The sequence below is a fragment of the Yinghuangia soli genome (assembly GCF_021502675.1).
Classification (GTDB): Bacteria; Actinomycetota; Actinomycetes; order Streptomycetales; family Streptomycetaceae; genus Yinghuangia; species Yinghuangia soli.
Genome location: NZ_JAKFHA010000043.1, coordinates 1 through 57,671, shown reverse-complemented (window position 1 = coordinate 57,671; position 57,671 = coordinate 1). Strand labels below are relative to the sequence as shown.

Below are 57,671 nucleotides of genomic sequence, written 5' to 3'. Positions count from 1 at the left end.
ACTTTCGGGTGGGATTCCGGCGTGCGGGGCCGGTGTCCCGTGTCATCAGGTTCCGCGCGCCTCGGTTTATTCCGCCCGGAGGCGGTCGGGGACAATGGGGCGTCCACCGCCGCCCTCCCGGGAGCCGCCCTGATGTCCGCCACGCCCAGCCCCGCGCCCGCCCGCACGCCGCGCATCGTCGTCCTGGCCGGCATCGTCTGCGTCCTGGCCCTGGCCGCCGCGGTCGTGGCGTTCGCCAACGGCAGCTGGCTCGGCGTCCCCTTCCTGCTGCTGGCCGCGGTCGACGGCAACATCGCGTGGTACCACCAGCGCCGGGCCCGGGTCGGCCGGGCGCGCGCGGGCCGGACCGCCTGACGTACGCCGCCTGTCCGGCGGCCCCGGATCCCCGGTGCTCCGCTGCTTCGGGTCGGAGTGAAATCTCCTCCAGGGCCCGCTGTGCGCCGGTGCCGCGCGCCGTGGCCGCCCCCTGGCGTTCGCCTCTTTCGCCTGATTTTCCGGCCTTGGGCGTGTGTCGAAGTCGTATTCGAACAAAAGTTCGCCTACGCTGGGGCGGCTGAGTTATCCACAGGTGTGCGAGGCGCGTCCCGCGATGTCGGTGCGACGGGTTAGCGTCTGGACAATGAAGCGCACACCACGACCCGACAGGGCGGCAGCAGCGATGGCAGGAGCAGGACAGGACCGCGAGAAGGCGCTGGACGCCGCCCTCGCCCAGATTGAGCGCCAGTTCGGCAAGGGCTCCGTCATGCGCCTCGGCGATGACGCGCGCGCCCCTGTCGAGATCATCCCCACCGGTGCGATCGCGCTCGACGTCGCGCTCGGCATCGGCGGCCTCCCGCGCGGCCGCATCGTCGAGGTCTACGGCCCGGAGTCCTCCGGCAAGACGACCATCGCGCTGCACGCGATCGCCAACGCCCAGCGGGCCGGCGGCGTCGCCGCGATCGTCGACGCCGAGCACGCCCTCGACCCGGAGTACGCGAAGAAGCTGGGCGTCGACACCGACGCGCTGCTGGTCTCGCAGCCCGACACCGGTGAGCAGGCCCTCGAGATCGCCGACATGCTCATCCGCTCCGGCGCCATCGACATCATCGTCATCGACTCCGTCGCGGCCCTCGTGCCCCGCGCCGAGATCGAGGGCGAGATGGGCGACTCGCACGTCGGTCTGCAGGCCCGCCTGATGAGCCAGGCGCTGCGCAAGGTCGCCGGTGCGCTGAACCAGACCAAGACCACCGCGATCTTCATCAACCAGCTGCGCGAGAAGATCGGCGTCATGTTCGGCTCGCCGGAGACCACGACCGGTGGCCGCGCGCTGAAGTTCTACTCGTCGGTGCGCCTGGACATCCGCCGCATCGAGACGCTCAAGGACGGCACCGAGGCGGTCGGCAACCGCACCCGCGTCAAGGTCGTCAAGAACAAGATGGCCGCGCCGTTCAAGCAGGCCGAGTTCGACATCCTGTACGGCGTGGGCATCAGCCGCGAGGGCGGGCTCATCGACATGGGCGTCGAGCAGGGCTTCATCCGCAAGTCCGGGGCCTGGTACACGTACGAGGGCGACCAGCTGGGGCAGGGCAAGGAGAACGCCCGCAACTTCCTCAAGGACAACCCGGACCTCGCCGACGAGATCGAGAAGAAGATCAAGGAGAAGCTCGGCGTGGGCCCGCGGGTGGATGCCGACGTGACCGAGCCCGCGCCCGCCGCGGAAGAGGCCTGACGGCACAGTGTCCGCGGCAGTGACCGGGTCCGGGGCGTCGACCGGGCCGCAACCCGGCGAACCGAACGGACCGGACGAAGGGGCCGGGGGAGACCGCCCGGCCCCCGGCGGGGCGGATCCGGACTGGAACGACACCTGGGCCGGCAAGGTCACTCCCGAGGAGCAGCAGCGCGCCCGCGCGCTGCTCGGCATGGCGTTGGAGGGCGGCTCGGGGGCCGCCGACGCCGTGAAGGAGTGGTCCGAGGAGCAGCGCCGCCGCAGCCGCCCGGTGTCCGCCCGGGGCGGGGGCCCGAAGCCGGACCCCGCCGCGCAGGACGCACGGCCGGCCGGCCATGCGGCAGGCCCTGCCGACGGCGCGGATGCCGCCGAGGAGCCGGAGTCCGCCGGCGGGTTCGGCGGCGGACGCCTCTTCGGCGCCGATGCCGAGGCCGGCGCGGGACGCTCCGGCCGCCGGGGACGCCGCGGCGGCCGCAAGGGCCGCGGCGGGGGAGCCGAGGGGACGGACGGCGAAGGCGGCGACGAGGGCGCTCCGCGACGCCGGGAGCGCCGTACCGGACCCGCGCAGATCGACCCGGACGCCGATCCGGAGGCCGCCGCACGGGCCATCTGCCTGCGGCAGCTCACCGGGCAGCCGCGTACCCGGGCGCAGTTGGCCGACGCGCTCAAGAAGCGCGGCGTGCCCGACGACGTCGCCGACCACGTGCTGGGGCGCTTCACCGAGGTCAAGCTGATCGACGATGCGGCCTTCGCGGCCGCGTGGGTGGACACCCGGCACCAGGGCCGCGGCCTGGCGCGCCGCGCGCTGGCCCGCGAGCTGCGGCAGCGCGGCGTCGATGCGTCGCTGGTCGACGAGGCGGTCGAACGCCTCGACCCGGAACAGGAACTGGCCACCGCCCGCGCCCTCGTGGCCCGCCGGCTGCCGGCCACCCGGCGCCTGGACCGGCAGGCCCGCATGCGCCGGCTCGCGGGCATGCTGGCCCGCAAGGGCTACGGCGAGGGCCTCGCCCTGCGCGTCGTCCGCGAGGCGCTGGACGCCGACGAGGCGGACCACCCCGACGATGACGACGAGTTCGGCGCCGCAGGCCCGGACGACGACGGCTGGCGCTACGACCCCCTCGTCTGACCGTCCGCCGGCAGGGTGTGTCGGGGGACGCTCCGGGCCAGGCGGCACTCCCGAACGCTCCCAATCCCCGAGCCCCCCGGGCCTCCTCGCGCGTGTCGCTGCGCGGCGGGCTATCGCCTGCCGATCGCGGCAACTTCGCGCCCGAAAGGGGAAGCTGCGCCCGCCCGGGGGCGAAATGCGCAACTCCGGGGCGGATACAAGGGAGTTCTGGTCCGGTTGCTTGACCGTTCCGTGACCTGGACCTAGCTTGGCAATCAGCGAGGGATCATCGCGGACGACGCGAACCGGCGGTCCCGGCGCGCCATTTGGCGTGGCCGGAGAGGGCCGTCCATCCGGCACCACACCCGACCACCGCACGCCGCACCGGCATACCGCACCTGCACCCGCCCTGTGCCACCCGCCGGCCGCGCGACCGGTGCCCTGCCCGGCCTCCCGATGCTCCGGCGCCACCCGCGCGGACACCCGCGACGCACTCCTCGCGCTGCACCCGCACGCCCTGGCGCCGCCCCGCGGCGGATCCGGCGAAGAGAGGGAGTGGGCCCCGTGGTGACAGTCGCCCTGGACTCCGGCACCGTCGTCCCGGTCACGACGGCCCTGGCCGCCGCGGTGGTGGCGGTGGCCTGCATCGCCGCGCTGCGCCGCGCGCGGCTCGAACAGGACCGGGCCGCACAGCGCGCCGAGACCGAGCAGCGCGACCGCCGCGGCGAACTGGAGCGCCGCGAGCAGCGCCTCGCCGAGCGCGAGGAGCGCCTCGACGCGGACCGGGCCCGGCTGCACGAGCGCAGCGCCGGCGTGACCGCGGCCGAGGAGCGGCTGGACGCCGAGCGCACCCGCCTGGCCGGGGTCGCCGAGGAGCGCCGCGCGGTGCTGGAACGCGCCGCCGGACTGAGCGCCGAGGCGGCCAAGGCCGAACTGGTCCGCGGCATCGAGAACGAGGCCAAGCGCGAGGCGGCGCGTACCGTCCGGGACATCGAGGCGGAGGCCCGCCGCGAGGCCGAGACCCGGGCCCGGGGCATCGTGGCGCTGGCGATCCAGCGCATCGCCGGCCCGCAGACCGCGGAGTCGGTGGTGTCCGTCCTGCACCTGCCGCACGACGACATGAAGGGCCGCATCATCGGCCGCGAAGGCCGCAACATCCGGACCTTCGAGGCGGTCACCGGGGTCAACCTCATCGTGGACGACACGCCCGAGGCCGTCCTGCTGTCCTGCTTCGACCCGATGCGGCGCGAGATCGGCCGGCTCACCCTCGAGGCCCTGGTCGCGGACGGCCGCATCCACCCGCACCGCATCGAGGACGTGTTCGAACGCTGCCGGCACGAGGTCGAGCGCGGCTGCCGGCGCGCGGGCGAGGACGCCGTCGTCGAACTCGGCATCACCGACATGCACCCCGAACTCGTGGCCCTGCTCGGCAAATTGCGCTTCCGGACCTCCTACGGCCAGAACGTCCTCAAGCACCTGGTGGAGTCCGCGCACGTGGCCGGCATGCTGGCCGCCGAACTGCGGCTGCCCGCCCCGCTGCTCAAGCGCTGCGCGCTCCTGCACGACGTCGGCAAGGCGCTCGGCCACGACGTCGAGGGCAGCCACGCGGTCATCGGCGCCGACCTGGCCCGGCGGTACGGCGAGTGCGACGACGTGGTGCACGCCATCGAGGCGCACCACGACGAGGTCGAGATGCGGTCCGTCGAGGCGGTGCTCACCCAGGCCGCCGACGCCATCTCGGGCGGCCGCCCCGGCGCCCGGCGCGAGGCGCCGGAGCTGTACGTCAAGCGGCTCGCCCGGCTGGAGGAGATCGCCCGCGCGCACCCCGGCGTGGACCGCGTCTTCGCCATGCAGGCCGGGCGCGAGCTGCGCGTGATGGTGCTGCCCGAGCTCGTCGACGACGTCCAGGCGCACGTCATCGCCCGCGATGTGGCCAAGCAGGTCGAGGCGGAGCTGACCTACCCGGGGCAGATCCGGGTCACGGTCGTACGCGAGAGCCGGGCCACCGAGTACGCCCGCTGACCGTACGCCCGCCGACCGCTCCGAGGTGACCCTGATCACGCCGGACATCCGCTGCGCTTACCCTGGGAGGACGCGCGCACCCAGCGCCCGCAGCCCACCCGGCTCCGCCACAAGCGGGGCCGGGCGTCCGCACCGACCGTGACCCCACGAAAGGCCACCTCCGTTGGCGATCAGCGTCTTCGACATGTTCTCGATAGGTATCGGCCCGTCGAGTTCGCACACGGTCGGTCCGATGCGCGCGGCGCGGATGTTCGTCCGCCGCCTCAAGTCGCAGGGCCTGCTCGCGCAGACCGCCGCGGTGCGCGTCGAACTGTTCGGCTCGCTGGGCGCCACCGGGCACGGCCACGGCACCCCCAAGGCGGTGCTGCTCGGCCTGGAGGGCTTCTCGCCGCGCACCGTCGACCCGCAGGGCGTCGAACCGGTCCTGGAGCGGATCCGCACCACCCGCCGGCTGCGCCTGCTCGGCGCCGAGGTCGGCGACGCGCACGAGATCGCCTTCGACGAGTCCGGCCAGCTCGTCCTGCACCGGCGCCGCTCGCTGCCGTACCACGCCAACGGCATGACGGTCTGCGCGTACGACGCCGAGGGCGTGCCGGTCCTGGAGAAGACCTACTACTCCGTCGGCGGCGGCTTCGTGGTCGACGAGGACGCGGTCGGCGCGGACCGCGTGAAGCCCGACGACACCGTGCTGCGCTACCCGTTCCGCACCGGCGACGAACTGCTGCGGCTGACCCGGGAGACCGGCCTGAGCGTCTCCGCGCTCATGCTGGAGAACGAGAAGGCCTGGCGCAGCGAGGCCGAGGTGCGCGCCGGACTCCTGGAGATCTGGGAGGTCATGAAGGCCTGCGTCGCGCAGGGCCTCAAGACCGAGGGCATCCTCCCCGGCGGCCTCAAGGTCCGGCGCCGCGCCGCGCACACCGCCAAGGTGCTGCGCGCCGAGGGCGACCGGGCCAGCCACGCCATGGAGTGGGTCACCCTGTGGGCCATGGCCGTCAACGAGGAGAACGCGGCCGGCGGCCGCGTCGTGACCGCCCCCACCAACGGCGCCGCTGGCATCATCCCCGCGGTCCTGCACCACTACATGGCCGCCGTCCCCGGCGCCGACGAGGACGGCGTGGTGCGCTTCCTCCTCGCGGCCGGCGCGGTCGGCATGCTGTTCAAGGAGAACGCCTCCATCTCCGGCGCCGAGGTCGGCTGCCAGGGCGAGGTCGGCTCGGCCTGCGCGATGGCCGCCGGCGGCCTCGCCGAGGTCCTCGGCGGCACTCCCGAACAGGTCGAGAACGCCGCCGAGATCGGCATCGAGCACAACCTCGGCCTGACCTGCGACCCGGTCGGCGGCCTCGTCCAGATCCCGTGCATCGAGCGCAACGGCATGGCCGGGGTCAAGGCGGTCACCGCCGCCCGCATGGCGCTCCGCGGCGACGGCCGGCACCACGTCTCCCTCGACAAGGCCATCAAGACCATGAAGGAGACCGGCGCCGACATGAAGACCAAGTACAAGGAGACCGCCCGCGGCGGCCTCGCGGTGAACATCATCGAGTGCTGAACCGGCGCCCGGCCGCGGAACCGGGGCCGGGCACCGCGGCCGCGCTCGTCGGCAACCACCGTTGACGCGCAACCGGCGTGCAGTCAGGATGTCGGTCCGTCCGCGCGTTCCGGCCGAAAGGCGCGGGGCGTTCGGGGCTGCCGGGCGGTTTGCTGCGGTGGTGTGGCGTCGGTAAAGGAATCACCGCACATGCGCAAGATCGAAACCCAGGTCGTGATCGAGGCCGCTCCCGAGCAGGTCTGGGCGGTCCTCACCGACTTCGCCCGCTTCGGGGAGTGGAATCCCTTCATCCGCGAAGCCGAGGGCGAGGTGCGGGTCGGGGCGCGGCTGCGGCTGAAGATGTTCCCGGCGAACGGCAAGCCGATGGTGTTCAAGCCGCGTGTGCTGGTGGCCGAGCCGGGGGTGGAACTGCGCTGGATCGGACGCTTGTTCGTACGCGGCATCTTCGACGGCGAGCACTACTTCCGGCTGGTGGAGATCCCGGGGGCGGACGGGCCGCACACGCGCGTGGAGCACGGCGAGTTGTTCGGCGGACTGCTGGTGCGGGCCCTCGGGAAGATGCTGGACGGGACGAACGGCGACTTCGAGGCCCTCAACCAGGCGCTGCGCCGCCGGGTCCTGGAGCCGCACGCGGCGCGCTGACCCCGGCACGCGCAAGGGCCGCCCCGCACGTGGCGGGGCGGCCCTTGTGAGCTTCGGTCAGGCGCTGGTCAGCACCTGGTCGGGCTGGTGTTCGACGACAGGGGCGCCAGGAGCGTTCCGGCGTACCGACTCGATGCCGTCCATGCAGGCCTGCTTCGACTTGTAGGCCTGGCTGGTGGCGATGATCTGGCCGTTGCCCGCCAGCAGGTGCCAGCGCCATTTGCCGGCCTTGTCGTTGAACCACTCGAACTTGCCCGTCACGAAAATCACCTCGAATGCGTGTGGATGGTGACGTACTGGCAGCGTAGATCGACCGTGGGTGGACGGCATCTCGAGGCGCTGACCAGGCAAGCTGGGGGTATGTACGAGGAACGGCGGTCCCGGGTGGCCGGTGCGGTGGTGTGGTCGCGCCGGGCCGAGCCCGCGGGTGCGGGGGCGGCGCGGGTGCTGCCGGACGGCTGCATGGACCTGATCTGGATGGACGGCGGGCTGGTGGTGGCCGGTCCGGACACCGTCGCGCACCTGGCGTCCGGGCAGCGCGGTGCGGACTACGTGGGGATCCGGTTCGCGCCCGGGACCGGTCCCGCGGTGCTCGGGGTGCCGGCCGTCGAGTTGCGGGACCGGCGGGTGCCGCTGGGGGATCTGTGGCCGGGGGCCGCCGAGTTGGCCGAGCGGATGGCCGAAGCGGACGATCCGGGGCGGCTGCTGGAGGAGGTCGCGGCGGCGCGCTTGCGGGAGGCCGAACCGGATCCGGTGGCCCGGCTGGTCGCGCAGGGGCTGGCGCGCGGCACCGGGGTCGCGGCGCTGGCGTACGAGGTGGGGCTGAGCGACCGGCAGCTGTACCGCCGCAGTGTGGCCGCGTTCGGGTACGGGGCGAAGACGCTGGGACGCGTGCTGCGGCTCGGGCGCGCACTCGAACTGGCCCGCGCCGGGCGGCCGCTGGCGGAGGTCGCGGCCACCGCCGGGTACGCCGACCAGGCGCACTTGTCGCGCGAGGTGCGCGGGCTGGCCGGCGTACCGATGGGGGAGCTGCTGCGCTGAGCGCTCAGTCCGCCGGGAGGACGGCGAGCAGGTCGACGCCGTTGCCGTCCGGGTCGAGCACGGAGGCGTAGCGCTGGCCCCAGGGGGCGTCGAACGGGGCCAGCGGCCCGGCGTATCCGGCCGCGGTGAGCGCCGCGTAGGCGGCGTCGACGGCGGCCGGGTCGGCGCAGGTGAAGGCCAGGCTGGTGCGGCTGCCCTTGGCGTCCTCCCAATCGGGGTGGAAGGTGCGGATCGAGGCGACGGTGTCCCAGACCAGCAGCAGCCCGCCGGGCAGCGGTGCCTCGACGTGGGGCCGGGTGTCGCCGTCCGCCGGGATGTCGAGGCCGAGCAGCCGGTAGAAGGCGAGCGAGGCGGCCATGTCGTCGACGGCCATGCCGATGAACGTGAAGCGGGGCGGGGTCGGAGCAGTCATGCCGCGAGGCTATGCGCCGGGCGCGCGCCGGGTCTTGAACGAATCGGCCGTGCCTCGGACGGATCCCGTCGGATGCGCACGGATACCCACAGGCGCGCACGGACGCGGGGGGGGGGGGGGGGGGGGGGGGGAGGGGGGGGGGGCGGGGGGGGGGGGGGGGCCCCGGCGGGGGGGCCTCGGCCGGGCCTCGGCCGGATCCCGCCGGATGCGCACGGATACCCACAGGCGCGCACGGACGCGCCGGGAAGAGCGTGCTGCTCTTCCCGGCGCGTCCGGAGTTGTCCGACCGCCCGCCGGTTCGCGGCAGGCAGGATCGCGGGCGGTCGGGGCCGTGCGGGCCGGGTCAGACCGCGGTGGTCTGCTTGCGGCGGCGGGTGGCGACCACGGCGCCGGTGCCCACGAGGACCAGCGCGGCACCGCCGGCGACCAGCATCGGGGTGTTGTCCGAGCTGCCGGTCTTGGCCAGTTCGGGCGTGGCCGGGGCGGTGGTGGCCGGGGCCGGCTTGGCGGGCGCGGTGGCGGCCGGCTTCGAGGTGGCGGGCTTGGTGGCCGGCTTCTCGGTCGCGGCGGGCTTGGTGGCGGGCTTCTCGGACGGCTTCTCGCCGCCCGCGGCCGCGAAGGTGATCTTGGTCTGGCCGGTCAGCGTGTGGGTCTGCATGTCGTACGCGACCACGCCGCAGGACACCTTGGTGCAGTCCGTCGAGCCGAACGTCGCGTTCACCTTGATGCTCGTGGTGAAGGCACCGCCCTTGGGCGTGGCGTTGGCGATGGTGGCCGAGTCGCAGCCGCTCGCACCCTTGGCGCCCAGGTCGCAGAACATGACCATGACGTTCTTGTCGCCCTCGAAGCCGGCGCCGGTCACGGTGAGCGTGTCGCCGCTCTTCACGCCGGTGGTCTTGCTGACGGACAGCGAGCCGGCCGCCGAGGCGGTGCCCGCGAGGCCGAGGGTGAGGGCGGCGGCGGCGGTCGTGGCGGCGGCGAGGCCGAGGACGGTGCGGGTGCGCGGGGACGTCATGGCGGCGAACTCCTGTACGGGGCGAGGTGGGTGCGGCGCGTCGGGGCGGAACGCGGACGGCAGCGGACCCGGGCGCGGGCAGCCCGGAGCGCCGCAAAAGACCCGGTCCTTGCGGACCGCGGCCGCTGCGGCATGGCGCTCACCATAACTTAGGCAAGGCTTACCTTTGCAAGAGGGGGAGGTGCCGAAGAATCGATCAACCGGCATGTTCTTCGCGGAGCCGCTCCCGCCCGGCCCGAGTGCTCGGCTAGGGTGCCTCCACCACAGGTCAAGTCGGGGGGCTCGCCGTGCTACGCCGTGCGCAGATTGCTGGGATCGGCCTGGTCGTCGTCCTCGTGCTCGCGGCCTGCCAGGACGCGGACGCGGAAGGCGGCAAGCCGTCCTCCGGCGCGACCGGGACCGGGTCCGCCTCGCCCGGGCCGGCCTCGTCCGCACCGCAGCCCGCCCCTTCGCTCTCCGGTCTGCCGCCGCTGCCGGACGCCGAGACCCGGGCCAAGTACGTCGCCGCCCTCGAAGCGGTCGACCCGCGCATCGTGGGCTCGGACGTCGACGGGGTGGTCGAACGCGGCCGCACCACCTGCCGTTCCATCGCGGCGAACATGAACCACGCCAAGCTGATCACCGAGACCAAGAAGAAGTTCGCGCGCACCGGCTACATCGTCGGCACCGCGCACGCGGAGGCGATCGTGCGCGCGGCGAACACCCATCTGTGCCCGTCGTACGGGGCCTGACCGGCCCGGCGGCGGTGCGGCGGCCGGCGGTCCGGGCCCTGGGAAAGCGCGGCGCGCTGGTCTAGGCTCCCGGCGCGCGTCCGTACTCGCCCATACGCTTGCGTACGGATCGCTGTGCTCCACCTCGTTCGGCCTGCTCGACCGGCTCCACCCGCTCGACCCGCTCGACTCGGTTGCCCTGGACCGCTCCAGGGCTCAGGCACACATCGCCAGGGGGATGGGACAGTGCGCGATTTCGCGGGACGCACCGCGGTGGTCACCGGCGCGGGCAGCGGCATCGGGCGCGCGCTCGCGCTGCGCTTCGCCGCGGAAGGCATGCGCGTGGTGGCCGCCGACATCGAGGAGGACGCCCTCGACGAGACACTCGAACTGCTCGACAAGCGCGGCGCCGAAGCGGTCGCCAAGGTGACCGATGTCGGCGACGAGGCCCAGGTATGCGCACTCGCCGACTTCGCCTACGCGCAGTTCGAGGCGGTCCACGTGCTGTGCAACAACGCCGGCGTCTTCGCCGGCGGCGTGATCTGGGGCCGCCCGCCCGCCGACCTGGAGTGGACGCTGCGGGTGAACCTGTGGGGCGTCATGCACGGCATCCGGGCGTTCGTACCGCGCATGATCGCGCAGGACACCGAGGGCCACATCGTGACCACCTCGTCGGCCGCCGGCCTCTTCGTCCCGGCCTACTCCGCGGCCTACACCATCTCGAAGTTCGCCTCGTACGCCGCCACCGAGACGCTCGCCCACGACCTCGCCGCGCAGGGGTCCAAGCTCAAGGCGACCGTGCTGTGCCCGGGCAACGTCAACACCGCGCTGCCCGGTTCGGCGCGCAACCGGCCCACCGAACTGGCCGCCGAGGCAAGCCCGGACGCCGACTTCCTGGAGTCCGCACTCGGCGAGACCACCGGCCGCGGCATCGACCCGGCGCTCGCCGCGGAGACCGTGGTCGAGGCGATCCGCGAGGAGCGCTTCCTGGCCTTCACACACCCCGAATACGCCGAATACCTGCTGGCCCGCCCGGCCGAGCAGCTCTCCGGCGCGGTGCCGCAGACCCCTCCGCTGGGCTGACCGGCGGCCGCGGCCCCGGGCGGTCCGAAGACCGTCCCGGGGCCGCGGGCGGCACGCCCGCCGGATTCGGATGCCGGACTCAGATCTTGTGCGCGGTCCTCAGGTAGTCCACCAGGAACGCGCGGTACTCGCGGGCCTCTTCGAGCAGCGCGGTGTACATCCCGGCGCCGTGCGTCAGCCCGTCCCAGCGCTTCGCCACGGTCGGCACGCCGGCCTCCTCCAGGCGCTTGGCGTACGCCTCGCCCTCGTCGCGCAGCGGGTCGTACTCGCACGTCATCACCAGGGCCGGCGGCAGCCCGAGCAGCGTCTCGGCGTGCAGCGGCGAGGCGAACGGGTCCTTCGCGTCCCCGTACTTGCCGATGTAGAGCTCGACGGCCTCGCGCATCGCCTTCTCGGTCAGCAGGTAGCCGCTGCCGTTCTCCGTGATCGACGGCTGCGTCATCGTCAGGTCGGTGGCCGGGACCTCCAGCACCTGGCAGACCGGCATCGGGATGCGCCGGTCGCGCAGCGCGAGGGTCACCGCGGCGGCGATGTTGCCGCCCGCGCTGTCGCCGCCGATCGAGACCCGGTCCGGGTTCACGCCGAGCCCGAACGCGCGCTCCTGCACCCACACCCACGCCGCGACGCCGTCCTCGAACGGCACCGGGTACGCGAACTCCGGGGCCAGCCGGTAGTCCACCGAGATGACCACGCAGTCGGTGAGCTTGGCCAGGTTCGCGCACTCCGCGTCGAAGTGGTCCAGCGTGCCGAGCCACCACGCGCCGCCGTGGAAGTACACGTGCGCCGGGCGCCCGCCGCGCGGCTTCGGCGTGGACGGCGTGTAGACGCGCGCCGGGATGGTCCCGTGGTCCGGGATCTTCACGGTGATCGCGACGTCGCGGCGCTCCACGTCGTCCGGGGCCGGTTCGCCGAACGCGAGGATCGCCGACTCCAGGCCCTTGTGCGCGGCCGCGCGGCGCTCTTCCAGGGGGAGCCCCTCCGGCTGCGGCGGAGCGCCGGCGAGGGCGTCGAGTATCGACTGGATCTGCGGAACGACGGGCATGCGGGTCCTCCGGTGGTGCGGACGGGGCTTGTGCCGGAAGTGCGAGGGGATCGTGCGTCGGGATCTTTATATGCCTTCCGGCGCCCGGTTGACAGGGTCAAGCTCCGCGGCGGGCCGCCGCCACCCGGTCCGCGGTCTGCCCCGCGGCGGGCGCCGCGACCGGGCCCGCGCTGCGCGGATGACTCTGGACATTGCGACTGCACAGCTATACAAAACTTGTGCACTTGAGCAGTCGGGAATCACCCGCGGCGCGGGCCGTCGGCACGCGCCGGAATCCGGAGGTGGGACGTGGACGGTGCCGTGAACGCCCCGGGCGCGGCCCGGGGTTCGGACACCCGCGACCGCATCGTCGAGGCGGCCACCGACTGCATCCGCAGGTGGGGCATCCGCCGCGTCTCGATGAACGACGTGGCCCAGCAGGCCGGCGTCTCGCGCCGCACCGTCTACCTGCACTTCGCGGACCGCGAGGCGCTCGTGCTCGCGGTCCTCACCCGCATCTCCGAACTCACCGTGGCCGCCGTCGAACCCCTGGTGCGCCGCCGCGCGACGCTGGCCGGCCAGGTCGCCGAGGCGGCGGTGCACGTGCACGCGCTGGGGCCCGCCGAGCTCCAACTCGGGCTCAGCTACCGGCCCGGCGAGTCCGAGGACGCCACACTGCTGCTCGCGCACAGCGAACGCGCCATGGCCGCCTGGCACGCCTTCTGGATCCCGTTCGTGGAGGAGGCCCGGGCCCGCGGGGAAGTGCGCGCCGACCTGGACGCCGACCGCGCCACCGAATGGATCATGCGCATGGTGATCTCACTGGTCACCGTGCCCGCGCGCGCCTTCGACGCCGACGACCCCGAGCAGGTCCGGGACTTCGTCGCCGAGTTCATCACCCGGGGGTTCGCGCCCTGACCGGCGCGGCCGACCCGACCGCCCCCACCGCACCGACCGCCCCGTACGTCCGAGCAGGAGGATCGCCATGAAGTTCGCACTGTTCTACGAAATACCGGTCGCCCGTCCGTGGGACGACGAGAGCGAGCACCGCGCGTACAAGAACACCATCGAACAGGCCGTCCTCGGCGACAAGATGGGCTTCCACTCCTTCTGGACCGTGGAGCACCACTTCCTGGAGGAGTACTCGCACTGCTCCAACCCCGAGACGCTGTACGGCGCCATCGCGGCCCGCACCGAGAACATCCGGCTCGGCTACGGCGTCCGCCTGCTGCCCAAGCCGTACAACCACCCCATCCGCACCGCCGAGTCGGCCGCCGTGCTCGACCTGATCTCGGACGGCCGCGTCGAGTTCGGCACCGGGCGCAGCTCCACCCGCGCCGAACTGGAGGGCTTCGGGATCGACCCGGCCGAGACGCGCGAAATGTGGAACGAGGCCCTCGACCACATCGTCGGCGCGTGGACCGAGGACGAATACCAGGCACAGGGCAAGTACTGGCAGATGGGCGCGCCCCGGCGCGTGCTGCCGCGCACCCTGCAGAAGCCGCACCCGCCGATGTGGGGCGCCACCTCCAGCCCGGAGGGCCACAAGGAGATCGGCCGCCGCGGCCTGGGCCTGTGCTCGTTCACCGTGGGCGTGCCGCCCGAGGAACTCGCGGACCGCATCGCGTCGTACCGCCAGGGTCTGGCCGAATGCACCAACCCGGCCGGGAAGTTCATCAACGACCAGGCTGCCACCTTCACCATGGTGCACTGCGCGCCGACCACCGAGCAGGCCGTCGAAGAGGCCGCCGAATCGTGCGTCTGGTACGTCGGGCACGGCGGCGCGCTCATCGCCTCGGTCGCCGAGTGGATGGAGGAGCAGAAGCAGGAACTGGGCTCGTACAGCTACGCCGCGGGCCCGCTCGAGCACCGCCGCAGCGGCGCGCTCAGCCACCTGAACTTCGACTACCTGCAGAACTCCGGCTCGGCGATCGTCGGCGACCCCGACCACTGCGTCGAGGTCGCCAAGCGCTACGAGGCGGCGGGCTGCGACCTGCTGCTCTGCCTGGTCAACCCGTACAAGATCGGGCACGAGGAAGTCATGCGCTCGATCGAGCTCATGGGCAAGCACGTCCTCCCGCAGTTCCGGGACTGACGGCACCGCGAACCAACCGCCGGGCGGCGGCATCCGGAGATTCAGGGGCCTCCGGTTGCCGCCGCCGTTCGCATGCCGCGCTGCCGTGCTGCCGTGCTGCCGTGCTGCGGCACAGCCGCGATGCCGCACAGCCGGACCGGTCAGCCCGGCACCGGCGCGCTCTCCGCCTCCGGGACCCGCCGCCCCACCACCCGCAGCGCCGCCGCGACCAGGTCGTCGCCGTCGCTGCCGGGCGGCAGCCACGCCGCGAGATAGCCGTCCGGACGCACCAGCAGCAGCGTGTGCGCGGGCGCATCCGGATACCCGTGCGTCACCACCAGCTCGGCCGGCACCGGGAGTTCGCCGAGCCGGGCGCGCAGCAGCGGCATCAGCCCCGCATCGCGCCACCGCGGCCCGTCCCACACCTCTATGCCCGGCGCGACCAGCACGGCCACCAGACCGGAGTCCAAGCACCCCGACAGCTGCCCGCGCCGCCCGTCCGCACGCACCACCGCGACGTCCTCGACCAGCGCCCCCACCCCCGGGCCGCCCGGCGTCAGCAGCGGCGAACCGGCGTACTCCGGAACCGAGTCGGCCACCAGCGCCCGCGGATCCAGGCGTCGCAGCGTGGTGCCCTTGCTGCGCGCGCCCATCAGCGTCAGGCGCCGCCCGACCTTCTGCGCGGCGCCGCGCGGGGCCAGGAAATGCAGCGCGTCCTCGCCGTACGCCAGCCGCCGCCGGGCCGCGCCCCGCCGCTCCCCGTGGTATGTCTCCACGAGCCGCTCCGGAGCCTGCCGCCCCAGCACCAGGCCCAGCTTCCACGCCAGATTGCGGGCGTCCTGCAGCGCCAGGTCCACCCCGTCCGCGACATTGGGGTGCACCAGATGCGCGGCATCCCCGGCGAGCAGCACGCGCCCGGTCCGGAACCGCCGCGCCAGCCGCTGGTGCACCTCGAACTCGCCGCTCCACACCAGGTCGTACGCCGGATCCGCGGCGGTGTCCGCATCCGGGCTCATCGCCTCCAGGGTGCGCAGCACCGCCCGGATCCGCTGCGCGGTGCGCGCCGGATCGGCCGGATCGCCGTGCACCGGGATAAGCGCGGTGGCGTCCGCGGCCTTGGCCACCCCGTGCGCGAGCGGCAGCTGCCAGGTCAGCCGCCACATGTCGGACGGCAGCGGCCGGGCCAGCACCGTGCCGTCCCGCTGGAACGGCGGATCCACGAACAGCCAGGGCTCCGGCGGGGTTTCGTCCCAGGGTACGCGCGGCAGCGCGACCTTCACATCGGCGCACAGCAGCCGGTCCACCCGCGGCCGCCCCGGAAAGCGCACGCCCAGCGCACGCCGCACCGCCGAATGCGCCCCGTCGGCGGCCACCAGCCAGCCGCCGCGCCACTGCGCGATGCCGCCCGGGCCGCGCGCGGTCACCGTCACCGAATCGGCGTCCTGCTCGATGCCCTCGACCCGGTGCCGCCACGCGGTGGCGATCAGCCGGTGCGCCGGGATCTCGTCCAGCAGCGCTTGCTCCAGGATCTGCTGCGGCAGCCCGTACTGCGCGGGCCCGGCATCAGCCGGGCCGTCCGCGGCCCGCGGCGCGGGCACCGTGGTCGACCGGCGGCGGATCCGCAGCGGCCCCCACGGCTGCGCCGCACCGTCCAGCCGGCCGCCGGCCAGGCCCGCCGCGAAGGCGTAGGTGGCGGCCTCCAGACCGCACGAGCGCGAGCCTTCCCGGGCCCGCCCGTCGCCCGCGTCCACGAGCACCGAGCGCACCCCGTGCCGGGCGAGTGCCAGGGCGCACGCCAGACCGGCCGGTCCGGCGCCGACGATGATCACCGAGTCCCGGTGGTGAGGGGAATCGGCCGTGCCTGGCATGTGCTGCCTCCCGCGACGAGTCGAGGTCCCGGGCCGCGTCCGCAGGCGCGTCCCGGGACCGCCTGCGGACCATCATCCGGCACCGGAGGCGACTCGTGTGACAACGCCCCGCGGCGCGGCGGGCGCGGCGGGCGCGGAGCGGCGTCGCACGGCGGCGCACCGGGCGCATTGCCGGGCGCGCGGCGGTACGCCACGGCGTGCGCCGCACGACCCGGTACGCCCGAAAGGAGGAAGTCCCGGCGCGGGCGCGTCCGGCGGCTCAGCCGCGCTCGACCTTGGGGGTCTGCGGCGCCGGCGCACCGGACAGGCCCAGCGTCGCGTCGTACGCCGCCTTCCAGTTGCCGTTGGCGATGCTCGCCTCGATGGCGTCGTTCACCGCGGTGCGGAACACCGGGTCCTGCTGCGGGAGTCCGATGCCGTAGTTCTCCGTGGTGAACGGCTGCCCGACCACCTTGAGCCGGCCCGGGTCCTTGGCCGCATAGCCCTTGAGGATCGCCTCGTCCGTGGAGACCGCGTCGACCTGCCCGGCCAGCAGATGCTCCACGCAGTTGCTGTAGTCGTCCTGGAAGACCGCCTGCGTCTCGGGGAAATCCACCTGCAGGCGCTGGAATGCGGTGGACCCCTTCGCCGAACACACCCGCTTGCCGCGGATCGTGTCCTTGCCGGTGATGGCCTGTTCGTCCTTGCGCACCAGGAAGCTCTGCCCGGAGACGTAGTACGGCCCGGCGAACGCCACCAGCTTCTTGCGCTGCTCGGTGATGCTGTATGTGCCGACGTACATGTCCACGTCGCCGTTCTGGATCGCGGTCTCGCGCCCCGACGACGGGACGGTGCTGAACTCGATCTTCGCCGGGTCCAGGCCCAGTTCGGCGGACACCATGCGGGCGATCTCGATGTCGAAGCCGGAACGCGCCAGCGTCGCGCGGTCCAGATAGCCCAGGAACGGCTGGTCGTCCTTCGCCCCCACGATCAGGTGGCCGCGCTCCTTGGCCTTCGCCCAGGTCGGCGACGCGGACAGGTCCACACCCGCCTTCGCGGTGTACACCGGCAGCGACGGCGCCGCGGGCGGCGCGCCGGTCGGCGGCGGCGTGCCGCCGGGCTTGTCGTCCCGGCCGCAGGCCGTGCCGAGCAGGGCCAGGGCGGCGATGCCGGCGACGGCTATGGCCTTGCGCAGTCTCATGACCCCTACTCCTTGGTGGCAGCCGGGGTCGGCACATGGGCGGGCGCGGTGCGCCGCCGTCTCCCCCGGGACCGGACTTCAGGACGACATCATGGGGTATCGCGGCCCTCCGTGGAGAGCAGGACTGGCTCGGGACATGGCGACGCCCCCGCGGCGGGGTGGCACCGCGGGGGCGTCGGGCTTCGGTCCGGCACACGGCCGGCCGCGGATCCCGGTCGGGATCAGGCAGTTGCACCCGCCTGCTGCAGCTCCCCGTCGCCGGGCGCCGCGATGGCCGGCGGCTTGCCCTGCCGGCTGCTGCTGAGGAACCGCTCCAGCCACACCGCGAACAGCGACAGCAGCGTGCAGATCAGGATGTAGATGGTGCCGATCACGATCGCCGCCGGGATCAGCGGCAGGCCGTAGTCCTGCACCGCACCGATCTGCTTGGCGGTGTACAGGAGTTCGCCGTACGTGATGAGGAAGCCCAGCGAGGTGTCCTTGAGGGTCACCACCATCTGGCTGATGATCGACGGCAGCATCGCGCGGATGCCCTGCGGCAGCAGGATCACGGTCATGACCTGCGTCTTGCGCATGCCGATCGCGTACGCCGCCTCGCTCTGCCCGCTCGGGACCGCGAGGATGCCGGCGCGCATCGTCTCGGCCTGCACCGTGCCGTTGTACAGCGTCAGGCCGATGACCAGCGGCCACATGACGTCGTCGCCGATCCAGTCGAGGAACCCGGGCCAGGCGTCGAGCTTGGCGGGCGCCACGTACAGGAAGAAGATCATGATGACCAGCGGCATCGCCCGGAAGAACGTGACGAACGCGGTCGCCGCCCAGCGCAGCACGCGGTGCTCGGACAGCCGCCCGGCGGCCAGCAGCGCGCCGAGGATCAGCGAGAACACCACCGCGAGCGCGAACGCCTTGAGGGTGGCGTACAGGCCGTCGAGGATCAGCTCCTGGATGCCGGTGTACTGGAACGGCTCCCACTTGCGCGACTCGAACTGCCCGGTCTTGTCGAACTTGTAGACCACGTACGCGAGTGCGCCGATCAGCAGCGCGATCCCGACGACCCCGATGATCGTGTTCCGGCGCCGGGCCCTGGGCCCCGGGGCGTCGAACAGGACAGTGGCTTTCTGGCTCATCGGGCCACCGCCAGCTTCTTCTCCAGCAGCGCGAACACCGCGCTCAGGGTGAGCGTGATCGTCAGGTAGCCGACCGCGATCCACAGGAACACCCACAGGACGTTCTCGCCGTTCTCGACCAGCGTGGAGTTCACGCCGAACAGTTCGTCGACGTTGAACGCACCGGCGATCGCCGAGTTGCGGACCATCGCGATCAGCAGCGAGCCGATCGGCGGGATGACGGCGCGCAGCGCCTGCGGCAGCACGACCAGCGACAGCGTCTGGCCGAACGTCATGCCCAGGCTGCGGGCCGCCTCGGCCTGGCCCAGCGGCACCGTGTTGATGCCGGAGCGGACCGCCTCGCAGATGAACGCGGCGGTGTAGCCGCCGACCGCGATCACCGCGAAGGTGAAGTAGTCGAACTTGATGTCGAGCTTGGGGAACCCGAGCGCGACGAAGAACATCAGCAGCGTCAGCGGCGTGTTGCGGATGATGTTGACGTACGCGGTGCCGAACCAGCGCAGCGGCGGCACCGGCGAGACCCGGCAGGCGGCCAGGAGCGTCCCCAGCACGAGCGCCACGACGCCGCACCACAGGGTGAGCCAGAGCGTCTCGACGAAGCCCTTGTGGATCAGGTCCCAGTTGTCGCGGAGCACGCTCATCGCGCACCCGCCTTCCGGCCCGAGGGCAGGCCCGCCGTGCGGGCGGCGTCAGGGCATGTGTTCACGGTGATCCCCGCAGGTCTGGATCGGACGTGGAGACGTGGTCCGGGGACCGCCGGCCGCGCCCGGGAAGGGCGCGGCCGGCGGTGCCGCGGTAGGCGCACTAGCGCGCGACCCGCGGGGCGGCCCGGGGCCGCGCTCCGGACAGGCCCAGGGTGGCGTCGTAGATGTTCTTCCAGACGCCTTCCTTGTTGCTCTCCTCGAGGATCTTGTTGACCGCCTCGCGGAGCTGCGCGTCGTCCTTGGAGACGCCGATGCCGTACTTCTCGGTGGAGAAGTTCTCGCCGACGACCTTGAGGTTCTTCGGGTCCTTGGCCGCGTAGCCCTTGAGGATCGCCTCGTCGGTGGTGACCGCGTCGACCTGGCCGCTCAGCAGGTTGTCCACGCACAGGCTGTACGTGTCGTACTCGACCAGCGTGGTGGTCGGGAAGTCCTTGGTGATCTTCTGGGCCGGGGTCGAGCCCTTGGCCGAGCAGACCTTCTTGTTCGCGATCGTGTCCTTGCCGGTGATCGCGGTGTTGTCCTTCTTCACCAGCAGGCTCTGGCCCGAGATGTAGTACGGACCCGCGAAGCCGACCGACTCCTTGCGCTTGTCGGTGATGCTGTAGGTGCCGACGTAGATGTCCACGTCGCCCTTCTGCAGCGCGGTCTCGCGGTTCGCCGACGCGATGGTCTTGAACTCGATCTTCTTCGGGTCCAGGCCCAGCTCGGCCGAGATCATCCGGGCCATCTCGATGTCGAAGCCGGAACGCTCCTTGGTGGCCGGGTCCATGAAGCCCAGGAACGGCTGGTCTTCCTTGGCGCCGACGATCAGGTGGCCGCGGTCCTTCGCGGCCTTCCAGGTCTTCGAGTCCGGCATCGAGAACTTGTCGTTGACCTCGTACGACGGGGCCTTGCCCGCGTCGCTCGACTTGTCGTCCTTGCCACAAGCGGTGCCGAGCAGGGCCAGGGCGGCGACGCCGGCGACGGCTATGGTCTTGCGGATCTTCATGACCCTCACTCCTTGGTGGTTTCAGGTACGGGCAAGCGGGCGGCCCCGGGCACGGCGTCCGGCCGCCGCACCGCCGCATGGCGGTGCACCCGGGAAGCTGCGGGGATCAGTGGTGCAGGATCTTCGACAGGAAGTCGCGGGCGCGGTCGCTGCGCGGGTTGCCGAAGAACTCGTCGGGGGTGTTCTCCTCGACGATCCGGCCGTCCGCCATGAAGATCACGCGGTTGGCCGCCGAGCGGGCGAAGCCCATCTCGTGCGTCACGACGACCATGGTCATGCCGTCCGCGGCCAGCGACCGCATGGTCTCCAGCACCTCGTTGACCATCTCGGGGTCGAGCGCCGAGGTCGGCTCGTCGAACAGCATCACCTTGGGCTGCATGGCCAGCGCCCGGGCGATCGCCACACGCTGCTGCTGGCCGCCGGACAGCTGCGCCGGGTACTTGTCGGCCTGGTTGCCCACGCCGACCCGGTCCAGCAGCTGCCGGGCCCGCAGCTCGGCCGCCTGGCGCGTCTCGCGGCGCACCTTGACCGGGCCGAGCATCACGTTCTGCAGCACCGTCTTGTGCGCGAACAGGTTGAACGACTGGAACACCATGCCGACGTCCGACCGCAGCCGGGCCAGCGCACGGCCCTCCTGCGGCAGCGCGCGGCCGTCGATGGTGATCGACCCGGAGTCGATCGGCTCCAGCCGGTTGATCGTGCGGCACAGCGTCGACTTGCCCGACCCGGAGGGGCCGATGACGACGACGACCTCGCCCTGCGTGATCGTCAGGTCGATGTCCTGGAGGACGTGCAGCGCGCCGAAGTGCTTGTTGACCTTCGACAGGACCACCAGAGGTACGGCGTCCTCTTTCTCCAGGGACGGTGTCTTGTCCAGGGCTTCGGTCACGGTGGCTTCGCTCCTCCGGATCGTGTGGTGGGCATATGTAAGCGGGCAAGAACCGCGGATCGGGCCGGATTTGAGCTTCACCTGAGGTCAAGACCGGATAACGGAGGGTTGTGTGTCGTGCGTCCTCGGCAGAATCTGGACTGTCTGCTTAGATGACCCGGTTCACGACCCGCCCGCCCGGAACCAGCCCGGAGGAGGACACGCCATGCAGCTGCTGATGGTCGAAGACGACCTGCGCATCGCCGCCCCGCTGCGCGCGGTCCTCGGCCGGCACGGCATGGACGTCCGGCACGCCTGCACCGGCGAGGAAGCCTTGGACGCGCTGACCGCCGACGTCGACGTGGTGCTCCTGGACCTCAACCTGCCGGACCACGACGGCTTCGAGGTCTGCGCCCGAATACGCCGCATCAGCGATGTGCCGGTCATCATGGTCACCGCGCGCGCCGACGTCCGGTCCCGCGTGCACGGCCTCAACCTGGGCGCCGACGACTACGTGACCAAGCCGTACGACATCGCCGAGCTCCTCGCCCGCATCCACGCGGTCAGCCGCCGGGGCCGCTCCGACGCCCGCCCGGACCGCCCCCAGGCCCCCGCCGCCGCCCCGGACCCGGCCGTCACCGCCGCGGCACCCCAGCCCGCCGCCCCCGCGCCCGGCCCCGGCCCGCTCGCGGTCGGCACCGTGGTCGTGGACGGCGCCGCCCGCCGGGTCACCGTGCACGGCACCGAGGTGGTCCTCACCCGCAAGGAATTCGACCTGCTCGCGCTGCTCGCCCAGCGCCCCGGCGTGGTCTTCCGGCGCGAGCAGATCATGAGCGAGGTGTGGCGGACCAGCTGGGCCGGCAGCGGCCGCACCCTCGAAGTCCACGTCGCCTCGCTGCGCGCCAAGCTGGGCAACCCCCGCATCGTCGAGACCGTCCGCGGCGTCGGCTACCGCATCGTCCCGGACGCCTGACCGGTCCCCGCACGTGCGCACCCGACTCCTGGCCCTGCTGCTCGCCCTCATGGTGGCCGTACTGCTGGCCCTCGGCATCCCGCTGGCCCTCTCCCAGGCGGCCGGCTACCAGCAGGAGACCGCCCGGGACCGGGCCGACGACACCGCCGCCTTCGCCGCCGACTTCCAGAGCAGCATGGTCCGCGACGACCTGGAGATCTCCGCGGAGACCCCGGCGCAGACCGAGACCGACCGCATCAACCGCGCCGAACTCCGCGGCTACCTGGAGCAGTACGAGGACACGTACGGCATCCACGCCGCCATCCTGGACCGGCAGCGCCGCACCATGCTGGCCTCCGACGCCGTCTACACCCTGCCCTCCGACGGGCAGGCCAAGGCCGCCTTCGACGCCGCGCTGGCCGGGCGGCGCAGCGACGACCCCCCGCTGGTGTGGCCTTGGCAGGACCGCCGCATCGTGGTCGCGGTCCCCGTCGTGCACCGCGGCGACGTCGTCGCCGTCGCGATCACCGACTCGGACACCGCCAAGATGCGCGGCCGCACCACCGACGCCTGGCTCTTCCTGGGCGCCGCCGAGGCCGTCGCGCTGGTCGTCGCGCTGCTCGCGGCCGGCCGCCTGACCGGCACCATCCTGCGGCCCGTCCAGGTCCTCGACAAGGCCACCCACGAGATCGCCACCGGCCGCCTGGGCGCCCGCGTGGCAGCCGCCCAGGGACCGCCCGAACTGCGGCGCCTGGCCAAGGCGTTCAACGAGATGGCCGACCACGTGGAGACCGTCGTCGAACAGCAGCGGGCCTTCTCCGCGGACGCCTCGCACCAGCTCCGCAACCCGCTCTCGGCCCTCCTGCTGCGCATCGAGGAGCTCGGCCTCAGCCTGCCGCCCGAGCACCAGGCGACCCTCGACGGCGTACGCGACGAAGGCCGGCGCCTCACCCACGTCCTCGACGAACTGCTCGCCCTGGCCCTGGCCGAGAACGCCGCCAACGCCGCGGGCGGCGCCGCCGACCGCGTCCCGCTCGACGTCGCCGCCCTGGTCCGCGAGCGCATCGACGCCTGGGAGCCGGTGGCCCGCTCCCGCGGCCAGCACTTCGACCAGCAGGGCCCGCGCGCCCTCACCGGCCAGGTCGACCCGATCGCGCTGGGCAGCGCACTGGACGCGATCCTCGACAACGCCCTCAAGTTCAGCCCCGACGACGGCGAGGTCGCCGTCGCCCTCGCGGCCGTCGGCGGCGTCCTGGAGATCCGCGTCGCGGACCGCGGCCCCGGCCTCGAACCGGCCGAACTCCGGCGCGTCGGGGACCGGTTCTGGCGCAGCCAGCACCATCAGAACGTGGACGGCTCCGGGCTGGGCCTGTCCATCGCCCGCACACTCCTGCGGGCCACCGGCGGCAGCATCGACTTCTCGGCGCGCGACGGCGGGGGACTGGTCGTCACGGTCACCGTCGACCGCGCCCTCTGAGACCCGCTCCGAGCCCCGGGCGGCCGGCTGCTCGTACGCCTGCACGGACGGCTACACGTACGGCCACGCGGACGGCTACTCGGACGGCACGTGCGGTACGCACTTGGGCGGCCGCGGCGGCAGCAGACCGAGCGTGCCGAGCGTCCCGTCGTAGGCCCGCTGCCAGTCGCCGTTGGCGATGTGCCGGTTCAGCGCATCGCACACCGCACCGGCCAGCGCCGCATCGCCGCGGCTGAGCCCCACACCGTACGGCTCGTCCGAGAACGGGCTGCCCAGCACCCGAAGTTCGGCCGGATGCCGGGCCACGAACCCGGCCAGGATGGTGTCGTCGGTGCTCACCCCGCGCACATTGCGCTTGAGCAGCTCGTCGACGCACTCCGAATACTTGCCGCGCTCCTCGACCTGCATGGTCGGGAACTTCTGCCGCACCCGCGCCGCGGACGTCGACTCGCGGACCACGCACACCCGGCTGCCCGCCAGGTCCTCCGGGCGCGCCGCACCCGGGTCGTCCTTGCGGACCAGGAAGTCCTGCCCCGCCACGTAGTACGGGCCGGCGAACGAAACCCGCTGCAGCCGCTCCGGATTTATCGTGTAACTCGCCACCACGAGGTCGACCTGGCCGCTCGCTATCCGGTATTCGCGGCCCTGCGTCTCGACGTCCACGAAGCGGATCTTCCCGGCGAACCCGAGATCCGCCGCAATCATCCGCGCGATGTCGTCGTCGAAGCCCGTGTACTGCCCGTCGGCGCCCTTCTGGCTCACCCCGGGCTGGTCCGGCTTCACCCCGACGATCATGTAGCCGCGCTGCACCATCGCCTGGTACGTCGCCGACCGGGCCCGCAACTGCGCCAGCCGGTCGCTGCCCTTGCCGTCCGAGCCGACCGCCTTCAGCAGCACCAGCGACGTCGCGACCAGCACGAGCGCGAGCACCGCGGGCACGATCACCTGCAGCTTCCGGCGGCGCGTCCACCGCCCCGGGGCCGGATCCGGCGCATCGCCCGCGGGCCCGCCGAGGACGACCGCCGCTTCCGCATCGTCCGGAAGCTCGCCGGCCCACGTCGGCTCCACCGGCTCGTCCGCGGCATGGACGCCCAGCTCCGCCGCCGCTTCGCCCGCCCGCGTTCCCGAACCGCCCGGCACACTGCGGTGCGTCGCGGTGTGCCCGCTGCCGAGCCCTGCCCGGTACGCGCCCGGCCCCGCGGTCTCGCCCGCGGACGGCGGCCGCTGCGCCGGGAGCATCTCGCCGCCCCAGGTGCGCGGCAGCGCGTCCTGGATCACCCGGACCAGCAGCTCCTCGGCCTCCTTGGCGTCCAGCCGCTCCGCCGGGTCCTTCCGCAGCAGGCCCATCACCACCGGCTCCAGCGCACCGGCATGGCGCGGCGGCGCGGGCGCGTGGTTGACCACGGCGTCCACGACCTCGACCGGCGAGGCCCGGATGAACGGCGGACGGCCCTCGACCATCTCGTACAGCGTGGCGCCCAGCGACCACAGGTCGGACGCCGGGTCCAGCAGCGTCGTACCGCTCATGCCCAGCGTCTCGTCCGACGTCCGCACGCCCCCGCCGGCCACCGCGGTCTCGGCGCCGGCCTCCCGGCCGTCCGCGTCGCACGCCTCCGGGTCGCACTCGTCCGCCTCGCAGACCGCCCCGCCGCGCCGGCCCTCGACCGGCACACCGCCGGTGGCGAACCGCTCGGCCCGCTCCGGCGCCAGATACCCGGGCGTGCCCAGCAGCTCCCCGACATGCGTCACCTGCGGGGCGTCCACGAACGTCGCGATGCCGAAGTCGGTGAGCACCACCCGGCCGTCGAAGCCCAGCAGCACGTTCGCGGGCTTCACATCGCGGTGCAGCACACCCTTCGCGTGCGCGGCGCGCAGCGCCCGCAGCACGTCGAGCCCGATGCGCGCGGCCTCCGCGTACTCGAGCCGGCCTTCGGTGCGCACCACTTCGGACAGCGAGCGGGAGATCACCAGCTCCATGACGATCCACGGGCGCCCGTCCTCTTCGAACACGTCGTGGACGGTGACCACGTTCTCGTGCCGGATCCGGGCGGCGGCAGTGGCCTCGCGCTTGCTGCGCTCCAGCCAGGACCGCTGCGCGGCCTCGTCCAGGGAAGCCGGCAGCAGGAGTTCCTTGACCGCGACCTCGCGGCCCAACGCGGTGTCGACGGCCAACCAGACCTCGCCCATACCGCCGCGGCCCAGGCTGCGGCTCAGGCGGTACCGCTGGTTCAGCACACGGCCGACATCGCCTTCGGACACTGCGGTCACGCCCTCCTCCCAGGGTGCTCCGGGAGTGTGCTCCGACTTCTGACAGGAGGTCAGAGTGTAGGAGTGCCGCGCACTCGCCGGAGGGTCAGGCCCCCAGCATCTTGCATTTACCGGTCTACGCGCGACGTCGGACGCATCACGGTTTCGCCGATCTGTACCAGAGCCGGGCACCTTCGTGCAGCTTCAGCGGAGGGTCCGTGAAGATCGCGGTCCGCGGATCCACCAACTGGGCGGCGTGCACCTGCGCCCCGATCGACTCCCGCTCGCCCATCACCGTGCCGGTGACCTGCCGGATCAGCCCGGTGTCCGCATCCGCCCGGGTCACCAGGAGGTTCGGCACCGCGATCGTCGGCACGGTCGCATCGCGGCGCCCGTCCAGCCCGGGGTACGCGTCGGCCGGGATCACCGCCTCGCGGTACACATGCCCGTACTTCGCCCGCAGCTTGGTGGCCACCTCGCCCAGCGGCACGAACCGCAGCTTCATGCTCCGGGCCAGCTGCCACACCGCCTCGGTCGGCAGCCCGCCGGACCAGAAGAACGCGTCCACGTTCCCGGCGCCCAGCTCCTTCGTGGCGTCGCCGATGCCCAGCCGCACCGGCACGATGTCGCGGTCCGCGTCCATCTCGGCGGTCGCCAGGATGCGCCGCGTGATCAGCTCCACACCCGACTGCGGAGGGCCGATCACCACGCGCTTGCCCTTCAGGTCCTCCAGCGACCGGATGCCCGACGACGCCGGCACGACCAACTGCACGTAGTCGTCGTACAACCGCGCGACCGCGCGCAGCTCGGCCCGCTTCGCCGGGTCGAGGTTCGCGACCGAGTCGGCCGTCGCTATGCCCAGCGTGTTCCGGCCGTCGCCGATCCGGGCCAGGTTGTCCACCGAACCGCTGCTCTCGTCCACGCGGACCGGCGCGCCCAGGTCCTCGGTGAGCCGCGGGGCCAGCAGCTCGCCGTACTTGAAGTAGACGCCGCTGCGCACCCCGGCCGCGATCGAGATCGGCCCGCCGCGGTACGGCGCCGCGTCGTCCGAGCTGATCCACAGCCCGCCGGCGAACAGCGCGAGCGCGAGCGCGAGTGCCAGCGCGACGATCGTCCGGGTACGCCGGATCTGCCCGCCGCCCCGGGGAACCGGCGCTGTGCCGCCCTGTCTCATACGCGTACCCTTGATTTCGATATGAGCGCGCGATCTTACGAGGTGCGCACCTACGGGTGCCAGATGAACGTCCACGACTCCGAGCGGCTGTCCGGCCTGCTGGAGGACGCGGGCTACGTCCGCGCTTCCGCGGGCGAAGAAGCCGATGTCGTCGTCTTCAACACCTGCGCGGTGCGGGAGAACGCCGACAACCGGCTGTACGGCAACCTCGGCCATCTTGCGCCGAAGAAAGCCAAACGGCCAGGCATGCAGATCGCGGTGGGCGGCTGCCTCGCCCAGAAGGACCGCGACACCATCGTCGCCAAGGCCCCCTGGGTCGACGTGGTCTTCGGCACCCACAACATCGGCTCGCTGCCGGTGCTCCTGGAGCGCGCCCGCGTGCAGGAGGAAGCCCAGGTCGAGATCCTCGAGTCGCTGGACGTGTTCCCGTCCACGCTCCCCACCCGCCGCGAATCGGCTTACGCGGCCTGGGTGTCCATCTCGGTCGGCTGCAACAACACCTGCACGTTCTGCATCGTGCCCGCGCTGCGCGGCAAGGAGAAGGACCGCCGCCCCGGCGACGTCCTCGCCGAGATCGAGGCGCTGGTCGCCGAAGGCGTGATCGAAGTCACCCTGCTCGGCCAGAACGTCAACGCGTACGGCTCGGACATGGGCGACCGCGAGGCCTTCTCCAAACTGCTGCGCGCCTGCGGGCAGATCGACGGCCTCGAACGCGTGCGCTTCACCTCGCCGCACCCGCGCGACTTCACCGACGACGTCATCGCCGCGATGGCCGAGACGCCGAACGTCATGCACCAGCTGCACATGCCGCTGCAGTCCGGCTCGGACGACGTGCTGCGCGCGATGCGCCGCTCGTACCGGCAGGACCGCTACCTCGGCATCATCGAGCGGGTCCGCGCGGCCATGCCGGACGCGGCCATCTCGACCGACATCATCGTCGGCTTCCCCGGCGAGACCGAGGCGGACTTCGAGCAGACCCTGCACACGGTCCGCGAGGCCCGCTTCGCGAACGCGTTCACCTTCCAGTACTCCAAGCGCCCCGGCACCCCCGCGGCCACCATGGACGGCCAGATCCCCAAGGAGGTCGTCCAGGAGCGCTACCAGCGCCTCGTCGCGCTGCAGGACGAGATCTCCTGGGACGAGAACAAGAAGCAGGTCGGCCGCACCCTGGAGGTCCTCGTCGCGGAAGGCGAAGGCCGCAAGGACGAGGCCACCGCGCGGCTCTCCGGGCGCGCCCCCGACAACCGCCTCGTGCACTTCGAGCGCCCTGCGCAGGACGTGCGCCCCGGCGACGTGGCGACCGTCGAGATCACCTACGCCGCCCCGCACCACCTGCTCGCCGAAGGCCCGACGCGGTCCGTGCGCGCCACCCGCGCGGGCGACGCCTGGGCCAAGCGCACCGGGACGGCGGCCGCCGCGGCCAAGCCCGGCGTGCTCCTCGGCATGCCGCAGATCGGCGCCCCGGCCCAACCGGCTGACGCCCCCGCGGCCGGCGCCTGCTGCGCCGACTGACGCAACACACGGCGGCGGCCCGGCCGGGGGAAACAGCCCCTGACCGGGCCGCCGCCGTTTGCGAGCCGGCCAGAGCTCAGCCGCGCTCGTTCCAGCCCGTCATGACCGGGAAGCCGTGCTCGTACCCCAGCGTGGACACACCTGCCGTGGCCAGCGCGAAGAGGCGGCCGTCGGCGGGCGGGAGGCCCAGCCACCGCGCGGTCAGGACGCGCAGCACGTGGCCGTGCGCGACCAGCGCCACGTCGTCGCCGCCGGCCAGCACCGGGCGGACGCGCGCCAGGACGCGGTCGACGCGGGCGCCGACCTCCGCGGCCTGCTCGCCGGGATGCTCGGGGTCGCCGGGGACGATCCCGTCCCGCCACAGGTACCAGTCGGGGACCGTCTCGCGGATCTGCGGCGTGGTCAGGCCCTCGTAGCCGCCGTAGTCCCACTCCATCAGGTCCGGCTCCGGCTCCGCACCGGCCAGTCCGGCCAGCGCCGCGGTCTCGCGGGCCCGCTGCAGCGGGCTGGCCAGCACCAGCGCGAAGCGCTGCCCGGCGAGCAACTTGCCCGCGGCGCGGGCCTGCTCCTCGCCGGCGGGGGTCAGCGGGATGTCGGTCCGCCCGGTGTGCCGTCCGGACCGGCTCCACTCGGTCTCGCCGTGTCTCAGGATCGTGAGCTGCGCCATGAGCCCATCAGAACACGTTGGGTAGTCTCGTGCCGTGCTCGTTGCCGCTGCCGTGTGTCCTCATCCGCCGTTGATCGTCCCCGAGCTGGCCGCGGGCGCCGCGGGCGAGCTCGACGCGTTGCGCCGAGCGTGCGACGCCGCCGTCGCCGCGCTGGCCGACGCCCGCCCGGACCGGGTCGTGGTGGTCGGCACCGGCCCCGAGTCGGCCGACTTCGCCAAGGGCGGTACCGGGTCCTTCGCGCCGTTCGGCGTGGACCTCGCGGTACGCCTGGGCGAGGGCGGCACCGGGGACGGCACCGAGCGGCTCCCCGAATCGCTGGCCGTCGGCGCCTGGCTGCTGGCCCGCACCCCGGTCGGCGTGCCGGTCTCGGGCCTCGCGGTGGCCGCCGGCGCGGATGCCGCCGACTGCCTGGCGTCCGGCGCCGAACTCGCCGCGGGCGACGAGCGGATCGCGCTCCTGGTGCTCGGCGACGGCTCCGCGTGCCGGACCGAGAAGGCGCCCGGCTACCTCGACGCGCGCGCCGAGGCGTACGACGCGGCCATCGCCGCCGCACTCGGCGGCGCCGACGTGCTCGCGCTGGCCGGCCTGGACCCCGAACTCGCCGACCAGCTCTGGGTGGCGGGCCGCGCAGCCTGGCAGGTGCTGGCCGGCGCCGCCGACGGCGCGGGCCTGACCGGCACCCTGACGTACGAGGACGCGCCTTACGGCGTGGGCTACTTCGTCGCGGTGTGGCGCTGACCGCACCGAACGCGCAAGCCCCGCACGCACATACGACGGCGGCCACGGGAACTCTCCCGTGGCCGCCGTCGCCTGCGAACCTGTGCCGTGCGGCCGGCCCTCCCGGGCCGGCCTTGCCCGTCCGTCAGGCGGGCGGGTTCTCCTCCGCGGGAGGCGCTTCGGCCGGGGCCTCGGCGGCCGGCGCCTCGGGGGCTGCCTCGGCAGGTGCTTCGGGGGCAGCCTCGTCGTTGTTGATGCCGAGGGTGTCCTTCGCCTTCTCGGCCCCGGCGTCCAGCTGACCGCTGTACTTGCCGCCGGTCTTCTCGTCGATCATGTCGGTGGCCTTGTCGACCGCCTGCTCGGCCTTGTCGCTGTGCGGGGCGAGCTTTTCCTTGATGGTGTCCAAGAGACCCATGTCTTGCTCTCCTTCGGACTTGCGACCCGAGCCGGAAGGCTCCGGGACAGTCGCGAGTGCTGCGGGCGAAGCAACGTCCGCGGCCTCCTCCGGTCGGCTGCCTTCGCAGCAGGCACCGGAATCCTGGGCGGGGACGCAACACTCGGTCGCGGGCCGCTCCTCGACAAGGGTTCCGACGCTTCCGGCGCGGGCCGGGTCCGGGGAGCCGGGCTCCTGCTCGGCGTCCGCGGAAGAATTACGCCTGAACCAGTCGAAAACGCCCATTTCTTGCTCCTTGACCCTACGTCGGAGGTGCGGGATGTGCATGTCGTGCCGCAGGACAACGAGGCCGGACGGGGCACGGTTATGTCGCCGGGCCCCGGCGTACCGCATCGGGTGACGGTAAGTAGCCGGTGTTCCGGCAGACTTGTCCCCGTGAGTGCGCGATCCCTTCCCGAAGCAGAACCGGCGGCCGGTGCCGCGACCGATCCGGCGGCCCGTCCGGCGGCCGGCGGCCCGCGGCCGCCGCGCGTCGTCGCGGTGGTCGGACCCACCGCGGCCGGCAAGTCCGATCTCGGCGTCGCGCTCGCGCGCGCGCTGGGCGGCGACGTCGTCAACACCGACTCGATGCAGCTCTACCGGGGCATGGACATCGGCACCGCCAAGCTCACCGTCGCCGAACGCGACGGCGTGCCGCACCACCTCCTGGACGTCTGGGACGTCACCCGCACCGCGAGCGTCGCGGAGTACCAGCACGACGCCCGCGCGGTCGTCGACGGGCTGCTCGCGGCCGGGCGCACCCCGGTCCTGGTCGGCGGCTCGGGCCTGTACGTCCGCGCGGTCGTCGACGACCTGGAGTTCCCCGGCACCGACCCGGAGGTCCGGGCCCGGCTGGAACGCGAACTGGAGGCCGGCGGCTCCGGCCCGCTGCACACCCGCCTCGCCGGACTCGACCCGGCCGCCGCGGCCGCGATCCTGCCCAGCAACGGCCGCCGCATCGTGCGCGCGCTGGAGGTCATCGAGATCACCGGGCGGCCCTTCACCGCCACGCTGCCCGGCCCGGTGCCGGTGTACGACTGCGTCCAGATCGGCGTCGACGTACCGCGCCCGGTCCTGGACGAGCGCATCGACGCCCGCGTCGAACGCATGTGGCGCGACGGGCTCGTCGACGAGGTCCGGGCCCTGGAGAAGCAGGGCCTGCGGGACGGCCTGACCGCCTCGCGCGCGCTCGGCTACGCGCAGGTGCTGCGGCAGCTCACCGGCGAGATCGGCGAGGCCGAGGCCAAGGAGGACACCGCCCGGTCCACCCGCAGGTTCGCGCGCCGCCAGGACACCTGGTTCCGGCGCGACCGGCGGGTGCGGTGGCTGGCGTACGACCGGCCCGACCTGGTCGGCGAGGCGCTGCGCCAGATCGCCTTCGAGACTCCGGAAGGGGCCGGGCCGCAGGGCGGACAACCGGGTGGGCAGCCGGGCGGGCCGGAAGGCGGGGAGTAGCGGGGGAGGGGGCGAGCGTGCGGCGAACGGGCTTTCGTGCCCCGGTAATCGGAGCCGCACACCCGCTGCGGTGTCGCCGATCCGGGTGAACCTTGCGGCTGTGGCCCGATTTCGGCTGTGCCGCGTGGGACGCAAGTGCCACCGTTGATGCGTCGTCGTCGCGTCCGGGGGAGGGTGCCGTGGCCGGATCGTCCACATCAGCACGGGAGTTCACACCGTTCAGGCGCATGAAGGAGGCGCCGCGGCGCTGGGCCGCCGGCGCGGCCGCGGCCGCCCTGCTCGTCACCGCGTCCCCGGCGGCGTCCGCGCACCCGGGCACACCCGCGCCGTTCCCGAAGGTCCCGGTCATGACCGGGTACGGCGGCGCGGTCTCCAGCGTCGACCCCGACGCCACCCGCATCGGCCTCGAGGTGCTGAGACGCGGCGGCAACGCGGTCGACGCGGCGGTCGCCACCGCCGCCGCGCTCGGCGTCACCGAGCCGTATTCGGCCGGCATCGGCGGCGGCGGCTACTTCGTCTACTACGACGCGCGTTCGCGCACCGTGCGGACCATCGACGGCCGCGAGACCGCGCCCGCCCGCATGACCGAGACCGCGTTCATCGATCCGGCCACCGGCAAACCGCTGCCGTTCGACCAGGGCGTGAACTCCGGCCTGTCGGTCGGCGTCCCCGGCACCCCCGCGACGTGGGCCCGCGCGCTGCGCGAGTGGGGCACGATCCCGCTGCGCCAGGCGCTGGATCCGGCCGCCGAACTGGCCGCCCGCGGCTTCGTGGTGGACGAGACGTTCCGGGCGCAGACGGCCGCGAACCAGACGCGCTTCGACGACATCGTCCCGACCCGCGACCTCTTCCTGCCCGGCGGCCAACCCCCGGTCGTGGGCAGCACGTTCCGCAACCCGGACCTCGCCCGCACGTACCGCGAGATGGGCCGCAACGGCGTCGACTGGCTCTACAAGGGCCCGCTGGGCCGCGAGGTCGTGCAGACCGTGAAGGCACCGCCGGTCGCGCCGGACGCCGACCGCGTCTTCCGGCCCGGGCTCATGGAGACCGGCGACCTGGCCGCGTACCGGGTCCTCGACCAGAAGCCGACCAGGATCGACTACCGCGGGCTGAGCATCTACGGCATGGCGCCCTCCTCGTCCGGCGGCACCACGGTCGGCGAGGCGCTCAACATCCTGGAGACCGTCGACCTGCGCGGCATGGACCAGACGACCGCGACGCACTACTACCTGGAGGCGTCGCGGCTGGCCTTCGCCGACCGCAACCGGTACGTCGGCGACCCGAAGTTCGTCGACGTCCCGCAACGCGGGCTGCTCTCCGACGGGTTCGCCAAGGAACGCGCCTGCCTGATCGACCCGGCCAAGGCCGCGGTCAGCCCGATCGCCCCCGGCGACCCGGCACCGCCCTACCAGGGCTGCCCGGCGGCCACCGGCATCGGCGATGCCGAGCCTTACGAAGGGCTGTCCACCACGCACCTGGTCACCGCCGACCGCTGGGGCAACGTGGTGGCGTACAACCTGACCATCGAGCAGACCGGCGGCAGCGCGATCACCGTGCCGGGCCGCGGCTTCCTGCTCAACAACGAGCTGACCGACTTCAGCTTCGCGCCCGCCAACCCCGCGGTCCCGGACCCGAACCTCCCGGCGCCCGGCAAGCGGCCGCGCAGCAGCATGTCGCCGACCATCGTGCTGCAGGACGGCAAGCCGCTCATCGCGGTCGGCTCGCCCGGCGGCGCGACCATCATCACCACCGTCCTGCAGGTGCTCACCGGACGCCTGGACCGCGGGCTCGGACTGCCGGACGCGGTCGCCGCGGCCCGGCTCTCGCAGCGCAACGGCGCGGCCACCGAGGTCGAACCGGGCGTACCCGCCGAGCTGCGGGCCGCGCTGATCGCGCGCGGGCACGTGCTGCGCGAGAACCCGGAGATCGGTGCCGCGACCGCGCTCGAATTCCTCACCCGGAACCGCATCCAGGCGGTCGCCGAACCCACCCGGCGGGGCGGCGGCTCGGCGGGGGTGGTGTGGCCCGGCTGACCGGCTGACCGGCAGGCCGGTAGGTCGGGCAGCAGATGCAGTGATGCGGGGCCCGCGGCGTCCGAGGACGCGGCGGGCCCCGCCGCCGCATGGGCGCCGCCGCCGGTGATCCGCGCACCGCCGTAGGATCGGCAGGGTGAGCACTCTGCGATTCCTCAAGGGGCACGGCACCGAGAACGACTTCGTGATCGTGCCGGATGCCGACGGCGCGCTCGACCTGAGCGCGGCCCAGGTGGCGGCGCTGTGCGACCGGCGGGCCGGCATCGGCGCCGACGGCGTGCTGCGCGTCGTCCGGTCGGCCAAGGACCCCGCGGCGGCGCACATGGCCGCCGAGGCCGAGTGGTTCATGGACTACCGCAACGCGGACGGCAGCATCGCCGAGATGTGCGGCAACGGCACCCGGGTCTTCGCCCGCTACCTGGTCGCGGCCGGCGAGGCCGCGCCCGGCACGTTCAAGATCGCCACCCGGGGCGGCATCAAGACCATGCAGGTGCCGGCCGACGGCGGCGACGTGACGGTCGACATGGGCGTCGCGAAGCTGCCCGGCTCGGACGGCATCGAGGTCACACTGCCGGACGGCACGACCCGCCCCGCGGTCAACGTCAATATGGGCAACCCGCACGCCGTCGTGTTCGTCGACGACCTGGACGAGGCGGGCAACCTGTTCACCGCGCCGCCGGTCGCCCCGGCCGCGGCGTACCCCGAGGGCGTCAACGTCGAGTTCGTGGTCGACCGCGCCCCCGGCCACGTCGCCATGCGCGTGCACGAGCGCGGCTCGGGCGAGACGCGGTCCTGCGGCACCGGGGCCTGCGCGGTCATGGTCGCCACCGCGCGCCGCGACGGCGCCGCGCTGCCCGCGACGTACACGGTGGACGTCCCCGGCGGCCGCCTGGTGATCACCGAGCACGCGGACGGCCGCATCGAGATGACCGGCCCCGCGCGCATCGTCGCCGAGGGCGAGGTCGACCTCGGCGAGCTGACCCTGCGGTCCTGAGCCGCGGTCCCCACTTTTCCTCCAGACCCCTGCACGGCCGGCGCCCGGGCACAGCCCGGGCCGCCGGCTGTGGGCCGCCCCAGAAAAGGCCCGGGAACGGGGATGCGCTCTGGGAGCGTGCCGACGCCTCTGCTAGAAACACTTGACGAAGCCAAGTTAATCGGAGGGGTCGTCATGACCGGTTCTCGCATCGATGTCGCACGCACCACCAACGCCGCGGTCAAGGAAGCCGTCCAGAAGATCGCACCGAAGTTCTTCTTCGACCCCGCCACCACCGCGCGCGGCACCGAACTCGGCTACGACGGCCTCCAGTTCTACATCGCCGGCCGCGGCGGCGTGGTCGGCGACGCCTCCGACGACGTGGTCGTCGAGGCCTTCCACTACTTCGAGCCGACCGCCCTCGCCGCGATGTGGGCCGCCGCCGCCAAGATCGGCCCGGTCGCCGACGCGGCCGCCGCCTACGCCGAGTGCGGGCACGCCTGGGGCCGTGCCCACCTGGCCGGCTTCGACGGCGTCGAGCGCCTCGCCGAGCTGGCCGGCAAGATCGTCGAGGCCAACGACCTGGGCCCGGCCGGCCGCCTCTACACCGGCTGGCGCGCCCTGCCCCTGCCCGACGACGCGCCTGCCCGCGCCATGCACCACCTGCAGTCCCTCCGCGAGCACCGCAGCGACCTGCACGCCCTCGCACTGCGCGCGACCCGCATCACCGCCCTGGAGGCGCAGATCGGCGAGCGCAAGCACGAAGGCATGATCAAGTTCTTCGGCTGGACCGAGCCCTTCCCGGCCCTCGACGACGAACTCGCCGCGCGCCGCGCCGAGGCCGAGGCGCTCACCGACGAACTGGTCGCCGCCGCCTACACGGTGCTCGACGACGCCGAGTCCGCGGAGTTCGCCGCACTCCTTCCGGCCGCACTCGCGCACCTGGACGCCTGACCCGCAGCGCGGCCGGCCCGGAGCGCCGATCCTCCGGACGGACGGGACCCTGTCAGGGGCAACCCGGAGAAAGTCGCAGGGAACCGGGCTCCTCTCCCCCGCGGGGAGGACCCGGCTTCCCGGTCGCGCGGGCGACGTGGCCCGAAAAGCGGCGACCTAGCGTGGAATGCATCGCAGCATTCCCTGCCAGGAGGCCCTCCATGTCCGCGTCCCGCCCCGGAAACCGGCGCCGCCGCCGGCTCGCCCTGCTCATACCGGCCGCCGCCGTGCTCCCGCTCGCCCTGGCCGCCTGCGACCTCGACGTCGACGTCGACGCGGACAACAAGAAGAGCTCCAGCTACGACGTCGCCGAGAAGGCCGCCAAGATCTCGGTGTCCACCACGGCCGGCAAGGTCACCGTCACCGAGAAGGACATCCAGCGTGTCCAGGTCACCGAGACGAAGCACTGGGAAGGCGACACCGAGCCCACCACCACGCACAACGTGAACGCCGACACCCTCGACCTCGGCTACAAGTGCGCCAAGAACAACGCCTGCTGGGTCTCGTACGACATCACCGTGCCGCGCGGCACCGCCACCCGCGTCGAGACCGACGCCGGCGAGGTCGAACTCCGGGGGCTGTCCGGCGACCTCGACGTCAGCACCGGCGCCGGCAAGATCGACGGAACCGGGCTGACCGCCAAGCAGGCCACCGCGCGCACCACGGCCGGCAGCCTCACGCTGTCCTTCGCCTCCGCGCCCGCCGCCGTGGACGCCAAGACCACCGCGGGCCGCGCCACCGTACAGGTGCCCAGCGGCCAGTCCTACGCGGTCGACGTCGACGCCTCGGTCGGCGACACCGATGTCGACGTCGCCAAGGACGCCAACGCGCCCAGCAAGATCAAAGTCCGCACCACCGCAGGCCAGGCCCGGGTACTGCACAGCTGAGCCGGCCTGGTGCCGCCCTGCTTCCAGCCTGCTCCTGGCCTGCTCCTGGCCTGTTCCCGGCCCGACCCGGCCTGACGCGGCCTGATGTGGCCTGACCGGTCGCGGGCCGGGGGCACGCCGGGGTGTGCCTGGGGAAACCCGCGTGCCATTCCGCGCGCCGCCGTGGCACGATCGAGGTGACGGATTTCCCAGGTGCCGGAAGACAACCGCCCGGTGCCGCGTTGAACAGGAACATATGACCTCCGCATACGACCGAACCCCGTACGACGACGACTCCGCTGTCGAGCTTCTCGACGATCTGGACCACGACGGAATCGACGACGACGGCATCGGGTCGGGCGACCGCGCCGGGTCGGGTCCTGCGTTCGACGCGGACTTCGACGGCGACCAGCTCGACCTCGCCGACCGCAACGCGCTGCGCCGCGTCGCGGGGCTCTCCACCGAGCTCGCCGACGTCACCGAAGTCGAGTACCGCCAGCTCCGCCTGGAGCGCGTGGTGCTCGTCGGCGTCTGGACCGACGGCACCGTCGAGGACGCCGAGAACTCCCTCCAGGAGCTCGCCGCGCTCGCCGAGACGGCCGGCTCCGAGATCCTCGACGGCCTCATCCAGCGCCGCGACAAGCCGGACCCCGCGACCTACATCGGTTCGGGCAAGGCCCGCGAGCTGCGCGACATCGTCGTCGCGACCGGCGCCGACACCGTCGTCTGCGACGGTGAACTGACGCCCGGTCAGCTCATCCACCTGGAAGACGTGGTCAAGGTCAAGGTCGTCGACCGGACCGCGCTCATCCTCGACATCTTCGCCCAGCACGCCAAGTCCCGCGAGGGCAAGGCGCAGGTCTCGCTCGCGCAGATGCAGTACATGCTGCCGCGCCTGCGCGGCTGGGGCCAGTCGCTCTCCCGCCAGATGGGCGGCGGCGGCTCCGGCAGCAGCGGCGGCGGCATGGCCACCCGCGGCCCGGGTGAGACCAAGATCGAGACCGACCGGCGGCGCATCCGCGAGAAGATGGCCAAGATGCGCCGCGAGATCGCCGACATGAAGAAGGCGCGCGACACCAAGCGCGCCGAACGGCGCCGCAACAAGGTGCCGTCGGTGGCGATCGCCGGCTACACCAACGCCGGCAAGTCCTCGCTGCTCAACCGGCTCACCGGCGCGGGCGTCCTGGTGGAGAACGCACTGTTCGCCACCCTCGACCCGACCGTGCGCCGGAGCGAGACGCCGTCCGGGCGGGTTTACACCCTCGCGGACACCGTCGGGTTCGTACGGCACCTGCCGCACCAGCTCGTCGAGGCCTTCCGCTCCACGCTGGAAGAGGTCGCCGAAGCCGACCTGATCCTGCACATCGTGGACGGCTCGCACCCCGAGCCCGAGGCGCAACTCGCCGCGGTGCGCGAGGTGTTCGTCGACGTCGAGGCGCAGAACGTGCCGGAGATCGTGGTGGTCAACAAGGCGGACGCCGCCGACCCCATGGTGCTGGCCCGCCTGCTGCGCCGCGAGCCGCACGCCATCGCGGTGTCGGCGAAGACCGGGCAGGGCATCGACGAACTGCTCGCGCTCATCGACGAGGAGCTCCCGCGGCCCGAGGTCGAGGTCGAGGCGCTGGTCCCGTACCACCGCGGCGACCTGGTGGCCAAGGTGCACGAGAGCGGCGAGATCCTGGAGAGCGAGCACCGCGCCGAGGGCACGTGGCTGCGCGCCCGCGTCGGCGCGATGCTGGCCGCGGAACTGCAGGCCTTCGCGGTGGCGAACCACTAGTCACAGAAGTACTCGGAAACGAACGGCGGGTCCCGAAAGGGACCCGCCGTTCGCGCGTTCGCGCGGCCGCTGCGGATGTGCTGGTGGAGGCGGAGCCGGCCCGCCGCAGGGGCGGGCGTGCATGGTGCGGGCCGGGCCGTGGGGAGGTCGCCGAGTCAGGGCCTGTGCTGCACGGCGGGAAGTGGTCTGTGCTTTGCGGAGGCCGGACCGGGACGGCCGGTGAGCATCGAGCGGGCCCTGGGCCGGAAGAGCGGCGGATGAGGTTTCCGTTCGCCGCACCGCGGGTCCTCCGGAGCGGATGTATGGGCGGTGCCGCGGGCCGTGTTTCGGGCCGCGTTAGCGGGCCGCGCTGCCGTTGCCGGATCCCTGTCCGGAGACCGGAAGCCGTCGGCCTGTCCGCGGCGGAGGCGTCAGCGGCGGACGGAGGCCAGGACGGTGCGGGCGTCGGCGCCCAAGTAGGGGCCGGCCAGCCAGGTTCGGCCGGTGCCGCCGAGGGCGCTGTTGCTGACCAGGCGGACCTCGCCGTCGGGGGCCTTGGCGTACCAGCCGCCGCCGCTGGCGCCGCCGGTCATCGTGCAGCCGATGCGCAGCAGCGGGGGAGAGGCCGGGTCGACGGTGAGGCGGCGCGGGTCCTGGTCGCAGTGGAACATCGCGAGCCCGTTGTACGGCGGGTCCTGCGGGTAGCCGAACGCGGCCACCCGGGCCAGGTCGCGCGGGGCGTCGAACCAGACCGGCAGGGCCCAGCCGACGGTCTCCTGCAGGCTCCGCCCGGAGTTGTCGGGGTTCCGCACCCGGACCACGCCGTAGTCGTACGCGCTGGCCGGCGAGTCGCCGCCGGTGCCGCCGTCCTTCCAGCGCTGCGAGGTGGCCATGTCGGCCGCCCACCACTGCCCGAAGGGCGCCACCGGGCCGGGTTCGCGGAGGTTGCCCAGAGTGGCGTGGCCACCGCTGTTGAAGGCGGGCACGAACTGCACGTTCTTGAACCACGTGCCGCCCTTGCCGGCGTGCACGCAGTGCCCGGCGGTCCACACCAGGTTGCTGCGCCCGGGGGCGGTCGGGTCGGCTATCACGGTGCCGGAGCAGACCGCGGGGCCTTCGGGGGCGTCGAAGAAGAGTTTGCCGACCACCGCGTCCCGGGCGTACGGGCGCGGGACTTCGGCGGCGGCGACCACCGGGGGCCGGGCCTCCGCGACGTTGTCGGGCAGCGGCCCGAGGGTGCCGGACGGATTGGGGCCGGGACTGCCCGCGCTGCCCGAGGGGTCCGGGGCCTCGGCGACCAGCGGGTCGCGCGGGCGGGCCTGGCTCATGCGCTCGGGGGTCCACGGCGAGGTGTCGTCGGGCGCGTCGGGGGCGGGGGAGGAGCCGGTCGCCGCCGCGGGCGGCCGGAGCGGTTCGTCGGAGCCGAGGCTGAGCGCCATGACGGTCCCGGCGACCAGCAGCGCCACCGCGACTACGACCGCGACCAGCAGTGTCCGCACCGAGCGCGTCACGCGGCGCCCACCTCCCGTTTCCCCGTTTCCTGCCGCGCCCGTCGGGGCTCGCCGCCGGGCGCGGCACCTGGGCCGAACCGGCAGACCCGCAACTATGCCCTAACGGGCCCGCGCAACGTGCGGCGCGTCACCTCGCCCGAAATGGCCCGCCACCACCCGACGGCCGACACCGAACCACAGGCAACCCGGCACGATCCCCGGCCCGTTGGCACCAGATCCGACACGACGCGTCCGACCGAGAAGGTCCGGTGACGCCCGACGCCGATATCCGAAGCCCGGTGCCAGGCGCCGGGGCTTGCGGCTCGTGGTACTGGTCCGCTGGTCTCGGTGCGCGGTCGGCCGCGATGCGTCAGGTCGAGGTGGTCCGGTGGCTCTTGGTGCCGCGTTGCAGGCACTTCGGCACGAGCTCCCTGACGCCCCGCCCACCTAGCCCCCACCCCCGAACGGGGGCGCGGCGCGTTTGGTGCCCGGTTCGGCGTAGCGCGGCAGGACGGGAACGTCAGACGGCGTCCGGTGCCAGGCGCCGGCGCCGGGGCTTGCGGCTCGTGGTGCTGGTCCGCTGGTCTCGGTGCGTGGTCGGCCGCGAGGCGTCAGGTCGAGGTGGTCCGGCGGCTCTTGGTGCCGCATTGCAGGCACTTCGGCACGAGCCCCCAACGCCCGCCGCACGGCTCTTGGCGGCGGTCCGCTGGTTCTCGGTGCGTGGTCGGACGCGATGCGGCAGGTCGCGAGGGCTGGTGGCGCCTGGCGTCCGGTGTTCGGTGCCGAGGGCCTCTCGCGGTCGCCGCCTGGACTCCGGCGGGGCACGCGGCTCCTTGCGCCGGTTCCCGGTCTCGGCGTCTCGGTGTCGCGGCGCGCCGGCATGACCGGCCCCGCATGGGGCTTGGCGTGATTCGGACCTTCGGGGGGCGATGGGGCTCTGGCGGTGTGCGGCCTTGCTGGGGGCGGGAGTTGGGGCAATTTGGGTTTATCGGGTGTGGGTCTGGGCGGCGGTGTCGTTGCGTGCGGGTGGGGCGGTCCCGGGTGGGGGTGGGGAAAACGTGGGCGGTCAGACCGTGTTCGAGGTCGGTTCGCGTCGTTGGACACGGGGTCCGGGCGCCGCACGCGCGGACCGCGGGCGGGATCAGGCGGCTGCGGGCCGCGGTCCGGCCCGGGGCCGAGCGGAGGCCGGCCGGCGACCGGGCGGGGTCCGACGGGAGCCGGCGGGAACGGGCGACGCCGGTGCGGGCTGCGGAACTTGGCCTTTGGTCACTCGAAACGGTGGTGCTGGTTGCAGTACGTGATCAAACTCAGGTAAGCCTTGCCTAATAAGCCCCGGGTCGCGCGTCCCACGCACCCCCTCGCAGCCTTGGAGGCCTGTCCATGACCCCCGCACTCACCAGGGCCGACGACGCCGGAGCCGGCGCGTCCGGACCGGCCGCCGGCCCCGGCGCGGAGCCCGCCGTCCCCGCGCCCGGCCGCCGCGCGGCCGTGGACGCGGGCGCCCGCGAGGGCATCCTCATGCGCCAGGCCCGCCGTGAATCGGCGGCCCGGACCTATGCCCGCTCGCTGCCGATCGTCCCGGTGCGGGCCCGCGGCATGACCGTCGAAGGCGCGGACGGCACGCGCTACCTGGACTGCCTCTCCGGTGCGGGCACGCTTGCCCTCGGGCACAACCACCCCGTGGTCCTGGAGGCCATCCGCGGCGTGCTGGACGCCGAGGCCCCGCTGCACGTCCTCGACCTCGCCACCCCGGTCAAGGACCGCTTCGTCGAAGCGCTGTTCGACACGCTGCCGCCGGAGTTCGCCCGCGACGCCCGCATCCAGTTCTGCGGGCCGGCCGGCACCGACGGCGTCGAGGCCGCGCTCAAGCTGGTGCGCACCGCCACCGGCCGCCGCGGCGTGCTGGCCTTCACCGGGGCGTACCACGGCATGACCGCCGGGGCCCTCGCGGTCAGCGGCGACACCGCGATCCGCGAGGCGATCGGCCCCGGCGCGGACGAAGTGACCCGGCTGCCCTACCCGCACGCGTACCGCTGCCCGTTCGGGGCCGGCGGCGCGGAAGGCGCGCGCCTCGCGGCCCGGTACACCGAGACGCTCCTGGACGACCCGTCCGGCGGCGTCGCGGCACCTGCCGCGATGATCCTCGAAGTGGTCCAGGGGGAGGGCGGCGTCGTGCCCGCCCCCGACGGCTGGATGCGCGAGATGCGCCGCATCACCGACGAGCGCGGCATCCCGCTCGTGGTCGACGAAGTGCAGACCGGGCTCGGCCGCACCGGCGCGTTCTGGGCGGTCGAGCACAGCGGCGTCGTCCCGGACGTCATGGTCATCTCCAAGGCGGTCGGCGGATCGCTGCCGCTCGCCGTCGTGGTCTACCGCGGCGACCTGGACCGCTGGTGGCCGGGCGCGCACGCCGGCACCTTCCGCGGCAACCAGCTCGCCATGGCGGCCGGCACCGCGACCATCGGGTTCATCCGGGAGAACCGCCTGGACGAGCACGCCGCCCGGCTCGGCGCCCGGCTCACCGCCGGACTCCGCGAGCTGATGGCCGCGCACGACGAGATCGGCGACGTCCGCGGCCGCGGCCTCATGATCGGCGTCGAGATCGTCGACCCGCACGCCGCAGTCGGCCGCGACGGCGTCCTCCCGCCCGCCCCCGAACTCGCCGCCGCGGTACGGGCCGAGGCCCTCGACCGCGGCCTGATCGTGGAACTCGGCGGCCGGCACGGCACCGTGGTGCGCCTGCTGCCGCCGCTGACCATGACCGAGTCCCAGGCGGACGCGGTGCTGCAGCGGCTCGCGGACGCGGTCCCGGCCGCAATCGCGCGGGTAAGGAGCACGGCGTGACCGCGGGTCCTCCCGAACACCCGTACGCGGCAGGTCCTGTGGACGGGCCCGACGCCGGTTCCGCGCCCGCGACCGGCGCGGCGGCGGCCCATGACCTGGCACAGCCGCAGACCGGAACGGCCTGGAGGGGCCTGCCGCATGCGGAAGCCGCGCCGGAGCCCGCGCGAGGGCTCAGTGGGCTCATGGCCGCTGGTGCGCCGGAAGTGTCGGCCCGCGCCGCGGCCGCGGATACGGCCGCGGGGGTCATGGCCATGGATCCGGGGGCCGGCGCATCAGCGGGGACCGGAACGGGCAGCGCCAGTGCGGCAGGCACGACTGTCACCGACGGTTCCCCGGGTGGGCAGGGGATCGGTCGGTCAGCCGGGGAGGAGCTGCCGCGTCATGCGGGGCCGGCCGGCCCTGCCTACGCCGGAGCTGCCGCTCCGGCAGAGGCGAACGGCGCGGGAGGGGCGACAGGTCTGGTGCCGGTCGTCGGCACCGTCGGCTGGAGTGCGTCGAACGGGAGCGCCATGGCCACGGATCCGGTCGGCTCGGGCGGCTTCGGAGCGGTCGCCCCGGAAGCGTCCGGCGCGACCGGCCTCCGGTACGCGGCGGTGCCGGCGGATGCAGCCGGACCCGCCGCGCCGCACTCTGCCGCGGCCGCGTGGCCGGCCGTGCTGCCGGACGCCGTCCTGGCCGGGGGAGTCCGCGGGCCCGAGGAACTCGGCGTGCTGCTCGGCACGGTGCTCGGTGCGCTCGCCGCGGGCGCGCAGGACCGGGGCGGACCGCTGCCGCCCGGCGGGCCGCCCGCCGTCGACGCCGCGGTACGCCGCGCCCTGGGCGGCGCCGCGCTGCCCGCGCAGGGCACCGGCGCGCACGAGGCGCTCGGCACGCTCGCCCGCGTCCTCGCGTACGGCACCACCGACCCGGCCGACCCGGCCTGCGCAGGCCACCTGCACTGCCCGCCGCTGGCCGTCGCGGTCGCCGCCGAACTGGCCGCCGCCGCGCTGAACCCGTCGCTGGACTCGTGGGACCAGGCCCCGGCCGCCACCGCGCTGGAGACCGAGGTGGTCGCCGCCCTCGCGGCACTCGCCGGCTTCACGCCGCAGCTCGCGTCCGGCACGGTCACCACCGGCGGCACCGAGTCCAACCTGCTCGGGCTGCTGCTGGCCCGGGACCGGCACGGCCCCGGTGCGGGCCGGCACCGCGTGCTGTGCTCGGACGCCGCGCACTTCTCGGTACGCCGCTCCGCCGCCCTCCTCGGCCTCGGCGACGACGCCGTCGTGCCCGTCGCGACCTGCACCGACCACCGCATCGACCCGGGCGCCCTGGACGCGGTCTGCCGCCGCATCACCGCCGCGAACGACCGCCCCACCGCGATCGTCGCCACCGCCGGGACCACCGACCTCGGCGCCGTCGACCCGCTCGCGGCCTGCGCCGACGTCGCCCGCGAGCATGGCGCGTGGCTGCACGTCGATGCCGCGTACGGCGGCGGAGCGCTGTTCTCGGACCGGCTCGCCCCGCTGCTCACCGGCCTCGACCGTGCCGACTCGATCGGGCTGGACCTGCACAAACTCGGCTGGCAGCCGGTCGCCGCAGGGGTGTTCCTGGTCCGCGACCGCGCCCTGTTCGCGCCGCTCACGCAGCGCGCGAAGTACCTCAACCCGGCGGACGACGAGGACGCCGGATTCCCGAGCCTGCTCGGGCACTCGCCGCGCACCACGCGCCGCGCCGACGTGTTCAAGATCGCCGTGACGCTGCGCGCGCTGGGCCGCGCCGGGCTCGGCGCCCTGGTCGACCGCTGCCACGAACTCGCCTGCCACGCGGGTGTGCGCATCGACCGCGACCCCGGCCCCGGCGCCCTCGAACTCACCGCCGAACCGGTGCTCACCACCGTGGTGTTCCGCTACGTGCCGCACCCGTCCCCGGGCGAGTCCGACGGCCGCCGCTCCGACCGGGTCAACGCCGAACTGCGCCGCCGCCTCCTCACCGAGGGCCGCGCCGTGGTCGGACGCACCGAAGTGGGCACCGGCCCCGGATCGGTGCGGCTCAAGCTGACCCTCCTCAACCCGCACGCCACCGAACGCGACGTCGACGCGCTGCTCAACCTCGTCATCGCCGCCGGTCGGGCCGTGGAGCGCGACCTGTGACCGCACGCCCGGCGCCGGCCGCCCCGGGGACTCCCCGCATTTGCGCGGGCACCCTCCGTGCGCACATAGCCTCCTGACGCAACGTCAGCAAGGTTGTTTGTACTGATTTCGGCGAAACACGGCCTAAATGGTCGACATCGCCGGAAATCCTCAGATCATCGATGGATGTCGGCCCGCCCGGGCCGAACGAACCCCCGGAGTCATGATGACGACCGCAGGTCCTGCTGCGCCTGCCGGAGTCCCCGTGCCCGCACCCGCGGCCCGCGCGGGCGACGACACCCGCATCCGGACGAGCGACCCGCTCGACGACCCCGACCCGGCCCGCGTCGGCGACACCGCCGCCACCGAAGCCCTGCTGCGCTGCTGGGTCCGCGAACGCGGCATCCCGCGCCCGGCCGCCGGCCGGCCGCTCCGCCTCGCCCTGCCGCACACCGGCGTCACCCTCGAAGTCCCCGTCCGCTACTGGTCCGAGGCCGGCTGGCACCGCTTCGACCCGGCCCGCCTCGCGGACACCCCCGGACCCGACCTCGACGCCGTCGCCGTCGCCGCCCTGCTGGGCCGCGAGGCCGACGGCGCCACCGCCGCCACCCGCACCGACACCGCCGCCCGCGTCGCCGACTCGGCCGCCCGCACCGCCGAACACGTCCGGCACCGCCGCGCCCACCCCGACGACCCGCCCGGCACCACCCCGTTCCTCGCCGCCGAGCAAGCCCTCCTGCTCGGCCACCCCCTGCACCCCACCCCCAAGAGCCGCGACGGCCTCACCGGCGCCGAAGCCGCCGCCTACGCCCCCGAACTGCGCGGCGCGTTCCCCCTGCACTGGTTCGCCGTCCACCAGGACCTCGTCACGCAGGACAGCTCCTGGGACCGCAGCACCGCGCAGATCCTCGCCGGACTCTCCGACGGACTCGTCGGCCCCGCCGACCACATCCTCGTCCCGGCCCACCCGTGGCAGGCCCGCGACCTCGCGCACCGCCCCGGCATCCGCGCCCTCCTCGACGTCGCCCTCATCCGCGACCTCGGCCCCGGCGGACCCACCTGGCACCCCACGTCCTCGGTCCGCACCCTCTACCGGGCCGCCGCCCCGGTCATGCTCAAGCTCTCCCTGGGCCTGCGCATCACCAACTCCCGCCGCGAGAACCTCCGCAAGGAACTCCTGCGCGGCCTCGAAGTCGACCGCATCATGCGCGCCGGCCTCGCCGCCGAACTGCACGCCGTCCACCCCGGCTTCGACATCGTCCGCGACATCGGCTGGCTCGCCGTCGACGCCCCCCGCACCTCCGGCCCGGAAATCGCCGAGAGCGGCCTCGAACTCGTGCTGCGCGACAACCCGTTCGGCACCGACGACGTCGTCTGCGTGGCCGGCCTCGTCGCCGAACGCCCCGGCCTGGGCCCTTCCCGCCTCGCCAGGCTCGTGCACACCCTCGCCGAGCGCACCGCACGCACCACCGCGTCCGTCGCCGAGGAATGGCTCACCCGCTACCTCGCCGCCGTCGCCGACCCCATCCTGTGGCTCGACGCCCACGCCGGCATCGCCCTCGAAGCCCACCAGCAGAACACCCTCGTCGTCCTCGACGCCGACGGCTGGCCCGCCGGCGGCCGCTACCGCGACAACCAGGGCTACTACTTCCGCGCCTCCCGCGCCGCCGACCTCCGCCGCCGCCTCCTCGGCGCCGGCGGCGCCAGCGACACCGTCGTCCCCGACGCCGTCGCCGACGAACGCCTCGCCTACTACCTCGGCGTCAACAACCTCCTCGGCCTCGTCGGCGCCTTCGGCGCCCAAGGCCTCGCCGACGAGGACACCCTCCTCCGGCGCGTCCGCGCCACCCTCGCCGCACACGCCGAACACGTGCCCGCCGCACGGCTCCTCGCCGACACCGCGACGCTGCGCTGCAAAGGCAACCTCATGACCCGCCTCCACGGGCTGGACGAACTGGTCGGGCCGGTGGCCGCCCAGTCCGTCTACGTCGACATCCCCAACCCCCTTCACCCCCACCGCGCATCCGGAGGTGCCGTCCCCGCATGACCGTGTCCCCGCTGTCCCCCGCAAGCAGCCCCGCCGACGCCACCGTCGAGGCGACCGTCGACGCCGCCGTCCAGGCCGCCGCCGCCCTCGACGCAGCCGCCGCCGCAGGCACCGACCTCACCGGCCTCGCCGCCGCGGCGGCCGACACCGCAGCCGCCGCAGCCGCCGCGGAGGCAGCCGTCGCCGCCCGCACCGGCGTGCCCGAGGACGACACCCTCCGGCTCACCCACCGCAGGCTCCGCGAAGGCCTCTCCGGACCCCTCACCGAAGCCAACCGCTGGGGCACCGTCGCCCTGCCCCCCGGCCGCTTCTCCTTCCACGAACTCCACCTCAAGCGCGACCTCCCGATCATCCACGAATGGATGAACGACCCCGAGGTGGCCCGCTGGTGGGAACTCGCCGGCGGCCCCGAGACCACCGCCAACCACCTCGCCGCACAAAGCCGCCTCACCCACGCCACCGCCTACGTCGGCTGCCTCGACGACCAGCCGGTCAGCTACTGGGAGCTCTACCGCGCCGACCTCGACCCGCTCTCGCGGCACTACGCCGCGCAACCCCACGACGTCGGCATCCACCTGCTCATCGGCCCCGCCGCACACCGCGGCCAAGGCCTCGGCTCGCTGCTCCTCCTCGTGGTCAGCGAACTCATCCTGCGCGCCGCCCCCGACACCCGCCGCGTCATCGCCGAACCCGACGTCCGCAACGCCGCCTCCATCGCCGCCTTCCGGCGCGCCGGATTCCGCCGCAGCGTCGACCTGTCCCTCCCCGGGAAGACCGCCGCCCTCATGATCCGCGACCGGCACCGCGACGGCCCCGGCAGCGACACCGCCGAAGCCACCCGCGGCACCGACGCCCGCACCGGCAACCCGCGCGGCACCGGCAGCACCCGCCCCAGGCCGGCGGCCCCGGCGTGACCACCCGCGAACTCCCGCACCCGCGCCGCGGATCACCCCGACCCGACCCCGGCACCCCCGTCCACGACCTGGTCGGCATCGGCATCGGCCCCTTCAACCTGGCCCTCGCCGCCCTCGCCGACCGGGTCGGGGGACTCCGCACCCTCTTCCTCGACCGGTCCACCGAATTCCGCTGGCACCCCGGCCTCCTCGTCGACGGCACCACCCTCCAAGTGCCGTTCCTCGCCGACCTCGTCACCCTCGTCGACCCGACCAGCCCCTGGTCGTTCCTCGCCTACCTGCGCGCCCACGACCGGCTCTTCCCGTTCTACTTCTCCGAACGGTTCCACGTGCCGCGCCGCGAATACGACCACTACTGCCGCTGGGCCGCCGCCGCACTACCCGCCTGCCGGTTCGGCGCCGACGTCACCCGCGCCGCCTGGGACCCGCAAAGCGGCCTCTTCCGCGTCGAGTTCCGCGACACCAAGACCGGCGAGACGCACCACGCCGCAGCCCGCAACCTCGTCCTCGGCATCGGCACCGAACCCGTCGTCCCGGCCCCGTTCGCCGACCTCCTCGACACGCCTGCGCACCGCGACGTCCTGCACAGCGCCGACTACCTCGACCACCGCGACACCCTCACCGCCGCCCCCGACGTCACCGTCATCGGCTCCGGGCAGTCCGGCGCCGAGGTCTTCCTCGACCTCCTGCGCCGCCGCACCTCCCCGCGGCACCGGCTCAGCTGGCTCACCCGCTCCCCGGCGTTCAGCCCCATGGAGTACTCCAAGCTCGGCCTGGAGCACTTCACCCCCGACTACACCCGCTACTTCCACGGCCTCGCCGAACCCGTCCGCGACCGGCTCCTGCCCAGCCAGGGCCAGCTGTACAAGGCGGTCAGCGGCGAGACCCTGGCCGCCATCCACGACGAGCTGTACGAACGCGGCATCGCGGGCGGCCGCATCCGCGCCGCCCTCATGCCCGGCGTCACCGTCACCGCCGCCGCCCGCACCGACGGCGGCCTGGAACTCGGCTGCCACCACGCCCACCAGAACCGCAGCTTCACCCGGCTCACCGACAAAGTCGTGCTCGCCACCGGCTACGCCCCGCGCCGCCCCGACCTCCTCGAACCCCTCGACGCGCACCTGCTCCGCGACGGCCGCGGCCGCCCCCGCATCGGCCTCGACCACCGCGTCGCCCTCGACGAGAGCATCACCGGCGGCCTCTACGTGCAGAACGCCGAACTCCACACCCACGGGGTCGGCACCCCCGACCTCGGCCTCGGCGCGCACCGCGCCGCCGTGATCCTCAACGCCGTCTGCGGACGGGCCGTCTACCGGCTGCCCGCCCGCACCGCGTACACCACCTTCGGACTCGCCGCCGGCGACACCGCCGAACCCGCCGCGCCGGCCTCCGCATCCGCCGCCCCCGGCCCCGACGGCACCCCGGAACCGGCCGGCCCCGGCACCCCGGCCCCGCGCCCGCCCGGCCCCTCGCGGCCCGGCCGCACCGGCCGCCGCCCGGCCCCGCCCGACGAACTGGAGACACCGCGTGTCCCTGCCCACTGACCCCGCCCGCTCCGCAGGCGCCACCGCGGCCGGCACCGCCGCCGCACCCCTGCCCGCCGCACCCGCCGCCCGGCACGCCGCCGGCAGCGGCCGCCACGCGGCACCCTCCGGAAGCGCCCGCACCAGGGCAACCGCTCTCCCCGGGACCGCCCTCGGCGCACGGACCGGCGGAGACGCGGCGGTCCGCGGCCCGGGCACCGCCGGACCGGACCTCGACCCCGCACCCGCCGCGTTACCCGGCGCCCGCACCGCCCCCGACCCGCGCCGCCAGGACGGCGCCTGGGCCGACGCCGGCCGCACCATGCTCGCCAAGGCCCTCGCCGAATTCGCGTACGAGGAACTCCTCGCCCCCGTCCACGAACACGGCGACACCTACCGCATCGACCTCCCCGGCGAAGTCCGCTACCGCTTCCGGGCCCGCCGCGGCGCCTACGACTGCTGGCACGTCGACCCCGCATCCCTGCGCCGCGGCAGCCCCCTCGGCGACGAACCCGGCGACGACATGCTGCGCTTCCTCCTCGACGCGCACACCGCCCTCGGCCTCACCGGAGACACCGCAGGGCACCTCGTCCGCGAACTCACCGCCACCCTCGCCGCCGACGTCGCCCTCTCCGCCACCGCACAACCCGCTTCGGTACTCGCCGATCTCGACTACGCCGACCTCGAAGGCCACCAGACCGGCCACCCCTGGATCGTCGCCAACAAGGGCCGGCTCGGGTTCTCCGCCACCGACGCCGCCGCCTACGCCCCCGAATCGCGCCGCACCATGCGCCTGCCGTGGATCGCCGTACACCGCGACCTCGCACAATTCCGCGGCGTCCCCGGACTCGACGAACACCGCCTGTACGCCGAAGAGTTGGACCCGGCCACCGCGCAGCGCTTCCGCGAGCGCATGCACTCCCGCCTCGGCGAGGACGCCGACCTCGGCGCCTACCTCTGGCTGCCCGTCCACCCCTGGCAATGGGACGAGACCATCGCCCCGCTCTTCGCCCCCGACATCGCCGCCGGCCGCATCCTCCGCCTCGGCGAAGCCCCCGACCGCTACCTCGCCCAGCAGTCCGTCCGCACCTTCCTCGACGTCGACCAGCCCGGCCGGCGCACCGTCAAACTCCCGCTCTCCGTCCTCAACACCCTGGTCTGGCGCGGCCTGCCCACCGAACGCACCCTCGCCGCCCCCGCCGTCACCGCCTGGGTCCACGGACTGCGCGACAGCGACCCGTTCCTGCGCGACGAATGCCGCGTCGTCCTGCTCGGCGAGACCGCATCCGTCACCGTCCGCCACCCGGTCCTCGAAGACCTCCCCGGCGTCCCGTACCAGTACCGCGAACTCCTCGGCACCATCTGGCGCGAGCCCCTCGTCCCCGAACTCGGCGAAGGCGAGCGGGCCCGGACGCTCGCCTCGCTCCTGCACGTCGACCCGTACGGCCGCCCGTTCGTCGCCGAACTCGTCGACCGGTCCGGCATCGCCCCCCGCGCCTGGCTCCGCAGCCTCTTCCACACCATGCTGCCGCCGCTCCTGCACTGCCTCTACCAGTACGGCCTGGTCTTCTCCCCGCACGGCGAGAACGCCATCGTCGTCTTCGACGAATACGACGTCCCGACAAGGCTCGCGGTCAAGGACTTCGTCGACGACGTCAACATCACCGACCAGCCGCTCCCCGAACTCGCCGACCTCCCCGCCGACGTCTCCGCGGTCCTTCTGCGCGAGGCGCCCGCGTATCTGTGCCAGTTCATCCACGCCGCGCTGCTCGTCGGCCACTACCGCTACCTCGCCGACCTCGCCGAGATGCACCTCGGCGTCCCGCAGAGCGACTTCTGGGCCATGGTCCGCGACGAAATCCTCGACCACCAGGCCCGCTTCCCCGAACTCTCCGAACGGCACCGGATGTTCGATCTGCTCACCCCGCGCATCGACCGGCTGTGCCTCAACCGGAACCGGCTCCTCCTCGACGGATACCGCGACCGGCCGGGCCGCCCGCACGTCGCCGCGCACGGAACCGTGCCCAACCCGCTGTACGGCGGACCAAGATGACCATGGTGTGATTCCGGTCACGATGCCACAATGCCGCGGTGACGTTGGATCGAGCACCCTTGCGCGTGGCCGCGGCCCAGGCACACGCCCTGGCCGGCAACGTGGCGGAGAACGTGGCCACCGCCGCCCAGCTCGTCCGGTTCGCCGCGTCCGCCGGCGCCGATGTCGTGGTCCTGCCCGAGCTCTTCCTGACGGGCCGCGACCTCGACCTCATGCGCCGCGACCCGGCCCGGTGCGAGATCGTGCCCGGCGACCCGCGCCTCGACGACCTCGTCGCGGCCTGCTACGCCAGCCGCACCGTCGCCGTCGTCGGCGCCTGCGTGCGCAGACCCGGCGGCCGCACCTGGTCGGTCCTCGTCGTCGGCCGCGACGGCGAGGCCCGGGTCGCCTACGACGCCGAGCACCTCCCGCCCGACGCCCGCGACCTGTTCACCCCCGGCGACCACGGCTGCTCCATCGAGGTCCGCGGCTGGCGCCTCGGCATCGGCACCCGCCACGACATCGGCTTCCCCGAACACGTGCGCGCCGCCACCCTCGACGGCTGCGACGCGTACCTGTGCGGCGGCCTCTTCACCCGCGGCGACGAGGAATACCGGCGCGGCCTCTACCTGGCCACCCGCGCCCTCGAGAACACCTGCTACACCGTGCTGGCCAACCACGTCGGCGCCACCGGCGACGGACCCGGCTGCGGCCGCAGCGCGGTCTTCGGGCCGGACGGGCGCGTGGTCGCGGAGGCCGACGGCGACCGCGTCGACGTCGTCGTCGCCACCCTGCAGGACTTCGAGATCGACGCGGCCCGGGAAAGCCTCACCATGCTCAGCGAGATCCCGTGCCCGGCCAGCCGCCGCGAACGGATCAAGCTCGACTGAGGCCTGCCGTGGTCCGTCGTGGTCTGCCGCGGTCTGCCGTCCGGTCGCCTGCGGACGGGACCTCCGGCCCCTGGCGGGTTCACCGCGGGACGCCTAAGCTCACCGCACTGCCTACCCGCCGGTAACCGCCGCGTACGGGGAAGGCCGCGAGCAGGACGTACGACGACAAGGGGACACGACGTGGGCCAGGCACGACACCTCGCGGCGGCGACCGCACTCATCGCGGCCGCAGCCCTCACACTCGGCGCCTGCTCCTCCGACTCCGACTCCGGCGGCGACACCGGCACCGGAACCGGCGGCGGGAAGGCCAAGGAAACCGCCCCGGGCACTCCCGGCTCTTCCACCGCCCCCGCGGCCGGCACCGGCGGAATACCTGCCCCGGCAACCTCCGGCGGCTCCTACTACGTCGCCCTCGGCGACTCCTACGCGGCCGGCGTCATGATCCCCGAGACCGTCCCGGGCAGCCCCAAGAACTGCAGCCGCAGCTCCAGCAACTACGCCCACCTCACCGCCAAGCAGCTCGCCGTACCGTCCTTCACCGACGTCACCTGCGGCGCCGCCACCACGGCCGACCTCGGCGCACCCCAGGTCTTCAAGAACGGCGGAGACTCGCCGGCCGCCCAGTTCGACGCCCTCGGACCGCAGACCAAGCTGGTCACCCTCGGCATCGGCGGCAACGACATCGGCTTCGGCGAGATCATGACCACCTGCGTCATGCGCAGCGGCGACAAGGCCTCCCCGACCCCCTGCAAGGACGCCTTCACCAAGGACGGCAAGGACGTCCTCGCCCAGCGCATCAAGGACACCGCCGCCAAGGTCGACGCCTCGCTCAAGACCATCCGCGCGAAGTCCCCCGACGCCCGCGTCCTCCTCGTCGGCTACCCCTCGATCCTCCCCGAGACCGGCGACGGCTGCCCGGCCCAGGTCCCCATCGCCGTCGGCGACCTCGACTACCTGCGCGGCGTCATCCGCGGCCTCAACACCATGCTGTCCACCAGCGCCGGCACCGCGAACGCCACCTACGTCGACACCTTCACCCCCGGCCTCGGCCACGACGTCTGCCAGCCCGCCGGCACCAAGTGGGTCGAAGGCATCGCGCCCCAGTCCCCGGCCGCACCCGCCCACCCCAACGCCCTCGGGCAGCAGGGCATGGCCGCCGCGGTGCTCGCCAAGGCCAAGGGCTGACCCTCCGCGGTTCCCGTCGCACGGACACCCCGGGAGCGGCCCTCCCGGGGCGTCCGTGCCGCGGCGTCACTCCGCACAATTAGGCTTGGCCCCGATGAGCGACACCGCGGAACACGACGCCCCCGAAGACCTCGACGGCACCACCGACGCCGACCGGGGGCCCGACGGAACACCCGAGGACACCGGCACCCTCGACGCCGGGATCGACGGCACCTCGGACGAAGCCGCCGAGGACGACGATGGTGACTCGGAGTACGACGAGGACGACTCGGAGGACGAAGACGACGAGCAGGACGAGGACACCGCGGGAGCGCCGACCGCCGCACCCGGCGGCCGCCCCGACCTCGGACAACTCCTCACCGCCGCCGTCGCGGCCGTCGGCGGCACCGAACGCCCCGGCCAGGTCCGCATGGCCGAAGCCGTCGCCGGCGCCGTCGCCCGCCGCGAGCACCTCCTCGTCCAGGCCGGCACCGGCACCGGGAAGTCGCTCGCGTACCTCGTCCCCGCACTGGCCGGCCGCCGCCGCGTCGTCGTCGCCACCGCCACCCTCGCGCTGCAGCGCCAACTCGTCGAACGCGACCTCCCGCGCACCGTCGACGCCCTCCACCCGCTGCTCCGCCGCCGCCCCACCTTCGCCACCCTGAAGGGCCGCAGCAACTACGTCTGCCTGCACCGCCTCCACGACGGCCCCCCGGACGACGGCGAAGTCCTCTTCGACCCCTCGCCCACCTCGCAGACCGGCCGCGACATCATCCGCATCCGCGACTGGGCCGACGACGACACCGAGACCGGCGACCGCGACGACCTCAGCCCCGGCGTCAACGACCGCGCCTGGGCCCAGGTCTCCGTCTCCTCCACCGAATGCCTCGGCGCCGCCAAATGCCCCTACGGGCAAGAGTGCTTCGCCGAACGCGCCCGCGAGATCGCCAAGCAGTCCGACATCATCGTCACCAACCACGCGCTGCTCGCGATCGACGCCCTCGAAGGCGCCCCCGTCCTCCCCGAGCACGAAGTCCTCGTCGTCGACGAAGCCCACGAACTCGCCGCCCGCGTCACCTCCGTGGCCACCGACGACCTCACCATCGGCAGCGTCGAACGCGCCGCCCGCCGCGCCGCCAAACTCGCCAACGAAAAGGCCGTCGACGCCCTCCAAGCCGCCGCCGAGGCCTACGCCAAGGCCATGAGCATGCGCGAACCGGCCCGCCTCGACGAACCCGACCCCGACCTCGGCTGGGCCCTCGCCGCGCTGCGCGACGCCAGCCGCGGGGTCATCACCTCGCTCGGCGAAGTACGCGACAAGTCGCTCACCGACGAAGACGCCGCCCGCCGCCAGGCCATGGCCGCCGTCCAGAACGTGCACGACACCTGCGAACGCATCCTGTCCGGCTCCCCGTACGACGTCCTGTGGATCGAACGCAGCGACCGCGTCGGACCCTCCCTGCGCATCGCCCCGCTCGCGGTGGCCGGACTCCTGCGCGAGTCGCTCTTCGGCGACCGCACCGTCGTCCTCACCTCCGCCACCCTCAAACTCGGCGGCGACTTCACCGGCGTGGCGCGCACCCTCGGCCTGAGCCCGGAAGGCCTCCTGCCCGAACCCGGCGAAGCCGTCCCGGTCGCCAAGGTCCTGGGCAAGCCCAAGCCTGCCCCGAAGACCAAACCGAAGGCGAAGAGCAAGACGAAGGCCGACGTCCCCGCCGACCTCGACGACGACATCGACCCGGACACCGACGCCGAACTCGCCCCCTGGCGCTCCATGGACGTCGGCTCGCCCTACGAATACCCCAAGCAGGGCATCCTCTACGTCGCCAAGCACCTGCCCCCGCCCGGCCGCGACGGCATGCACCCCGACACCCTCGACGAACTCGCCGAGCTCATCGAATGCGCAGGCGGCCGCACCCTCGGCCTCTTCTCCTCGCGCCGCGCCGCCGAAGCCGCCACCGAAGCCCTGCGCGAACGCCTCGACTTCCCCATCCTGTGCCAGGGCGACGACTCGCTCCCCGAACTCCTCAAGGCCTTCGCCGGCGACGTCCGCGCCTGCCTCTTCGGCACGCTGTCCCTGTGGCAGGGCGTCGACGTCCCCGGCCCCGCCTGCCAGCTCGTCGTCATGGACCGCATCCCCTTCCCGCGCCCCGACGACCCCCTCATGAGCGCCCGCGCCCACGCCGTCCACCAGGCCGGCGGCAACGGCTTCATGGCCGTCTCCGCCACCCACGCCGCCCTGCTCATGGCCCAGGGCGCCGGACGCCTGGTCCGCGCCGCCGACGACCGCGGCGTCGTCGCCGTCCTCGACTCCCGGCTGGCCACCAAGCAGTACGGCGGCTTCTTCCGGTCCTCCATGCCCGACTTCTGGTACACCACCGACCGCAACCAGGTACGCCGCTCGCTGTCCGCAATCGACGTCTGAGCAAGGCCCGTTCCCCGCCCGAAGAACTGACGGATCCTCACGCAGCAGGCGCCGCAAGGTGCTTCGTATTGTCGTAACGCGCCACGGCCGACCGCCGGCCACGCGCGGAGGACAAGGGGGACCATGTCGCAACCGCCCGGACCCTACGGTCCGCCACCAGGTCCGCCACCGGGGCCGCCGTCAGGGCCGCCACCCGGAGAACCCCTCGGACCCACCGGCGCGGGGGCCGGCGGGGACGGCGTACCGCCCTGGCAGCCCGGACCGCCCAGCCCCAGCCTCCCCGGCGTACCGCCACCGCCCGGACCGCCCGCGGCACCGACCACACCGCCGGGCGCGCCCTTCCCGGGCAGCCTGCCGGGCAGCAGCCCGCCGCCCGGCTCCGGAGGGATGGGCGGCCCGGTCGGCCCCGGCAGCCCGGTCGGCATGCCGCCCATGGGAGGCAGCCCGCCATACGGCCAACCCGCACACGGCACCCCGCCGATACCCCGCGCCCCGGGACGCGCCGCATCGCGCCGCTTCGTGGCCGCCGTCGCCGCCGTGGTCGCCCTCGTCCTCGTCGCCGGCGGCATCCTGGTCTGGCAATTCGCCCTCAAGGACGACGGCGGCGACGGCGGCAGCCCCGTCACCGACGGCAAGACCATGAAGCACGCCTGGAAGACCCCGCCCGGCGACGGCCGCGTCGAGACCCTCGGCGCCTGGACCTCCGGACAGCGCGTCATCACCGGCGACGCCAAAGCGATCACCGCCTACGACATCGCCGACGGCCGCGAAGCCGGCAGATTCACCCCGCCCACCGGCGAGTTCTGCGGCATGGCCACCAAAGCCTCCCAAGGCATCGGCATAGCCGCCTACGGACCGGCCGGAAAATGCGACATGACCGTCGCCATCGACCTCGCCACCATGCGCTCCGCATGGGAGCGCAAAAGCAAAGACGTGGCCAACTCCGACGACAAATTCCGGCGCGTCCAGACCGCCGTCGACGGCGACATCGCGGTGATCTCCACCAGCACCGGACTCAGCGCCTTCAACCTCAAGGACGGCGCCAAACGCTGGGACTGGTCGCCCACTTCGTCCGACGACGAAGGCGTCGACGGGCTGCGCGTGGAAGGCGGAACCGTCCTCGTCGAGCAGTCCTCGTACGAAAAGCAATCACCCGCCAACCTGATAGCGATCGACGCCGCCGACGGCAGCCGCCGCTGGTCCAAGAGCATTCCGCCGGCCGACGACGGATACGCCTGGCTGAACCTCGTGCACGCCGACCCGGTGGTCGTCGAAATCGCCCGCGGCGGCGACTACATACTCCAGTCCTACGACCGCGACGGGAAGCTCCGCGCGGAAATCCCCAGCCACGGTCCGGACGGCATGACCGACCCCAGGGACATGCGCAGCGCGCCCTACAATTCCGACTTCGACAGCGCGCCCTACTACTCGGTCGCGGTCGCCAAGAACACCCTCTACATCAAGACCGAACGGCGCGATCAGAAGCTCGGCGAAATCGTCCGGCTCGTCGCCTTCGACCTCGGTACCGGGAAAGCCCGGTGGAGCATGCCGATGGGCAAGGACGTCGCGGACATCGAAATCGTCGGCACCGACGCCTCCGGCGTCCTCGTCCTCGGCACCGGCCTCCCCGGGGCGCCCGGGCAGCTGATGGCCTTCAAGCACGAGGACGGCTCGTCGCTCGGCGCCCGGGCGGTCGACGGGAGGGCCCTGCTCGACGCCGCCGACTCGGCGATCTGGATGCTCAGCGAAGGACGCCTCATCGGCTTCACATGGCTCTCCAGGCCAGAGGTGCCCGGCCTGGTCGGCCTGGCCTGAACCGGCCGTCCTGGGCACCGCCCCAGGGCGTTGCAGCGCAACGGCGGCGGGG

The 57,671-nt window shown here is 73.5% G+C and carries 46 protein-coding genes; 31 read left to right on the top strand and 15 right to left on the bottom strand.

The annotated features are described in order from the left end of the window. The first annotated feature begins 132 nt into the window (after positions 1 to 132). The 6 genes from LZ495_RS38595 to LZ495_RS38570 all read left to right on the top strand — a co-directional run bounded on the left by LZ495_RS38595 (position 133) and on the right by LZ495_RS38570 (position 7,020). Positions 133 to 354, top strand: coding sequence for a hypothetical protein (locus LZ495_RS38595; RefSeq protein WP_235057863.1), 222 nt, complete (start codon positions 133 to 135; stop codon positions 352 to 354). A 304-nt stretch (positions 355 to 658) separates the two neighbouring features. Next, a complete protein-coding gene (gene recA, locus LZ495_RS38590; RefSeq protein ID WP_235057862.1) occupies positions 659 to 1,708 on the top strand; it encodes a recombinase RecA in 1,050 nt (349 codons plus the stop codon). A gap of 19 nt (positions 1,709 to 1,727) precedes the next feature. Then, positions 1,728 to 2,831: a regulatory protein RecX gene (locus LZ495_RS38585; RefSeq protein ID WP_372498707.1), complete on the top strand. Its 1,104-nt coding sequence runs from the start codon at positions 1,728 to 1,730 to the stop codon at positions 2,829 to 2,831. 543 nt (positions 2,832 to 3,374) lie between these two features. Further along, positions 3,375 to 4,832, top strand: coding sequence for a ribonuclease Y (rny, locus tag LZ495_RS38580; protein ID WP_235057861.1), 1,458 nt, complete (start codon positions 3,375 to 3,377; stop codon positions 4,830 to 4,832). 163 nt (positions 4,833 to 4,995) lie between these two features. Further along, positions 4,996 to 6,378: an L-serine ammonia-lyase gene (locus tag LZ495_RS38575; RefSeq protein WP_235057860.1), complete on the top strand. Its 1,383-nt coding sequence runs from the start codon at positions 4,996 to 4,998 to the stop codon at positions 6,376 to 6,378. Positions 6,379 to 6,567: 189 nt separating this feature from the next. Next, the gene (locus tag LZ495_RS38570) at positions 6,568 to 7,020 is read left to right on the top strand and encodes an SRPBCC domain-containing protein (protein ID WP_235057859.1); all 453 of its coding nucleotides are present in this window, start codon (positions 6,568 to 6,570) and stop codon (positions 7,018 to 7,020) included. 57 nt (positions 7,021 to 7,077) lie between these two features. Here the strand turns inward: LZ495_RS38570 and LZ495_RS38565 are convergent, their stop codons facing one another. Next, complete coding sequence (locus LZ495_RS38565; RefSeq protein ID WP_235057858.1) at positions 7,078 to 7,281, bottom strand: YegP family protein; 204 nt, start codon at positions 7,279 to 7,281, stop codon at positions 7,078 to 7,080. A 99-nt stretch (positions 7,282 to 7,380) separates the two neighbouring features. Between LZ495_RS38565 and LZ495_RS38560 the strand changes: the two genes are divergently transcribed. Next, entirely contained in the window at positions 7,381 to 8,061 is a 681-nt protein-coding gene (locus LZ495_RS38560; RefSeq protein ID WP_235057857.1) for a helix-turn-helix domain-containing protein, read from the top strand. 4 nt (positions 8,062 to 8,065) lie between these two features. Here the strand turns inward: LZ495_RS38560 and LZ495_RS38555 are convergent, their stop codons facing one another. Continuing rightward, positions 8,066 to 8,473 (bottom strand): VOC family protein, encoded by a 408-nt coding sequence (locus LZ495_RS38555; RefSeq protein WP_235057856.1) that lies wholly within the window; start codon positions 8,471 to 8,473, stop codon positions 8,066 to 8,068. A 343-nt stretch (positions 8,474 to 8,816) separates the two neighbouring features. Next, a complete protein-coding gene (locus LZ495_RS38550; RefSeq protein ID WP_235057855.1) occupies positions 8,817 to 9,488 on the bottom strand; it encodes an LPXTG cell wall anchor domain-containing protein in 672 nt (223 codons plus the stop codon). 287 nt (positions 9,489 to 9,775) lie between these two features. On the opposite strand from LZ495_RS38550, the gene LZ495_RS38545 reads away from it, so the two are divergent. After that, positions 9,776 to 10,219, top strand: coding sequence for a hypothetical protein (locus LZ495_RS38545; RefSeq protein ID WP_235057854.1), 444 nt, complete (start codon positions 9,776 to 9,778; stop codon positions 10,217 to 10,219). Between the two features lie 225 nt (positions 10,220 to 10,444). Beyond that, positions 10,445 to 11,281 carry an SDR family NAD(P)-dependent oxidoreductase gene (locus LZ495_RS38540; RefSeq protein ID WP_235057853.1) on the top strand — a complete coding sequence of 279 codons (837 nt, stop codon included), beginning with the start codon at positions 10,445 to 10,447 and terminating at the stop codon, positions 11,279 to 11,281. Positions 11,282 to 11,360: 79 nt separating this feature from the next. On the opposite strand, the gene LZ495_RS38535 is transcribed toward LZ495_RS38540, so the two are convergent. Continuing rightward, the gene (locus tag LZ495_RS38535; RefSeq protein ID WP_235057852.1) at positions 11,361 to 12,323 is read right to left on the bottom strand and encodes an alpha/beta hydrolase; all 963 of its coding nucleotides are present in this window, start codon (positions 12,321 to 12,323) and stop codon (positions 11,361 to 11,363) included. A 288-nt stretch (positions 12,324 to 12,611) separates the two neighbouring features. Between LZ495_RS38535 and LZ495_RS38530 the strand changes: the two genes are divergently transcribed. Both LZ495_RS38530 and LZ495_RS38525 read left to right on the top strand, forming a co-directional pair. Next, on the top strand, positions 12,612 to 13,220 hold the full coding sequence (locus LZ495_RS38530) for a TetR/AcrR family transcriptional regulator (RefSeq protein WP_235057851.1): 609 nt from the start codon (positions 12,612 to 12,614) through the stop codon (positions 13,218 to 13,220). Positions 13,221 to 13,287: 67 nt separating this feature from the next. Next, on the top strand, positions 13,288 to 14,397 hold the full coding sequence (locus LZ495_RS38525; RefSeq protein WP_235057850.1) for an LLM class flavin-dependent oxidoreductase: 1,110 nt from the start codon (positions 13,288 to 13,290) through the stop codon (positions 14,395 to 14,397). Positions 14,398 to 14,537: 140 nt separating this feature from the next. On the opposite strand, the gene LZ495_RS38520 is transcribed toward LZ495_RS38525, so the two are convergent. The 6 genes from LZ495_RS38520 to LZ495_RS38495 all read right to left on the bottom strand — a co-directional run bounded on the left by LZ495_RS38520 (position 14,538) and on the right by LZ495_RS38495 (position 21,102). Next, positions 14,538 to 16,244: an FAD-dependent monooxygenase gene (locus LZ495_RS38520; RefSeq protein WP_235057849.1), complete on the bottom strand. Its 1,707-nt coding sequence runs from the start codon at positions 16,242 to 16,244 to the stop codon at positions 14,538 to 14,540. A 259-nt stretch (positions 16,245 to 16,503) separates the two neighbouring features. Further along, positions 16,504 to 17,424, bottom strand: a complete 921-nt coding sequence (locus LZ495_RS38515) for a glutamate ABC transporter substrate-binding protein (RefSeq protein ID WP_235057848.1) — start codon at positions 17,422 to 17,424, stop codon at positions 16,504 to 16,506. 221 nt (positions 17,425 to 17,645) lie between these two features. Beyond that, a complete protein-coding gene (locus LZ495_RS38510) occupies positions 17,646 to 18,551 on the bottom strand; it encodes an amino acid ABC transporter permease (protein ID WP_235057847.1) in 906 nt (301 codons plus the stop codon). Next, complete coding sequence (locus LZ495_RS38505) at positions 18,548 to 19,192, bottom strand: amino acid ABC transporter permease (protein WP_235057846.1); 645 nt, start codon at positions 19,190 to 19,192, stop codon at positions 18,548 to 18,550. The genes LZ495_RS38510 and LZ495_RS38505 overlap by 4 nt, the downstream gene beginning before the upstream one ends. 163 nt (positions 19,193 to 19,355) lie before the next feature. Further along, positions 19,356 to 20,243, bottom strand: a complete 888-nt coding sequence (locus LZ495_RS38500; protein WP_235057845.1) for a glutamate ABC transporter substrate-binding protein — start codon at positions 20,241 to 20,243, stop codon at positions 19,356 to 19,358. 106 nt (positions 20,244 to 20,349) lie between these two features. After that, positions 20,350 to 21,102 carry an amino acid ABC transporter ATP-binding protein gene (locus tag LZ495_RS38495; protein WP_372498708.1) on the bottom strand — a complete coding sequence of 251 codons (753 nt, stop codon included), beginning with the start codon at positions 21,100 to 21,102 and terminating at the stop codon, positions 20,350 to 20,352. Between the two features lie 235 nt (positions 21,103 to 21,337). Between LZ495_RS38495 and LZ495_RS38490 the strand changes: the two genes are divergently transcribed. Together LZ495_RS38490 and LZ495_RS38485 are read left to right on the top strand one after the other, a co-directional pair. Beyond that, on the top strand, positions 21,338 to 22,084 hold the full coding sequence (locus LZ495_RS38490) for a response regulator transcription factor (RefSeq protein ID WP_235057844.1): 747 nt from the start codon (positions 21,338 to 21,340) through the stop codon (positions 22,082 to 22,084). Between the two features lie 13 nt (positions 22,085 to 22,097). Further along, a complete protein-coding gene (locus tag LZ495_RS38485) occupies positions 22,098 to 23,540 on the top strand; it encodes a sensor histidine kinase (protein WP_235057843.1) in 1,443 nt (480 codons plus the stop codon). Positions 23,541 to 23,615: 75 nt separating this feature from the next. On the opposite strand, the gene LZ495_RS38480 is transcribed toward LZ495_RS38485, so the two are convergent. Beyond that, positions 23,616 to 25,808 (bottom strand): bifunctional serine/threonine-protein kinase/glutamate ABC transporter substrate-binding protein, encoded by a 2,193-nt coding sequence (locus LZ495_RS38480; RefSeq protein ID WP_235057842.1) that lies wholly within the window; start codon positions 25,806 to 25,808, stop codon positions 23,616 to 23,618. Between the two features lie 136 nt (positions 25,809 to 25,944). Further along, positions 25,945 to 26,961, bottom strand: a complete 1,017-nt coding sequence (locus LZ495_RS38475) for a TAXI family TRAP transporter solute-binding subunit (RefSeq protein WP_235057841.1) — start codon at positions 26,959 to 26,961, stop codon at positions 25,945 to 25,947. 21 nt (positions 26,962 to 26,982) lie between these two features. Here LZ495_RS38475 and miaB point away from each other — a divergent pair, with 21 nt between their 5' ends. Further along, positions 26,983 to 28,473, top strand: a complete 1,491-nt coding sequence (miaB, locus tag LZ495_RS38470) for a tRNA (N6-isopentenyl adenosine(37)-C2)-methylthiotransferase MiaB (protein WP_235057840.1) — start codon at positions 26,983 to 26,985, stop codon at positions 28,471 to 28,473. A 76-nt stretch (positions 28,474 to 28,549) separates the two neighbouring features. Here the strand turns inward: miaB and LZ495_RS38465 are convergent, their stop codons facing one another. Continuing rightward, positions 28,550 to 29,140 (bottom strand): histidine phosphatase family protein, encoded by a 591-nt coding sequence (locus LZ495_RS38465; protein WP_235057839.1) that lies wholly within the window; start codon positions 29,138 to 29,140, stop codon positions 28,550 to 28,552. Between the two features lie 34 nt (positions 29,141 to 29,174). Here LZ495_RS38465 and LZ495_RS38460 point away from each other — a divergent pair, with 34 nt between their 5' ends. Further along, entirely contained in the window at positions 29,175 to 29,879 is a 705-nt protein-coding gene (locus tag LZ495_RS38460; protein ID WP_235057838.1) for a class III extradiol ring-cleavage dioxygenase family protein, read from the top strand. A 124-nt stretch (positions 29,880 to 30,003) separates the two neighbouring features. Here the strand turns inward: LZ495_RS38460 and LZ495_RS38455 are convergent, their stop codons facing one another. Then, on the bottom strand, positions 30,004 to 30,273 hold the full coding sequence (locus LZ495_RS38455) for an antitoxin (protein ID WP_235057837.1): 270 nt from the start codon (positions 30,271 to 30,273) through the stop codon (positions 30,004 to 30,006). 519 nt (positions 30,274 to 30,792) lie between these two features. On the opposite strand from LZ495_RS38455, the gene miaA reads away from it, so the two are divergent. The 6 genes from miaA to hflX all read left to right on the top strand — a co-directional run bounded on the left by miaA (position 30,793) and on the right by hflX (position 38,388). Continuing rightward, complete coding sequence (miaA, locus tag LZ495_RS38450; protein WP_235057878.1) at positions 30,793 to 31,746, top strand: tRNA (adenosine(37)-N6)-dimethylallyltransferase MiaA; 954 nt, start codon at positions 30,793 to 30,795, stop codon at positions 31,744 to 31,746. A gap of 227 nt (positions 31,747 to 31,973) precedes the next feature. Further along, the gene (gene ggt / locus LZ495_RS38445; RefSeq protein WP_235057836.1) at positions 31,974 to 33,779 is read left to right on the top strand and encodes a gamma-glutamyltransferase; all 1,806 of its coding nucleotides are present in this window, start codon (positions 31,974 to 31,976) and stop codon (positions 33,777 to 33,779) included. Positions 33,780 to 33,915: 136 nt separating this feature from the next. Next, positions 33,916 to 34,773, top strand: coding sequence for a diaminopimelate epimerase (dapF, locus tag LZ495_RS38440; RefSeq protein ID WP_235057835.1), 858 nt, complete (start codon positions 33,916 to 33,918; stop codon positions 34,771 to 34,773). 174 nt (positions 34,774 to 34,947) lie between these two features. Further along, positions 34,948 to 35,706: an SCO6745 family protein gene (locus LZ495_RS38435; RefSeq protein WP_235057834.1), complete on the top strand. Its 759-nt coding sequence runs from the start codon at positions 34,948 to 34,950 to the stop codon at positions 35,704 to 35,706. A 200-nt stretch (positions 35,707 to 35,906) separates the two neighbouring features. Next, entirely contained in the window at positions 35,907 to 36,632 is a 726-nt protein-coding gene (locus LZ495_RS38430; RefSeq protein ID WP_235057833.1) for a DUF4097 family beta strand repeat-containing protein, read from the top strand. 235 nt (positions 36,633 to 36,867) lie between these two features. Continuing rightward, on the top strand, positions 36,868 to 38,388 hold the full coding sequence (gene hflX, locus LZ495_RS38425) for a GTPase HflX (protein WP_235057832.1): 1,521 nt from the start codon (positions 36,868 to 36,870) through the stop codon (positions 38,386 to 38,388). A 410-nt stretch (positions 38,389 to 38,798) separates the two neighbouring features. Here the strand turns inward: hflX and LZ495_RS38420 are convergent, their stop codons facing one another. Continuing rightward, positions 38,799 to 39,878 carry a trypsin-like serine peptidase gene (locus tag LZ495_RS38420; RefSeq protein WP_235057831.1) on the bottom strand — a complete coding sequence of 360 codons (1,080 nt, stop codon included), beginning with the start codon at positions 39,876 to 39,878 and terminating at the stop codon, positions 38,799 to 38,801. 1,359 nt (positions 39,879 to 41,237) lie between these two features. On the opposite strand from LZ495_RS38420, the gene LZ495_RS38415 reads away from it, so the two are divergent. The 10 genes from LZ495_RS38415 to LZ495_RS38370 all read left to right on the top strand — a co-directional run bounded on the left by LZ495_RS38415 (position 41,238) and on the right by LZ495_RS38370 (position 57,619). Then, positions 41,238 to 42,701, top strand: coding sequence for a diaminobutyrate--2-oxoglutarate transaminase (locus LZ495_RS38415; RefSeq protein WP_268823907.1), 1,464 nt, complete (start codon positions 41,238 to 41,240; stop codon positions 42,699 to 42,701). A gap of 509 nt (positions 42,702 to 43,210) precedes the next feature. Next, positions 43,211 to 44,830, top strand: coding sequence for a pyridoxal phosphate-dependent decarboxylase family protein (locus LZ495_RS38410; RefSeq protein ID WP_235057830.1), 1,620 nt, complete (start codon positions 43,211 to 43,213; stop codon positions 44,828 to 44,830). 127 nt (positions 44,831 to 44,957) lie between these two features. Further along, complete coding sequence (locus LZ495_RS38405; RefSeq protein ID WP_372498706.1) at positions 44,958 to 46,856, top strand: IucA/IucC family protein; 1,899 nt, start codon at positions 44,958 to 44,960, stop codon at positions 46,854 to 46,856. Next, positions 46,853 to 47,770: a GNAT family N-acetyltransferase gene (locus LZ495_RS38400; RefSeq protein ID WP_235057828.1), complete on the top strand. Its 918-nt coding sequence runs from the start codon at positions 46,853 to 46,855 to the stop codon at positions 47,768 to 47,770. Before LZ495_RS38405 ends, LZ495_RS38400 begins: the two co-directional genes overlap by 4 nt. After that, complete coding sequence (locus LZ495_RS38395) at positions 47,767 to 49,314, top strand: lysine N(6)-hydroxylase/L-ornithine N(5)-oxygenase family protein (protein ID WP_235057827.1); 1,548 nt, start codon at positions 47,767 to 47,769, stop codon at positions 49,312 to 49,314. Before LZ495_RS38400 ends, LZ495_RS38395 begins: the two co-directional genes overlap by 4 nt. Before the next feature lie 301 nt (positions 49,315 to 49,615). After that, positions 49,616 to 51,346, top strand: a complete 1,731-nt coding sequence (locus LZ495_RS38390; RefSeq protein WP_235057875.1) for an IucA/IucC family protein — start codon at positions 49,616 to 49,618, stop codon at positions 51,344 to 51,346. Positions 51,347 to 51,384: 38 nt separating this feature from the next. Next, entirely contained in the window at positions 51,385 to 52,215 is an 831-nt protein-coding gene (locus LZ495_RS38385; protein WP_235057826.1) for a carbon-nitrogen hydrolase family protein, read from the top strand. A 180-nt stretch (positions 52,216 to 52,395) separates the two neighbouring features. Beyond that, a complete protein-coding gene (locus LZ495_RS38380; RefSeq protein ID WP_235057825.1) occupies positions 52,396 to 53,400 on the top strand; it encodes an SGNH/GDSL hydrolase family protein in 1,005 nt (334 codons plus the stop codon). Positions 53,401 to 53,494: 94 nt separating this feature from the next. Next, positions 53,495 to 55,804: an ATP-dependent DNA helicase gene (locus LZ495_RS38375; protein ID WP_235057824.1), complete on the top strand. Its 2,310-nt coding sequence runs from the start codon at positions 53,495 to 53,497 to the stop codon at positions 55,802 to 55,804. 423 nt (positions 55,805 to 56,227) lie between these two features. After that, positions 56,228 to 57,619 (top strand): outer membrane protein assembly factor BamB family protein, encoded by a 1,392-nt coding sequence (locus LZ495_RS38370; protein WP_235057823.1) that lies wholly within the window; start codon positions 56,228 to 56,230, stop codon positions 57,617 to 57,619. Positions 57,620 to 57,671 lie beyond the last annotated feature (52 nt).

Bases quoted from the DNA above. Each gene is read 5' to 3' on its own strand.
- LZ495_RS38430 (WP_235057833.1), top strand. From the start codon at position 35,907: ATGTCCGCGTCCCGCCCCGGAAACCGGCGCCGCCGCCGGCTCGCCCTG.
- ggt (WP_235057836.1), top strand. From the start codon at position 31,974: ATGAAGGAGGCGCCGCGGCGCTGGGCCGCCGGCGCGGCCGCGGCCGCC.
- LZ495_RS38520 (WP_235057849.1), bottom strand. From the start codon at position 16,244: ATGCCAGGCACGGCCGATTCCCCTCACCACCGGGACTCGGTGATCATC.
- LZ495_RS38405 (WP_372498706.1), top strand. From the start codon at position 44,958: ATGGTCGACATCGCCGGAAATCCTCAGATCATCGATGGATGTCGGCCC.
- LZ495_RS38415 (WP_268823907.1), top strand. From the start codon at position 41,238: ATGACCCCCGCACTCACCAGGGCCGACGACGCCGGAGCCGGCGCGTCC.
- LZ495_RS38370 (WP_235057823.1), top strand. From the start codon at position 56,228: ATGCCGCCCATGGGAGGCAGCCCGCCATACGGCCAACCCGCACACGGC.
- LZ495_RS38550 (WP_235057855.1), bottom strand. From the start codon at position 9,488: ATGACGTCCCCGCGCACCCGCACCGTCCTCGGCCTCGCCGCCGCCACG.
- LZ495_RS38515 (WP_235057848.1), bottom strand. From the start codon at position 17,424: ATGAGACTGCGCAAGGCCATAGCCGTCGCCGGCATCGCCGCCCTGGCC.
- LZ495_RS38535 (WP_235057852.1), bottom strand. From the start codon at position 12,323: ATGCCCGTCGTTCCGCAGATCCAGTCGATACTCGACGCCCTCGCCGGC.
- LZ495_RS38595 (WP_235057863.1), top strand. From the start codon at position 133: ATGTCCGCCACGCCCAGCCCCGCGCCCGCCCGCACGCCGCGCATCGTC.
- LZ495_RS38505 (WP_235057846.1), bottom strand. From the start codon at position 19,192: ATGAGCGTGCTCCGCGACAACTGGGACCTGATCCACAAGGGCTTCGTC.
- LZ495_RS38400 (WP_235057828.1), top strand. From the start codon at position 46,853: ATGACCGTGTCCCCGCTGTCCCCCGCAAGCAGCCCCGCCGACGCCACC.
- LZ495_RS38390 (WP_235057875.1), top strand. From the start codon at position 49,616: ATGCTCGCCAAGGCCCTCGCCGAATTCGCGTACGAGGAACTCCTCGCC.
- miaB (WP_235057840.1), top strand. From the start codon at position 26,983: ATGAGCGCGCGATCTTACGAGGTGCGCACCTACGGGTGCCAGATGAAC.
- LZ495_RS38570 (WP_235057859.1), top strand. From the start codon at position 6,568: ATGCGCAAGATCGAAACCCAGGTCGTGATCGAGGCCGCTCCCGAGCAG.
- LZ495_RS38410 (WP_235057830.1), top strand. From the start codon at position 43,211: ATGGCCACGGATCCGGTCGGCTCGGGCGGCTTCGGAGCGGTCGCCCCG.
- LZ495_RS38500 (WP_235057845.1), bottom strand. From the start codon at position 20,243: ATGAAGATCCGCAAGACCATAGCCGTCGCCGGCGTCGCCGCCCTGGCC.
- LZ495_RS38465 (WP_235057839.1), bottom strand. From the start codon at position 29,140: ATGGCGCAGCTCACGATCCTGAGACACGGCGAGACCGAGTGGAGCCGG.
- recA (WP_235057862.1), top strand. From the start codon at position 659: ATGGCAGGAGCAGGACAGGACCGCGAGAAGGCGCTGGACGCCGCCCTC.
- LZ495_RS38510 (WP_235057847.1), bottom strand. From the start codon at position 18,551: ATGAGCCAGAAAGCCACTGTCCTGTTCGACGCCCCGGGGCCCAGGGCC.
- LZ495_RS38435 (WP_235057834.1), top strand. From the start codon at position 34,948: ATGACCGGTTCTCGCATCGATGTCGCACGCACCACCAACGCCGCGGTC.
- LZ495_RS38560 (WP_235057857.1), top strand. From the start codon at position 7,381: ATGTACGAGGAACGGCGGTCCCGGGTGGCCGGTGCGGTGGTGTGGTCG.
- LZ495_RS38555 (WP_235057856.1), bottom strand. From the start codon at position 8,473: ATGACTGCTCCGACCCCGCCCCGCTTCACGTTCATCGGCATGGCCGTC.
- hflX (WP_235057832.1), top strand. From the start codon at position 36,868: ATGACCTCCGCATACGACCGAACCCCGTACGACGACGACTCCGCTGTC.
- LZ495_RS38475 (WP_235057841.1), bottom strand. From the start codon at position 26,961: ATGAGACAGGGCGGCACAGCGCCGGTTCCCCGGGGCGGCGGGCAGATC.
- LZ495_RS38490 (WP_235057844.1), top strand. From the start codon at position 21,338: ATGCAGCTGCTGATGGTCGAAGACGACCTGCGCATCGCCGCCCCGCTG.
- LZ495_RS38455 (WP_235057837.1), bottom strand. From the start codon at position 30,273: ATGGGTCTCTTGGACACCATCAAGGAAAAGCTCGCCCCGCACAGCGAC.
- LZ495_RS38375 (WP_235057824.1), top strand. From the start codon at position 53,495: ATGAGCGACACCGCGGAACACGACGCCCCCGAAGACCTCGACGGCACC.
- LZ495_RS38525 (WP_235057850.1), top strand. From the start codon at position 13,288: ATGAAGTTCGCACTGTTCTACGAAATACCGGTCGCCCGTCCGTGGGAC.